This window comes from Pseudomonas sp. FSL R10-1350, from assembly GCF_009600525.1.
GTDB classification, from domain to species: domain Bacteria; phylum Pseudomonadota; class Gammaproteobacteria; order Pseudomonadales; family Pseudomonadaceae; genus Aquipseudomonas; species Aquipseudomonas helleri.
The window spans coordinates 1-56,677 of the sequence record NZ_WIVR01000022.1 but is presented as its reverse complement, the minus strand read 5'-3'; the positions used below and the strand labels follow the sequence as shown (position 1 = coordinate 56,677).

Sequence of the window (56,677 nt, the reverse complement as noted above, 5' to 3'; positions counted from 1 at the left end):
TTTTTGCATCTGGCTTTAATGGCTTGGGTTATGCAAAGAAGAGGTTAACCGTCTTTTTTCATTGCCTGCTGCAAGCTGAGCGCTATTAAAGGTAAGCCGCCATGATGCGTCTATGCGCTGTCGTGTTTCTCATAATGGCTAGTTGCCCTGTGCTGGTGCACGCCGAGCCACTGAACCAATGGAGCGTGGGCTTTCATCGCCTCAGCTTTCTGGACCCGGTGGACGGCCAGCCGATGAACGCCATCGCCTTCTATCCGTCTACCGATGACGAAGTGCACAGCCGCATCGGCGTCTATGACCTCGATGCCAGCGAAGATGCCAAAATTGCCATCGGCCATTACCCGCTGCTGGTGCTGTCCCATGGCAATGTCGGCACGCCGCTGGCACTGCACGACCTGATCACCGCACTGGCGCGCAAAGGCTTTGTTGTCGTGGCGGTGCTGCATCCGGGTGACAACTTCAAAGACCACAGCCGTACCGGCACCCTGAGCAATCTATACGGGCGGCCGATGCAAATATCGGCGGCGATTAGCGCCGTGCTGGATGAAAACAGCCTGTCTGCTTACGTCGATGCGGATCAGGTCGGGGTGATCGGCTATTCGGCAGGTGGTGAAACGGCGCTGATTCTGGCCGGGGCCGAGCCGGACTTGAACCGTCTGCGGCGTTATTGCCAAGAGCGACCCGATGATAACGATGCCTGCACGACCCAAGGTGAATTGATCGCTGATCGGGATGATTTGTTGCCCGTCGCGGACCCGCGTGTGCGTGCGTTGCTGTTAATGGCGCCGCTGAGCCTGATGTTTGGCCGCGACACCCTGGCCCAAGTGCATGTGCCGGTTTTGTTGTACAGCGGCGAGGGTGATCAAACCGTGTTTCCGGACAAAAATGCCGAAGCTCTGGCGCGTAAATTACCGATCCCCCCTGAGTTCAATCTGATCCCCGGCGCCGGACATTTTGTGTTTCTGGCGCCTTGCTCGGATGAACAGCGCGCAACCATGGCCTGGGCCTGCACCGATGCTGATGGGGTTGATCGTGAGGATATCCATCGCGATTTGATTTACGAATCAGGGCGCTTTTTCAGTAAGGCGCTGAATAACAACGCCCACACACTGTTACGTACCGCAGACCACTAGCTGGCCCGGCGCGAGAGCCCTAGGGTAAGCAGCAGGCCCGCAATGCACATCAGTGCTGCGCTAAAGAAAATCCAGGGATACCCAAGGTTCAAGGCAATGGCGCCCATCAGCGGCCCGGCCATGGCCAGCGCCAGGTCAAAAAACACCGCATAAGCGCCCAGGCCTGCACCCCGACTCGAACTGGGGACTTGCTTGACCGCCTCAACGCCCAGCGCCGGGTACACCAGTGACAGGCCAAACCCTGCCAACCCGGCACCGATCAAGGCATAGCCGGTAGACGGCGCGAGCCACAACAGCACCAGCCCCAGGGTTTCCATGGCCATACAGGTCATTGCGACGCTGTAGCCACCCAAGCGGTTAATGCTGTTGGTGAATATCAGCCGGGCCAGGATAAAACACACGCCAAACACCGTCAGGCAGTAGGCCGCGCCCGTCCAGCCCTGGTCGATATAGAACAGCGTGATAAAGGTCGTCAGGGTGCCATAACCAATAGACGCCAGCATCAGGCTGAGGCCATAGGGCGCGATCAGCCCCAGCACCGACCAAAAGGACAGGCGCACCCCGGCGATCACCGGCATCGAAGTTTTGTTACGGATGGTCAGCAGTGCCAGCAAGGCCAACCCCAGCAGCGCAATGCCCAGGCTGGAAAACCCGAGTGTGTCGATCATCAGAACACCCAGCGGGGCACCCAAAGCAATCGCCCCATAAGAGGCGATACCGTTCCAGCCGATGGTGCGTGCGGTGTGTTCCGAGCCGACTTGCGCGATGCCCCAACTAATCGTGCCGACACCGATAAGCCCTTGGGCAATGCCCAGAAAAATGCGCCCGACGATCAAAATGCCAAGGCTCAGCAGCGGGGAGCTTTGCAGCATGACAGCGACGTACGTGAGTACACCGCTGATGGCGATGCCGATCAGGCCGTACACCACCGCAGGCTTGGTCCCGTGTTTGTCGACGATGCGCCCGGCCGAAGGACGTGTCAGCAGGGTGGCGAGGTATTGCGAGGCGATGGTCAGGCCGGCAATCACGGCGCTGAAGCCCAATTGGTCATGCACATAGCCCGGCAAGACCGCGATGGGCAAGCCAATGCAGATAAAGGCGATAAACGTGTAAAAAACAATCGACAGGATTTGCAGCGTAACCGACAGAGAACTCGGATGAGGAGGATGTTGCGCAGACATGAGCAGCGGTTCCGGCTGGCGTTTGGGCGCCGCTATGATGGCGTGCCGGCCGGGTAAATGAAAGCAGGCTAACGATAGTTCGTTTGGGGCACCCTTTTTACCTCTTGAGCCATAACGTCGATCGGTTCACAACCTGTCTTTTTCCAGTGAGAGACAACCCCAGATCGGCAGCAACTGATGAGTTGCACACGTAAGGGGTTGTGCAGGGTTTCGCTGCGTTGTATCAGGCTCGGGACCTGTTTACTCGGCACTTCTATCGTTATGGCTAGAGACGAATTGGCGAAAACGCTCGGTGGGCAAGCCTTCGAACAGTTCAGTCGGCGTGCCCTGAGCGTCGATCAAGCCGCCGTGCATAAACACCACCCGATTCGACACGTGCCGGGCAAAGCCCATTTCGTGGGTGACCACCAGCATGGTGCGGCCTTCTTCGGCCAGCGAGCGCATCACCCGTAATACCTCGCCAACCAGTTCGGGGTCGAGTGCCGAGGTGGGCTCGTCAAACAGCATTACTTGTGGGTTCATCGCCAGTGCGCGGGCGATTGCGACCCGTTGTTGCTGCCCCCCGGACAGGTGCGCCGGGTAGTAGTCCTTACGCTCGTACAGGCCGACCTTGTGCAACAGGGCCTCGGCCTCTTCGATGCATTCGGCGCGTGGGCGTTTGAGCACGCGCATCGGGCCTTCAATCACGTTCTGCAGCACCGTCATGTGCGACCACAGGTTGAAGCTCTGAAACACCATGCCCAGGCTACTGCGCATGCGCTCGACCTGACGGTTGTTGCTCGGCGTTTGACGGCCGTCGACATGCTGTTTCATCTCGATCACTTCACCGTTGACGCGGATGATGCCTTGATCGGGGGTTTCCAGCAGGTTGATGCAGCGCAGGAACGTGCTTTTACCGGACCCGCTGGCGCCGAGGATCGAGATCACGTCGCCTTTGTGTGCGTCCAGATCAATACCCTTGAGGACATGGGCGCTGCCGAAGGACTTCTGGATATTAGTGACCGACAAGGCTGAAGCGGACTGAATGCTCATGGCAGGCTCCGTATCAAATCAGGAATGGGTAGGCAGTGTGGGGCTGGATTTTTTCACGACGTCTGCTGGGCGTTCGCGCAAGTGTGGCGAGAGGCGATACTCAAGCCAGGCGACCGCACGCACCACCAGGTAGTTGAGCACCAGATAAATCAGGGCCGCGCAAATGAACACCTCCATGGTGCGGTAGGTGCGCTGGATGATCTGCTGGGCGACGCCCGTGACATCCCAGACCGTCACCAGGCTGGCGAGGGCGGTGGACTTGACCAGCAAAATGGCTTCTGTTGAGTAGGCCGGCAGGGCCTGGCGCAGGGTCACCGGGGCGATGATCCGGTACAGCAACTCCCAGGGCGACATGCCAATGGCTTTGCCAGCTTCGATCTGACCTTGGGGTACGCTGAGCAGGCCACCGCGGATGATTTCTGCAGTGTAGCCGGCGGTGCACAAGGCCAGTGACACCACTGCGCAGCCATAGGGTGAACGCAGTACGACCCAGGCAAAACTGTCGCGGATGGCCGGGAACTGGCCCAGCCCGTAGTAAATCAAGAACATTTGAATCAGCAGCGGTGTGCCGCGAAACAGCATGATGTAGAACCGCGCCGGGTAGCTGAAAAACCACCAGCGGCTGACCCGCAGGCTGACGATGCCGACCGACAAGGCAAGGCCGAGCACTAACGAGCAGAAAAAAATCGACAAGGTGGTGGGCAGGGCGGCCAGCAGCTTGAGCATGGTGTCTGCGAGGAACGGAAAATCAATCATAGGTGTCGCTCCCGACGCGAACTAGACTGGGCTGCGCTGCCGCGTACGGCGCACGCGGGCTTCAGCCATGTGGAACAGCCGACCGGAGAGGCCGGTGAGAATGAGGTACAGCGCGCCCCCGATGATGTAGAAGGTGAAATAGTGGCGGGTGGACCCGGCTGCGACCTGACTGGCGCGCATCAATTCCACCAGACCGATGACTGAAATCAGCGCGGAATCTTTCAGACTCATTTGCCAGACATTGCCCAGACCCGGCAGCGCGTAGCGCAAAATCTGCGGCACCAGAATCCGTTTGAAGCGCATGGCACGGCTCATGCCGATGGCCAGCCCGGCTTCCAGTTCGCCACGCGATACGGCGAGAAAGGCCCCCCGGTAGACTTCCGCCTGATAAGAGCCAGAGATCAGCCCCACCGCCAACGCCCCGACCAGAAAAGGCGGCACGTCGATATAACCTTCGCCGCCGAACCAATGGCCAACCGCCGTCACCACACTGGCCCCGCCAAAGTAGAACAGGTAGATCACCAGCAACTCGGGAATCCCCCTGAACAGTATCGAGTACAGATTTCCCAGCCCGCGCAAACTGCGGCGGCGGGAGAGTTTGGCCGCCGCCACCAGGCTGCCAAATACCGCCCCTACCAGCAGTGCTGCGAGGGTCAATATCACGGTCATGCCGGTGGCCTTGAGCAGCGCCATCCCCCAACCTGAGTCACCAAAACTGAGTAGCTGCAAGAGGTTCATAGTGGATCCCACGTCTAAAAAGGGTTAAGCAGCCCGGCACCCTTCACGCTGCCGGGCCATTCAGATCATTGCTTGGGGGTCAGGTCCTGCTTGAACCACTTCTCGCTCAGGGTTTTGATCGTGCCATCAGCCATGGCTTCCTTGAGGGCGGCGTCGAACTTGGATTTGAGCTCCACGTCGTTCTGGCGAAAGCCCAGGGCTTCGCCTTCACCCCAGATCGGGCCTTTGATCACCGGGCCGGTGTACACCAGTGACTTGTTCTCCGGCTTGTCCATGAGCGAGTTGAAGAAGGTCACGTCATCAAAGGCAACATCGATCCGCCCGGATTGCAGGTCGAGAATGGCCTCGGACGAGCTGCCGTATTCACGGATCGTCGCTACATCTTTGAAGTTTTGATCAATGAATGAGGTGTAAATGGTGCCGGAGGCGATGCCGATGGTTTTGCCTTTAAGCGCCTTGCGCAGGTCTTCAACGCCAGCACGGATTTCCTTGGGGTCGGTGCCCAAGGTGATGGCCGCGTCAGTACCGGTTTTGCCTGGCAGCAAGTCGGCTTGCAGGGCGACAAAACTGGCCGGGGTCTGGGCGTAAGGCGTAGAGAAGGCCATGACCTTCTGGCGTTCGTCGTTGATGACAATGGCGTCCATCAGCACGTCGAATTTGCCTGCATTGAGGCTGGCGATCATGCCGTCCCAGTTCTGCACGACGATGTTGCACTTGAGCTTCATGCGCTGACAGATCACGTCCATCAGTTCTGGCTCGAAGCCGCTGACTTTTCCACCTGGCAGTGTCAGGTTCCAGGGTTCATAGGCGCCCTCTGTGGCGATATTGACCGATGTCCACTCTTTGGCCTGGAGTGCCGGAGCACAGGCCAACACCATTGCACTGAGCGCTACAGAACCCAACCAGCTTGATTTGTTCGACATCTTGGTACTTCCTGTCTAATCAATTGAGTGTTGCGAACTGATCCGGCTCAGGCCGAATCGCCAAGGTCGGTACACACCGTTTTTTCTGGGGATTGCAAACGGATGCAAACCGGTACTAAGCCTGTAAGGGCGAATGCATTTTCCACGCCGACGTCCTGGGCCAACTGACGGATGTTGTTGCCGTGGCTGAGCGTTGGAACGTCCATTTTTCTGTCACTCGACTCGATCAAACCAAACCCGCTGGGTAGAGAGGTACGTGCGAACATGTATTTGCTTGTACATACAAGAATATGCAATCAATCGGCCAACTTGATTTCTCATCGATGAATCCGTTTGAAATACAGTGAAAGTTCTTTAGAAACAGTAGGTTATGGGTGTTTATTTGTTGCGGGATTTTTATCCGGCAGTGGCAAGGCGGATGCTTGAGCCTGAAAGTGCACCACGGTGGTACGAACGGTGACAGTGTGGATTAAAGTGGTGCGCGGCGAGGGGTAACGGGTATGACTGTCTGTGTGGGGAGGGCCACGCTTTATCTCGCAGCCCTCTCTTGGAGCGCGGCCTGTTTACTTGAGGTTTTGCTGCACGGTGGCGAGTACTTCGCCGCTGCGCACTTGCTCGGTCACGCTGGCAATGTCGGTATAGAACGCGCGGTCGTGTTCAGCCACCGGTACACGGCTGCGCACCAGGTCATACACTGCTTTGGTCACGCTGGAGGCTTTGCCCACGTCATGAAAATCGAGGGCCTGGCAGCCCACCAGCAGCTCCATGGCCAGCACTGATTCCAGTTTTTCGGACACTTTGTAGGCCTTGATCACAGCGTTATAGGCCAGGCTGACCAGGTCTTCCTGGTTGGCGCAGGTCGAGAAGCTGTCGACCGAGGAGGGGAACGACAGTGACTTCATTTCTGCATACAGGCCTGCCGCAGTGTATTGCAGGATCATGTAGCCGCTGTTCAGGCCCGGATTGCGCACCAAAAAAGCGGGCATTTCACTGAAGTGCGAGTTAACCATGCGATCAATACGACGCTCGGCAATCTTCGCCAGGTTGGCCAGTGCCACGCACAAGGAGTCGGCTGACATGCCGATGTAGGTGCCATCAAAGTTGGCTCCCGAGATGGCAATGCCGTCGCCGTCATCAAGCGGGTAGATCACCGGGTTGTCGCCTGAAGAGTGAATTTCGTTTTCGATGTTTTCCCGCGCGTGCTCGATAAAACGTTTCGACGCGCCGTGTACTTGGGGGATGGAGCGCAGGCTGTAGGCGTCCTGAAGCCGGTAGTCGATGTTTTCAGCGATCAGTTGGCTGTCATGCAGCATCGCCTTTATGTCCTGTGCAGTTTGCGCCTGCTCTTTGTGTGCCTTGATCGAGTGATAGCGTGGGTCGAAGGCCCGAATCGTGCCTTTTAACGCTTCCATGGACAGTGCCGCGGCGACGTCTGCCAACGAAGCGGTCTGCATGGCGTTGTACAGGGCCAGAATGGCGATGGCGGTCACCGAGGTGGTGCCATTGAGCATGGCCAGGCCTTCTTTGCACTGCAGATCGGTCGGTTGCAGGCCAACCTGTTTCAGCGCGGTGGCGCCATCAACCCATTCGCCGCCATTGACCCGCGCTTTGCCTTCACCCAGTAGGACCAGAGCCAGGTGCCCCTCGACCGCCAGGTAACCCACCGATCCTTCGCCGGGTGCAAACGGTACGACGTCGTTATTGAGCAGGGCAGCGATCAGTTCCAGTAACTCAAGGCGCACCCCCGAATACCCTTTGCCAAGGCTGATCAGCACCATCAACTGTATCGCACGCACCTGCTCACGCTTGAGCGGCTCGCCCACGGCCACCGCGTGGGAGCGCACGATATTGACCTGAAGCTCCTTGGCATTGCTCGCAGAAATCACATGGCGAACGTTGTCGCCGAACCCGGTGGTCACGCCATAGACCAAGCGATTCTCATCAAGAAAACGCTCCACCAGACCACGGGATTTTTTCACGCGCTGCTGATAAGCCTCAGAAAACGAGACCTTGGCTGCATAACGGGCGACCGCCACAAACTCTTCGATGGAAGGCTCTCTATCGCCAAGAACAACCTGAGTGATCTGTTGAGGATGAGCTTTCATTGCGAACTCCCGAGAAACCAAATGAATAAGGGGCTGGACCGGCCAAGCCGTCGCTCGATTGAGCGTGGGAGAAGGCTAAAGCGATTTTTGAGTGAAGAAAATATGGCGATTTCTGTCAGTTTTATTAGTATTTCTAAACTTTAAATGCCTGTGAGGCCGCACCTTGCCATGAGTCGCTTACCGCCTTTGCGCGCCCTGCAAATATTCGAAACCGTCGGCCACTGTGGTGGTATTTCCCAGGCGGCAAAACGCTTGAACCTCTCGGTGGGGGCGGTGAGCCAGCAGATGAAACTGCTGGATGAGGCGCTGGGCATGAGCCTGACGGTCAAGGACGGCCAGCGTTTGCGCTTGAACGCCATTGGCCAGCGTTTCCATGCCAGATGTTCGACAGCCTTTGAAGAGTTGAGAGCCGCTGTGGCTGAAGTCGAACGCTCGAAAAACCCCAACAACTTGTATGTCAGTGGCTTGCCTTCACTGATGAACAAGTGGCTGGGGCCGCTGATTTACGAATGGCAGCACGAGCATGACGATCTCGACATCTATCTGGATGGCACGCTTGCGGATACATCGGAGGAGGAAAACGCCGATTTCCGGATTGGCTATGGCGAGCCGATCCAATACGCCGAGCGCAGCGTTGTGCTGTTTCACGATTGTGTGGTGCCAGCGTGTTCACCGGCGCTTTTAGGCCATTCAGGCACGGTGGGGCAGGCCGCTGACTTGCTTCAGTACCCACTGATACGCGTTGACTCACGGCCGAAATTTGATTCGCCGCCGTCGTGGGTTGAATGGTTTGATCTGGAAGGCGGGGTGGTGGAGCAGAAGATTGCCGTGCGTCGAAGCTTTTCTTCAGCCAGCATGGCCATTCAGGCCGCCATTGATCACCAGGGCATCGTACTGGCGCAGTACTCGATGATTGCCCGTGACATTGCTGAGGGGCGCTTGATCATCCCGTGGCCGCACGCCATGGCGCTGCCATCGCCGTATTACCTGAGTTGGCACCCTAACACGCTACACAAAGCACAATGCCGGGCGTTTCAGCGCTGGTTGATAGGTCGGGGAAAAGCGCAGGAAGACATGACTGAGCGCCTGATCACAGCTCTGCCTGCACAAGCAACTGTAGGAGCGAGCTTGCCTCGCGATCTTTAAAAAGGCCAAAAGATCGCGAGACGAGCTCGCTCCTATGAAAAACAAAATAAGTGATTGATTCTAAAGGCCCTGTAGGAGCGAGCTTGCTCGCGATCTTTTGATCTTGATCCAAGAGCCCCCTCACCCTAGCCCTCTCCCGAAGGAGAGGGAACCGATTGGGGGATGCTGAAGATATTCGGTGGCCTGTTTGCTGCGGGACAGCCCGGGTCGTAGCAAGGGCTTTACCGGTGTCTGGAATCAGAACACCACGCCTTGGCTGCGCAGGTAGTCGTCGTAGGTGCCGCTGAAGTCGATCACGCCGCTTGGGCTCAGCTCGATAATACGAGTGGCCAGCGACGATACGAATTCACGGTCATGGCTGACGAAAATCAGCGTGCCAGGGTAGTTTTCCAGCGCCAGGTTCAACGCTTCGATGGATTCCATGTCCAAGTGGTTGGTCGGTTCGTCCATCACCAGTACGTTCGGCTTTTGCAGGATCAGCTTGCCGAACAGCATGCGGCCTTGCTCACCACCGGAGATCACCTTGACCGACTTGAGGATCTCGTCGTTCGAGAACAGCATGCGGCCCAGGGTGCCGCGAATCATTTGCTCGCCTTGAGTCCATTGGCCCATCCAGTCGAACAGGGTCACATCGTCTTCAAAGTCGTGCGCGTGGTCTTGCGCGTAGTAGCCCAGCTCAGCGGACTCAGTCCACTTGATCGAACCGGCATCCGGAGTCAGCTCATTGACCATAGTGCGCAGCAGCGTCGTTTTACCGATACCGTTCGGGCCAATGATTGCCACGCGCTCACCGGCTTCAACGGTAAAGCTGAAGTCTTTGAACAGCGTCTTGCCATCAAAGCCTTTAGCCATGTTTTCAACAATGACGGCCTGGCGGTGCAGCTTTTTGGTCTGCTCGAAACGAATGAACGGGCTGACACGGCTGGAAGGCTTGACCTCGGCCAGGGTGATCTTGTCGATTGCCTTGGCGCGCGAGCTTGCCTGTTTGGATTTCGAGGCGTTGGCCGAGAAGCGGCTGACGAACGCTTGCAGCTCGTTGATCTGAGCTTTCTTCTTGGCGTTCTCAGACAGCAGTTGCTCACGCGATTGGGTCGCGACAGTCATGTACTCGTCATAGTTGCCCGGGAACAGGCGCAGCTCGCCGTAGTCCAGGTCAGCCATGTGGGTGCAGACGCTGTTCAGGAAGTGTCTATCGTGAGAGATGATGATCATCAGGCTGTTGCGCTGAGTCAGAACGTTTTCCAGCCAGCGGATCGTGTTGATATCCAGGTGGTTGGTGGGTTCGTCGAGCAGCAGCACTTCAGGATCAGAGAACAGCGCCTGAGCCAGCAATACACGCAGCTTCCAGCCCGGCGACACTTCGCTCATCGGGCCGTTGTGCTGTTCAATGCCGATACCCAGGCCCAGCAGCAATTCACCGGCGCGGGACTCAGCGGTGTAACCGTCCATTTCTGCGAACTCGGTTTCGAGTTCGGCAACGGCCATGCCGTCTTCTTCGGTCATTTCTGGCAGCGAGTAGATGCGATCGCGCTCAGCCTTGACCTTCCACAGTTCTTCGTGGCCCATGATCACGGTATCGATCACGGTGAATTCTTCGTAAGCGAACTGATCCTGGCGCAGCTTACCCAGACGTACGTTCGGTTCCAGCATGACCTGGCCGCCCGACGGGTCGAGATCGCTGCCGAGGATTTTCATGAAGGTGGATTTGCCGCAACCGTTGGCACCGATCAAACCGTAGCGGTTACCTGCGCCGAATTTTACTGAAACGTTCTCGAATAGCGGCTTTGCGCCGAACTGCATCGTGATGTTAGCTGTGGAGATCAATTACTTTACCTATCAATAACTTAGAGAGCGCGTATTTGAGCTGGTAGCCGTTTGCTACCAACCTGGAGCTTTTCAAGCCCACTCCGATCTGAGCTTGAGTTGACCCAACGCGCATAAGTCGACAGCAACAATTGGACGCTAAGGCCAAGCTGCTGAGGAATAAAAGCGGGGTTCATGCCAGACATGGCGCGCATTGTCGCATAGGTGTGACGACAGTTGTATGGCAGGCGACCATTGAAACCGAATGAGCGCAGAGTGAACGCTGCGCGAGAGCCCTGTTTCGATGGACCATTGATGCGATACAGGTCTTCATGGCTGCGCGGGGGTGGACGGCAGTCGAGACGTGAGAATGAACCCCTTTAATCAAACGCCTTCTAAGATGATTCAGTCTATCGGAGGCACATTGTGGCCAAAATCATCACTGAAGATACCCGCCTTCAACAGGCGTGCACGGCTGACGTCTTGTTATTTGGTACACCGAAAGATCGTCTGGACTTCTATCGCAGAGAAATTCAGTACGAAACCAGCCTGCTCTCAAATAGAACGAACGCCTATTTAACGGCGCAGTCGTTCCTGGTCATTGCGTTTGCATCGTCAATGGCCAATCTCAATCCTGAGTGGGGAGAGCTGTTCACACTGGTGGTGCCAAGCTTGATGGCCGTTCTGGGCATCTTTAGCTCATTGCATGCCTGGCCAGGGTTTCGGGCTTCGTATGTGATTATTGATCACTGGCATTTCAAACAAAGCCATTTGTTGCGAAGTGACCCGGTGATGGGTAAAGCCTACGATGAGTCGCCCTTGTTTAACGAAAAGGAATCCAGTCAGAAGGGCTATCGAAAGTCGCTCATGTTCTCGATGAGAACACCTTGGCTGTTTGTGATTTTCTGGCTGCTTCTCGCCAGTTTTTGCATCTATGTGCAGCTCGCTAACGCCAGCCAGTGAGCTTGATGGGCGCGGTGCAAGCCCCGACAACGCCGGGGCCTGACCGGGCGGATCAGAAGACCATACCGACCTTCACGCCGAACTCGTCACGCTTGAGTTTGGTGTTGTCAGCAACCGGAGAATCCTCGTCAATCTTGTACTCGGTACGGGTGTAGTAGATGCCCGCCTGGATCGGCAGATCGCCTTGCTGATTCATCAGCAGCGACACTTCAGCGTAAGGGTTGGTGCGGTCTTTCATGTCGACGGTGTCGCTGCCGAAGTTTTTAACTTTGACCTTGGCTCGGCCATCGAGGGTCTGGCGGGCACCCACTTCAACGCGCAGGGTCGAGGTGTCGAACTGGTGGTTGTAACCCAGAGCGGCCTTGGCGAACGGCGATTTGTAGGTCAGTTTGGTGTCGATATCGTTGATCTCTGGCTCGAAACGGGTCCAGGTGTAACCGCCACCCACGATCACGTCGACAAAGTTGCGCGCATCCAGCGCGGCACGCCAGCCAAGGTCGAGGTCAGCCTGGGCTTCCTTGAGCTTGTTGCCATCCTTCTTGCTGTATTTGGCTTCGCCACCCAACTGGTAGATGAAACCCGATTCAGCGGTCATTTTGTTGCCATAGTTGGCAAATACGCCGCCTTGGCCCATGTGTTCCTTGTCGGATCTGCTGCCGCCTTCGAATTTGAAGTCTGTGTATGAACCCAGCAAGCCCACGTTGAACAGCGGGTCGGTGCTTGGGGCGGCCATCACTGCCAGCGGAGCGCTGAAAAGCGCCAGGGCGCAGGAGTGACGTAGCAGTTTTTTTGTAAACATTCGCAAGAGTCTCCATGACTTGAAAAATATCGAACGAGCGTTTCGATAAAGCGTCAGAGAGAAAGTTCAAAAATAATGGCGAGGGACTTACGCACTGTTCGTAACAGACCGGCGAAGTACGTTATCAATCAATCGGCGTCATGCAGGCAGGTTATTGAGCGCTAGCGATAAATGCGAATTTTCTGCCAGCTCACCTTGCTGTAAAAAGTCCCGGTGTCGCCCAGCAGGGCATAACGGGTTGCCCGATAGGCCGATGTAAACTTTGAGCAGTGCAAGCCCCGGATCTTTTTATAAGCCCATGACCAGCCGCGTTTGCTTTTATTCTCCATAGCCTTAGCCTCACACAAGGAGCATCTAGTAGTGTTAGATGCTAGCGACAAAAGATGACACTTGCGGGTGCACAGATAAGCCAAATGAGCTTATTTAAAAGTCGTTAGTTGCGTGTTTTGTTATTTATCGTCGGGCTTTGTCGAGAGCTAATCAGGGTTAACGCTTTTGTTTTACTGACACTCGAGTGGGGAGTCAATACGCCAACTCTGGCAACTTAGGCCGTTTAATTGGCGGGCAGAGGGATTTGCGTCTATAGAGGTCTACCCTCCGGCACGATCAGACCGCCAAGGTGTCACTGCTGATCGCGACAGTCTGCGGCTTTGCGGGCGATTCGCTTGGCCGAACCTGGTGTCTATGGTTGCGGCAGGCAAGCGTTAAACGTTAAATTTTGTCGGTCATTAGCGCCCTGTGTCGGAGATCAAACATCGGTAAATATGTTCTCTTTTGGCCAGCGTATTTCCAGGTATTCGCTCAGGTAACTGATAAAAGCTTTAACTTTTGGCGTCATGGCAGCCCGGTCTTGAACGCAGGCATAAATGTCCAGGGGCTTGGTGTATGACTCAGTCGGTGAATGGCTGTGTTGAAGCAGCGGGATAAGCTGACCCGATTCGATATAAGGTGCGGCGATGTACTCTGCCAGTCGCGCAATACCGGCGCCATGGGCAGCCATTTGTGCAAGTGCGTCAATGTCGTCACTGGTGGCCGTAACATTAAGCGCTGCATAACTGTGCTGGCCATTGTTGATAAACCCCCAGCGCAGAAAGCGACCATCCAGAGGGTAGCGAAAACCCAGGCAGGCGTGATGTTGCAGGTCGTCGGGGGAAGCTGGCCAGCCCGCACGTTCGAGGTAAGCCGGTGAGGCGCAGACAATAAAAGGCACCGAGACGATTTTGCGGGCAATGATCCCGTCTTCCAGTTGCGGCTTGATTCTCAGGCTCAGGTCAATGCCGCTGTGGATGTGGCTGATTTTGTTGTCAGTGATGTTCAGTTCCAGAGTCAGACGCGGATAGCGCGTGGCAAAACCCGCGACCAACGGGGCGACGACATGCCGCCCGAAAGCGGAAGTCGACGCGATGCTCAACCGCCCTTGCAGTTCGCTGTCGCTATGGCTGATAGCCCGGTGTGCCAGCTCAACATCCGTGACGATGCGCTGCACTCTGTTGTAGTAAAGGGCTCCGTCCTCGGTCAGCGCCATGCTTCGGGTGGTGCGTTGCAGCAAACGCGTGCCCAAGTGTGCTTCCAGACGGTTGATGGTCTGGCTGACGGCGGCGGCACTGAGGCCGAGATTTTTCGCCGCGCCTGCAATCGATCCGGCTTCAACTACTTTGATAAAACTGTTAATCGCAGCAAACAAATCCATGTTTTGATCCTGAACGGGCCGTATTCGTAAGATCTGCTTTATAAACAAACTAGAAATGGCCGTCTAGTTGCGTGTTTTTGATCTTGTTAAGGTGCGCCATCCACTACTTTCAGGATTAAAGGGCCACACATGAACGCTAAAAGCACTTCAAACACCTTGATTTCAAGCCGCCTAAAGTTCTCGGTGCGTGCAACGCCCTATGTATTCGCGTTGTACATGTCCACGATCATGGCCTTTTTAATGTCGCTGGTGATTACTGCTGCCAATACTGGTATCGATGCGGATTACCTGAACAACACGTTGCAGGCTTATAAGTTGGCCATGCCTGCCGCTTTCCTGTGCATCCTTGTGGTGCGCCCCATCGTGATCAAACTGGTGGCCATGACGGTTCATCCGCATCGCTAACCGCGGGCAGCTTTTACAGCCAGTATTTGGGATAGCTGCCTTTGCTGCGTGCGTTGTTAAGGCATAAGGCAGTGATCACCACCACCAGCGAGCCTGCCAATACGGGCGTTAGCAAAAAACTCCACGGGGCACCGGCGGTGATGACGACCAACGGGTTGGCACCGGCGGGGGCATGCACGGTGCGTGTCTGCTGCATGGCGACCAGCGCCAGCCCGACTGCCAAAGCGCAAGCCCACCATTCATTGCCCAGGGTGTGCAGCACCACGAGCCCGACCAGTGTCGACACCATGTGCCCGCCAATGATGCTGCGCGGCTGGGCCAGGGGGGAGTCGGGCACGCCAAAGGCCAGCACACAACTGGCACCAAACGAGGCCATCAGCCAGGGCGTTCCGCTGATCAGGCTAAGCCAGCCGGTGGCGCCGATAGCGATGACCACGCCGATAAACGACATCAAGCTGAAACGCAGATCGGGGGCGGGTGGAGCGCTTGATTTAGGCAGGCGAATAATAGGCATGGCGATAACTCGGTGAGGGGATAGTGACAAAAGGATACCGATCGGTTTACCTGTAAGTCAACCGATCGGTATACACTGGCCGCATTCACTCCAAAGGAATTCGTGATGAGTACTGCAGATGTGATCACCCGGGCGGCCCTTGATCTGTTCTATCGCCAGGGCTTTCATGCCTCGGGGGTCGAGCAACTCAGCCAGATGGCTGGTGTGACCAAGAAAACCCTGTACCGGCATTTTCCGAGCAAGGAACACGTGGTCGAGGCTGCGCTGCAACTGCGGCACGCCGAGTTCATGGATCAAATGGCCACGGCGGTAGAGGGCGCTGACCAAGCGAACAGGCCCCAGGCCTATATCGACTTCATTATCTGTTGGGTGCAGTCGGCTGATTTCCATGGCTGCGCGTTCATCAATGCTTCGGCTGAATACAGCGCTCAGAGCGCTCCGCCTCATGTCCTGGCCAGTCAACACAAGCAGCAGGTCCTGAATTACCTGCAAGGTATTTGCACGCAGGCAGGCCTGACGCAGTCGTCGGCGGTTGCGATGCAACTCTTTGTGATTGGCGAAGGTCTTATTGTCACTTCCCAGGTCAGTGGACTCGTGCCGGCGATGCTCCCGCCAATACGCGAAATGGTAGCTGTGCTCTGCGCCTCGTCACCCCGTGAATAACCACGATAAGGGATCTCAACACGGCATGACGCCATCTCAAGGAATGATTATGTTGACCAAGACAAAGCAACACAGCGCCCTTATTAGCCTCGCTTTGGCCGGGACGGTATTGGCAGGCTGCGCCAGCAGCCCTCAGTTCTCGGGGCAATCGGTCACTGATCCGCTGCTGCGCAAGGATGTATATGCAACAGTCGAGCGTCTGTTTTCAGCGGTAACCCAGTGCCGTTCAATCAGCGCCGTTGATAGCCGTATTACCAACATAGATCAGTCACCGAGCGGCGCAGTCCAGAAAGCCGAGGAGACCTGGCGGGTTTCCGGTTGCGGGACGACCGAGGCTTATAAGGTGGTGATGCGGGCAGATGACAAAGGCGAGACTGACTTCTCGGTTTCGCAGCAACGTTAAGTAGCCCCGTCGAGCTCAGGCAAGTCTGCAAGAAGAGAGCGTGAAAAACGTTCTGCTTTTATCGCTTGCGCCCTCTTCAAGGGCTCCCAAGTGAAAGGGCAACAATCTCTAGTGTTGACTGTTAGGCACCATTCTCATGCCATACGCTTTCAGGTCATTGATCAGGTTATCCAGTTGGTTGTAGCGCTTTTGGTGAATGTGCTCCCAATTGGGACGTTCGATGTAGAGCTTGCCTTCTGCATCGGTTTGCAAGGGCGTACGCAGTATTTCCCGGCTGCTTGAACGATGAATCAATTCGGGCCAGTGCTGGTGATCTTTATCGAACAGGAACTGGCCGGTTTCGGGAAGTGTTTGCTCAAGTTGAGATTCGGTTAAGGGAGGCGTTTTAGGGCGTTTGCCGGGTATTTCTACTTCAAGCAAAAAGTCGTTTTTCAGAAAAGCGACGTTCGAGCCTATGAAGTCGGGTTTTCCAACATCCCCGCGGTCTACTGTTATGCCACGTTGTGATCCTGGCTTAACGTCTGCCACACGCAGTGAAATTGCGCCCTCCAGCTCTGCAAGTCCGGGCACGCCTTGATGGGCGTTGGCGTGGCTGTTACCGACCAGGGCGATCCACTTATGGCTACCTGTTTGTGCCTGGTGGTTGCGGATGATTTGGCTGGCACCGTAGCTAAATAATGTCGTGCGCGCGTTATCAGCCGAACCTTCGATACCTTTGGTGTAGTAGCTTGCAACACAGTCGATGGCGATTATCCTCAGACCATGCTTTTGAGCGTTGTAGACCAGGTTGCTGAATGAGTAAGGGCTGCTCGCGTCAATGCTATAGCCGTTGTCCAGATCGCGAAGGAAGGTGTTAAGCCTGGGTGACACCTGGCCTGTTTTCGAGAAAGCATCCAAATGCAGTTGGTGGAGATCCGCCTGTAAATGCTCCAGATACAACGTTTTTACGTCGTTTTTTTTAAACAGATCAAAATTATCAATGATCACCTGTTTACTTGAAACGGCCGAGTGTGTTTCTCCGATAATGAGCCCGGTGTATTTCTTATGAAGGGTTGTGAGTATTTCGGGCACACCGGTATCCGGCGCGAAGCCGGGTGAGGGTATACGTTGTTTTGCAGGCAAGTCTTTGAAGAATGCTTTCGCATCCTTGTACATTTTTAATTGCAACTGATGCGCATGAGATCGTGCACTCTCCAGAGAGTCGACACTGTAGCAGTAGTTAGTAAAGTCAATATCGTTATGGGTTGTCAGCCTGTCCAATGTATCAGTGAATTCGGGGCTTGCAGCGTATTCGCTGTACCGAACCGCGGGTGTATCCGGCAAAACCTCAGGCGTGTGCAGTTTTAAAGGTTGCCACAGCTTGGTTTTATCTGCTTGACGGGTTTTTACTTCCCAAACATCGCTGCTTGTATGGCGTCGTACTTTGTACGTGGAGCGGTGATCACCTGAGTTCAAATACAAATACAAATACCAATGCCTTCCCAACCACCCTTTTTTAACTTCAAAGACACGGCCGTCCTGGAGAATAAAATGGTGGGTTGTGTGCGGATAAACACCTTTGCTGTCGGGTGTGCCTACGGCTCTAGTGACGGTGTAGATACCTTCGCGAGTAGGGCGGGTCCCATAAACATCAAGCGCTATGACCTCATACTTGTTTAATAATTGATGGACTGCCAGCGGTTGCTTGGCTGAGCCGGTTGTGGGAGCAGAGTCCCAGCGGCCATAAGCAATCTCAAGTGCGCGAGTGCGGTACAGCGCATCAGGCTGGCGTTTATCCAGCGCGTACCAGCTTTGGTTAAGGTTGTCGTATTGGCCATGATGCAGCTTGCCTGCGCTGTCCTTTAAGTAGTGACTGACTTGTTTGTTCGAGGGGTCGATGTGCTCATAGACACCTGAGCCAAAGTGCCCGCCTGTGCGTAATGTCATGTCATTGGGGGTCAGTGAGCTGGCCGCTTCAGGGTTAAGACCTGAGCTGCGGGGTGTGGCCCGGTTGCGCAGGGATCGGCCAAAAACCATCGAGCCGGCAAAGTCTGAAGCGCCATCGGTGAGGTGAGCCAGCGAGTCTAAAAAATGCAGCATTGCTTCAAGCTTTTCATCACGTTCTAGCGCATCCATCCCGTCTGCCACACTGTAGATAAACCTCATTAACACCAGCGGTAGCATGATTTTGGTCGGCAGGACAAAGCTGATGATGTCAATCACAGTGAGTGCAACGTCTTTGGCGGTTTGCACATTGATTTCATAGGTAGAGGTTGACTGCTCATCGGCATTGCGGATTGCAAATTGCGCTTCTATGGCGTAAGCCGTTTTTTGAAAATGTTTACTGATGGACTGAAGGTTAATCTTCGCCGCCAGCAAATTATCTATCAGCAACGGTTTGATATAGGGCTGCTTGGCGGGTGTCACGCGGTTTAATACATAACTGCGCAGCGCATCAGAAGACAGCACGCGGCCCAGCTCGTTAAAGGAGTCGACTCTGCGAAACCAGACTTTATCCGGGGCGTTGGGCGTGTAACACAGCAGGCGCCTGGAAGGGGTTGCCGTTATGACCCAGACGCCCGGCAACGGGTAGCCTTTGAGCATGAGCTCATTCACCTTGATGCGATGGCCAGCCACCAGGGGTCGGTCTTTTTCAATGGGGTAGTTGCGCAGCGCTTCAACCCACGACACTTCCTCTGGCGACAGCGTGTTTTCGGTGTTGTCGGTGAGTTGAGCTTCAAGGAGGTCCAGGTTCAATTGCGCGTCGTTGAGCGCGACATAACGTTCCTGACGCCATTGGGCCTGGGCTGACTTGAAGTTAAGCGCGGGCTCGTAAAGCAGTGCATCCTCGATGGTTTTTTTATAGGTGGCACCAATATCCAGCGTTCTTACCAGAGCTTTGAGGTAGGCACTGGTCAGAAAGGGGTGACGCTTACGTTTGTCATCTTCAATTTGAGCCGTCAGGGCAAAAGTGATGTCGAGTTTCCCGACATTGTCCAGGGCCAGGTCGCTCAGGGTGCGTCGTGTTGTTTTGTAGGTGAACGTTGGGCCGGTGCGTCTAACAGAGTTCCCGGCTACATAGCCCGAGGTGCTAAAAGGATAAAACCCAGGGCTTGTGTTAAAGGCTTCGGTGGTCGCGATGATCACGTTGTCGGGGTCAATGTCTGCGTTGTGATCCTTTTGTATCTGTTGCCTGAGACGTGCTCTGGCGTAAGCCAGCAGGCTGTTTTTGCTGCCGCTGGCAAAAAATCCCTGGGTGTCGCGAGTTTGAGCGGCGAGTTGCGCTTGATAAAGCTGTTGGACGGCCATGCGCCACGCCTGTTTACGCGCCTCGGGCGCCTGTTTGAGCCACTCGGGTAACTGGTTTTCAAACAATCGGGTGTAGCGCGCTTTGAGAATGCCGGCCGGATCAAGGTAGAAACTGGCAGCGAGGGCTTTTTCAAGGTGTTCGCTCAGCGCATCGAGGTCGTACTCAACCTGCTCGGCACGAATGGTTTTCCACACCTCACGGAGGTTGAGCGCTTGTTGCTGGATTAACCCATCGACAAAATGGCTAAACACGTCGCCCTTGATTTCATGGTAACTGAGCTCTGTCAGGTCCAATGCGGCTGCGCGGTCTTTGACAGCGACATAACTTAGCAGCGCAGTACGTTGGTAAGGATCACCGAGCCTGGCCAGCAGTTCTTGACTCAAGGTGTGCAGAGACTCGAATTCCTCGAGGCCGCTGCCGGGGACGTAGAGCACGACCTTGGGCGACGTATCCCCCGATTCGGCTGCACTGTTGTCGACGATGGCCAGCAAGCCTTGGAAATAGATATTCGGAAAGGGTGGCCTTTTAAAAGCGATCTCATACACCACTCGCGGCGAAGGCTCTTGGCTGTCCAGGCGCTGCCTGGCGGTCGGAAACGCTTGCAGTTGAGCGATTGCGGCATGGCCCTGTGCACTCAAAGTGTTATCAGCCAACCGAAGTTTGCTTTCTGTGACGAGCACGTTACGCAAGAACGTGTAGAACCAGTCCTTGGGACTTTGGTCTTGCAAATAACTCAATGGCGACTGCCAAAAATGCTCAAGTGCGGTCTCTACGTGCTGTTGAAGACGGAAGCAAATGTCATGAACAAATTCTTCGACTTGAACGATATCGATAACCGGGGCCACGTCTTCATCGGCCAGGGTATAGGGATGGTTGTAAACCCGGGTTGACCCCTGTACATACGTGGGGAATTGCCGGCTGGAAAAACTGAACTCAATGAGCTTGGTGATCGAATGGCTGAGGAGTGCAGGCGTTTGTCCAAGTGTGGCTGGAGCTTCAAGGTTTACATAGAGGTCATCGGTGCAACTGCCTTCAGGCAGACGCGAATGCTTGCTCATCAGGCGGTGATTCAACACCTCACGAAAACCCGGTTGTGCGTCAATCAGTTCGCTTAGTTGCTGTGCAGCCTGTTTAAGTTTGGCTATATGGTCCGTCATGTTGAATCTTCCTGTTGATCCGCAAATGGGCAGTGTTGCGCGCGGATGCATCAGGTAATCGCAAGTTCAAAGCGTAGTGGGCCTATATAAATATTTTTGTTGTAAATACATACAGGCAACATGCCCCGGTAGCTTTGTGCCATCGAGTCCATACCATTTTGTGCTGGTCTTTGAATAACGCTCTGCTCCTCGTCGGGAACAGGGCGTTTTTTACTGGAGACGAAGGCATATCTGCCAAAGACTGCTTAACTGCATCGAGTAATTTTCGGTCTGCTGATCACGGAGTACCGATTGGCAGGGCTGCTGATTCTTGAACTGCTAAAGGAAGGCTGTCATGAAAGCGCTCACCTACCAGGGCCCCGGTAAAAAACAATGGTCTGAAATCCCCACGCCAGTCGTCGATAAACCCACCGACGCCATCATCCGGATTTTGCACACCACCATTTGTGGCACCGACTTGCATATCCTCAAGGGCGATGTGCCTGAAGTGACGGCAGGTCGGGTGTTGGGGCATGAAGGCGTCGGCGTGGTTGAAGAGGTCGGCTCGGCGGTTCGCAACTTCAAAAAGGGTGATCACGTGCTGATCTCCTGTATTACTTCATGTGGCAGCTGTACCAATTGCCGTCGCCAAATGTATTCGCATTGTGCCGATGGCGGCTGGATTCTGGGCCATTTGATTGACGGCACCCAGGCGCAATATGTGCGCATTCCCCATGCCGACAACAGTTTGTATCCGGTCCCGGCAGGGGCCGATGAAGAAGCCTTGGTGATGCTCAGCGATATTTTGCCCACCGGGTTCGAGATCGGCGTTCTGGCAGGCAAGGTCAAGCCAGGCGATAGCGTCGTGATTGTCGGCGCCGGGCCGGTAGGCATGGCTGCGCTGCTGACGGCGCAGTTTTACTCACCGGCGACACTGATTGTGGTGGATGGTGATAGCAATCGCCTGGACGTTGCCAAGCGTTTTGGGGCAACCCATGTGATCGACATCAAGACCGAAAACGCCGTTGAGCGCATTCTTCAATTGACGGAGGGGGTAGGGGTGGATGTCGCCATTGAGGCAGTGGGTATTCCCGCTTCATTCGACACGTGCCAGTCGGTGATCGCACCGGGTGGCACCATTGCTAACGTCGGGGTACATGGCAAAAGTGTTGAGTTGCACCTGGAAAAACTGTGGATCCAGAACGTTAATATCTCAACCGGTCTAGTGAATACCAACACCACCCCGATGCTGTTGAAAACACTGCAGTCGGGCAAGATCGATGCCGGGCAACTGATCACCCACCGCTTTGCGTTGAACGACATTCTCAAAGCCTATGAAGTGTTCGGTAATGCTGCCCAGGAAAAAGCCATGAAGGTCATCTTGACTCAATAATCAAGGCGGTGCGCCGTCAATATAAGCGGCTTTTATAGTGGCGGCGTTGACTTGAGTCAGTTGCTTCTAGCCCTCGGGTGATAACCTGTAAATTTATATAACTGACGTTCAGTTGATGTTTGATATCTGTCTGTTATTTATAATTTTTTTATCACTTGTCTGCCGTGCGAAGTTGTCTTTTTAGCGATCACAAAAAGCCGGGGGTGTGGTTTGACAGAAGCCATATCCACAACTATGGTCTTTGGCGGCAGAACCAACGTAACTGTCTCATTGATAATAGGGAAATATTCATATGAAGAAGCACATTCTGATGATTGGCGCAGCAAGCCTGCTGGCGATGTCGACACTGGCTCAGGCAGACGCCAAGAAGCCATTGGCGCAGTGGACTTGCGAAGATTTTCTGGCCGTCAATGAAAGCTTCCAGCCTGTCGCTGTCGGCCTGGGTGAAGCCGTTAACAAAAGTGGCAAGGTAGAAGACGCTGTGCTCGATGTTGATGGTGTGGCAAAAGTGACTCCTGAAGTCATCACTGCTTGCCAGCAAGACAAAAAAGCCACCTTCGTGCACAAAATCAAAGATGCCTGGAGCAAGGTCAAAAAAGACGTTTAACGTCTTTTCAGCCTGTACTTTCCCCAAGTACAGGCTGCACCCGCCTGTTAGCTTGAGCCCTTCACCTGCAAAAAACTCCCACATCCCACCTGAATTTCCTGAGCGACACGCCCTCTATATAAAGACCTGCTGCCTGGTGCGCAGGGGTGACGTAGTAGACTGCCTGCGTGTTATCTCTTTTTGTTGGGGAATCTTATGTTAATCAGGTCATTAGCCGAGCTTGACCGCATTCGTGACGAGTGCAAGTCCATGGTTACCAAGCGCTCCGCTGTGTCTGCGGGGGCTGCCGCCATTCCCGTTCCGGGGCTGGACCTTGGCACCGACGTGGCGCTGCTGGTCGAGATGCTGCCGGCGATCAACAGTAAATTCGGGCTGACCCCGCAGCAAATCGAGCAAATGGACTCGCGCTCCAAGCGCCTGGTGATCGTGGCGGTCAGCAGCATTGGCAGCGAAGCCATCGGCAAATTCATCAGCCGTACCCTGGTCATGTCGATGCTCAAGAAGATGGGCACCAAGGTGGCGACCAAGTCTGTGGTGCGCTTCGTCCCGTTTGTCGGGCAGGCGGTGGCGGCGGGCATCAGTTTTGGGGTCATGAAGATGGTCGGTAACGGGCATATCGACGATTGCTATGAAGTCTGTCGTCAAGCGTTGCTGGAGGAAGCCCGGCAATCGACGGTCATTGTTATCGGCCCCGAAACGGACGAGCAATGAGGCGGACTCAGCGCGCTGGCAACAAGATGTGACATTTGAGCGGGCGCGCATGAAGCGTTCGCTGGATTAATCGCGAACCGGATCGGCAAACTGCACTCCAACGCTCAGGCTTCCCTGAATTGGAGCAAACCATGATCAGTGCGCGACACAGTGCTTTTGGGCTCTTGCTGCTGGCCGCAATGGCCGCCCACGCGTCAGCCCAGGCTCAACCCGACATAGCCAACGGTGGTCATGCCCAACGACCGGCCACCGTGTTGCTGGCGCAGAACACGCTTACCCCCGGCGTGGCACCTTCCAACAACAACGCCATCCGGCGCATCAACCCAAACAGTCGACAAGGCACAGGCCCCGCTCCCGGTCTGATTCGCCCCGGTCAACCTGTGCCTCAAGGGCAAAGGCCGTCGCTTGAAAATGGCCAGATCGGCAACGGTTACCCGCGAAACCCACCCGTACCTCAAACCTTGCAGCCAACGGCACCCTCGGTACAGCCCAGGGATGCGCGTTAATCGAAAAAGGACTATCGGATGTTGAAAAAAACCGCATTGGCGACCTTTGTCGTCACCTCGATGTTTGCGCTGACGGCGAATGCCCAGACCGGGCAGGCGCAGACGTTCAAGTCTGAGTTGGGCCCCGTCACCGCCACACCTGTGGTGCAGGGGCTAGACCATCCCTGGGCGCTGGCGTTTTTGCCCGATAAAAAAGGCATGCTGGTCACTGAGCGCCCCGGCCACCTGCGTTGGGTGAGCCCTGAGGGCAAGCTGTCGGCACCGTTGGCGGGCGTGCCCAAGGTCTGGGCCAAAGGGCAGGGCGGTTTGCTGGATGTGGTCTTGTCCCCGGACTTTGCCAACGATCGACTGGTTTACCTGTCATTCGCTGAAGAGGGCCAGGACGGCAACGCAGGCACGGCGGTCGGGCGCGGGCGTTTGTCCGATGACATGAGTTCGCTGAGCGACTTCAAGGTGATTTTCCGCCAGGAGCCCAAGCTCTCAACCGGCAATCATTTTGGCTCACGGCTGGTCTTTGATCGCGACGGTTACCTGTTTATCGCGCTGGGCGAAAACAACCAGCGTTCCACTTCACAAGACCTCGACAAGTTGCAGGGCAAAGTGGTGCGCATCTACCCGAACGGGCGCATTCCCGAGGACAACCCGTTTGTCGGGCAAAAAGGCGCCAGGCCCGAGATTTGGTCTTATGGCCACCGTAACCAGCAAGGCGCAGCCCTGAACCCCTGGACGGGCACACTCTGGACCCATGAGCACGGGCCAAAGGGCGGCGATGAAATCAACCTGATCGAACGCGGTCAAAACTATGGCTGGCCACTGGCGACTCACGGCATTGATTACTCATCGAAGCCGATTCCTGAGGCCAAGGGCAAAGTGGTCGAAGGCACGGTTGCGCCTTATCACGTGTGGGAGAAGTCGCCCGGGATCAGCGGGATGACATTTTATGACGGTGAGCGTTTCAAGCCTTGGCAGCACAACCTGTTTATCGGTGCCCTGGCGGACAAAGATGTGATCCGTCTACAGCTGGACGGGGACAAAGTAGTACACGAGGAACGTTTGCTGGGTGGCTTGAAGGCGAGAATTCGTGATGTTCGCCAAGGGCCTGACGGTTACGTGTACGTACTGACCGATGAGGACAAAGGCGCGGTGTATCGCGTCGGCCTGGAGTAACCGAAGGGTCGGGCGAGCAGACGCATGCCTGCTCGCCTGATGGCTTGCGTAGGGATTATTCAGCGGTCGCTTGCTTGATCTGTTTGGACGCGGACCAGATCCGGTAGCGCACTTCAACGCCCTTAGGGACGTAGAGCACAATCGGCAATTTGCTGTTGTAACGCAGCATGAAGCCATCGCCCACCACCGGCACAAAGTCGGGGTGCGGCTTGCCGTCGGGGCAGGCCATCATGGTGCTCAACGGGCCGCTGACCTTATCGAGGCGGTACATCGGATAGCCCCAGCCCTTGAGGGTTTTTTCTTGCAACTTGCCGGTCAGGCGCTGCTGGTTGCAGTCAACCTGAAGCGTCTTACCGGCAATGATCTGGACCTTGTAATCTTCTTCGTTCTTTTGCGACGGCAGGCGAATGACCTGACGAGTGAAGCCCGCATCGGCTTTAGGGTAGGGTGCTATATCTTCCAGTTTGGCGGCGTTGGCCACGCTGCACAGCGTACTCAACGAGAGGGTCAGGGCCGCGCTGATAACGAGTGGTTTCATGCTGCTTCCTTTTTCGAACTTAAACATACGCATCCGTAAACACATTGCAGACGCACCGGGATGAGGCAATTTTTGCCATGAGCGGGAACAGGATGCAAATTGTGCCGTCATATAAAGCAGAATTTGCTGACAAGACATAATTGATACGTTGTGTCAGGACAATTGCTTCGCGCCAATGTCGAAGTGCCAGTAAACTGCGGTTTTTCCTCCGAATCATTTCTTTTTGAGGTTTTGCATGACACTCAGTCCTCTTGCGGGCAAACCGGCTCCAGCTCAATTGCTGGTCGATATTCCGCGACTGGTGACCGCTTACTACACCGGTCAACCCGATGCAGCGATTGCCACCCAGCGAGTCGCTTTTGGAACATCCGGGCACCGCGGCAGCTCGTTTGAGCTGAGCTTCAATGAGTGGCATGTTCTGGCAATCAGTCAGGCCATTTGCCTGTACCGCCAGTTCAAAGGGATTAATGGTCCGCTGTTTGTCGGTATCGACACCCACGCCTTGTCCACCCCTGCGGGTGCCAGTGCGCTGGAAGTCTTCGCCGCCAATGGTGTCGACACCATGATCGCCGCGAACGATGAATACACCCCGACCCCTGCTATTTCCCACGCCATTATTTGCTACAACCGTGGCCGCACTTCCGGGCTGGCTGATGGCGTGGTGATTACGCCTTCGCACAACCCGCCGGAAAGCGGCGGCTTCAAGTACAACCCGCCTAACGGCGGTCCGGCCGACACCGATGTCACCAAGTGGATCGAAGCCAAGGCCAACGAACTGCTGGCCGCCAAGCTCGCCGGTGTCAAACGCATCAGCTATGAGCAGGCGCTCAAAGCCAGCAACACGCACCGCCACGACTACCTGAACAGCTATGTCGCAGACCTTAAAAACGTCATCGACATGGACACCCTGCGCGGTGCCAACTTGCGTTTGGGCGTAGACCCGTTGGGCGGTGCCGGTGTGCGTTACTGGTCGGCAATCGGCGAGCACTACGGGTTGAACCTTGAAGTGGTCAACACCTCGGTCGATCCAACGTTCCGCTTTATGTGCGTGGATTGGGATGGCCGCATCCGCATGGACCCGTCCTCCAGCCACGCAATGCAGGGGCTGATCGGCCTTAAAGAACGTTTTGACGTGGCTTTCGCCTGTGACCCGGACCACGATCGCCACGGCATCGTGACCCCGTCTGGCGGTCTGTTGGCGCCTAACAACTACCTGGCAGTGGCCATTGACTACCTGTTCCAGAACCGTCCGCACTGGCGCGCCGATGCGGCGGTGGGTAAAACCGTGGTCAGCAGCGGTTTGATTGACCGTGTGGCTGCGCGTCTGGGTCGTCGCCTGTACGAAGTGCCGGTCGGCTTTAAATGGTTTGCCGATGGCCTGTTTGACGGCTCGCTGGGCTTTGGTGGTGAAGAAAGCGCCGGGGCTTCGTTCTTGCGTCTGGATGGCACGGTGTGGTCGACGGACAAGGACGGCTTGATCCCTGCGCTGCTGGCCGGCGAGATGACCGCTCGTACAGGCCGCGATCCTTCGCAGCTGTATCAGAAAATGACTGAAGACCTCGGTTTGCCGTTCTCGACCCGTGTCGACGCCAAAGCCACCCCGCAACAGAAAGCCCTGCTGGGCAAGCTGTCGCCGGAGCAAGTCAAGTCGACGACTTTGGCGGGCGAAGCGATTACCCAGATCCTCAGCCATGCACCGGGCAATAATCAGCCAATCGGTGGGCTCAAGGTAATGACCGAGAACGGCTGGTTTGCTGCACGCCCGTCGGGCACCGAAGACATCTACAAGATCTACGCTGAAAGCTTTGTCAGCGACGAGCACCTCGGCCGTCTGGTCGCAGAAGCTCAAGTGCTGGTTGATAACGCCATCGCGTAAGCATCAGTACCTGTAAAAAAGGCTGGCCCCGCAAGGGTCCAGCCTTTTTTACGGCCTGGAGCAGGCTCGTGCTACACCGCGCACGGTGCCTCAAGTTCCTGACACACGTCCACCCACTGGGCGTTCACCAGTTGTGCCATACGGGTCGGGCTGATGCGCACGGCCGAGTTCGTGGTGCCTGCGGCGGGCATGACTTCGCTGAACGCCTGCAGAGAAATATCGCAATACACCGGCAGATCAGTGGCCAGGCCGAATGGGCAGACGCCGCCCACCGGGTGGCTGGTCAGCGCAACCACCGTCTCGGCATCAAGCATCTTGGCCTTGCTGCCCAGTGCGTTCTTGATCTTCTTGTTATCAATACGCGCATCGCCACGGGCCACCAACAATACATTCTGCTCACCCACGCGAAAGGCCAGGGTCTTGGCAATTTGCCCCGGTTCAACGCCATGGGCTTCAGCCGCCAAGGCAACGGTAGCGGTGCTGGTGGCCAATTCGATGATGTGCAAGTCAGGGGCGTTGGCAGTGAAGAAAGCGCGTACGGATTCAAGGCTCATAAGGTTCTGCTCGCTGGGCAAAACCTCGAATCTAGTAAAGCCGGAGGCGCACTGTCAATGCGCCATCCGGTAGAGGCGGGTCAGATGTCCAGGACAATCTTGCCGAAATGCTGATTGGTTTCCTGGTATTTGAACGCGTCAACAATCTCGCTCAGCGGGAAGTGGCGATCAATAATCGGGCGCATGCCAGCGCCATTGATTGCACGGACCATGTCTTGTTGCTGAGTGCGGCTGCCAACCAGTACGCCTTGCAGGCGCACTTGCTTGACCAGCGCAGGCACGAAGTTCATGGCGCCCGAGACGCCGCTCAAGATACCGATCACCGAGATATGACCGGCCACGCGCACGGCAATCATCGACTGCTCAAGCGTTGATGGGCCGCCAACTTCAATCACGTGGTCGACACCACGGCCGCCGGTCAATGCGCGTGCTGTTTCGCCCCAATTAGTGTCTTTGCGGTAGTTGATCACGTGGTCCGCGCCCAGCGCTTTAAGGCGCTCAAGCTTTGCGTCGCTGGAGGAGGTCGCGATCACGGTGGCACCGGCCATTTTGGCGAACTGCAGGGCGAAAATAGACACGCCACCCGTGCCTTGTACCAATACCGTATCGCCCGGTTTGAGCGAGTCATCGGCCATCAGTGCGCGCCAGGCGGTCAGCCCGGCCGTGGTCAGTGTTGCAGCCTCTGCGTGGCTGTAGCCGACAGGGGCGAGGGTGAAAGCGGTGGCCTTGGCGGTTACTTTCTCACGGGCATAACCGTCAATACCGTCACCGGGCACAGTGACGAAACCTTCAACCAGCGGGGTGCCGTCAATCCATTCAGGGAAGAAGGTGCTGACCACGGAGTCGCCGACCTTGAACTCGCTGACACCAGCGCCAACAGCGACCACTTCGCCCGCGCCGTCGGCCATCGGAATGCGTTGCTCAGTAGGGCCCCACATGCCGCTCACGACCGCGAAGTCATGGTAGTTCAGTGAGTTGGCGTGCAGGCGCACGGTGATTTCGTCATTCGCCGGCGCGCGCACGTCGCTGCTGCCGACCACTACATTTTGATAGCCGCCGCCAGGTTGGACGAAAATGGTTTTGTTGCTCATGGGGCTTCCTCATGTTTTTACATTCCGCGAAATAACGAAATGATTGGTTAAAAATTACAACTCGATTTTCAGCCTAGCTGCAAAGTCAGCAATCGCCTGTTCATTGCGCCGATAGTAGGTCCACTTGCCGATGCGCGTGGTCAGCACAAAGCCTGCACGTTGCAAAATCGCCAAATGGGCAGACGCGGTAGAAGGGGACAACCTGGCCTTGTGCTGCAAATGTGTCACGCAGACACCAATCGCAGGATCACCATGGTCCTGGGGCGGGAAATGCGTGAGAGGGGCTTTGAGCCACTGCATCATTTGCATGCGGGTGTCATTGCCCAAGGCTTTAAGCTGTTCGAGAATCATGGGCAGCGATATTACGCTTTTTAACGAAATGATCAACCGGTCATGGCCCGCGACAACGGGACGCAGGCAGGCCGCAAGTTTTGCAATTGCAGGTTCATTCCTGTATTTGTTTCGCCATCGAGCCTGGGTCAAGGCTCTACTGTTTTGCCGTTCGTTTTATGAACCTGCCCTTCAGGAACCATGATGCCTAACCAGTTCCCCTCTGTTCGTCCCCGTCGTCTGCGCCGTAACCAAACCTTGCGCGATATGTTCCAGGAAACCGAATTCAGCTTGAACGACCTGGTGCTGCCGATTTTCGTCGAAGAAGAAATCGACGACTTTGTGCCCATCACCAGCATGCCGGGCGTGATGCGTATTCCTGAGTCGAAATTGGCAGGCGAGATTGAGCGGTATGCTCGCGCGGGTATCAAGTCGGTGATGGCGTTCGGTGTGTCGCACCACCTGGACGCGACGGGCAGCGATTCCTGGCGTGAGGATGGCCTGGTTTCGCGTATGGCGCGGATCTGCAAGGACGCCGCCCCGGAAATGATCGTGATGAGCGATACCTGCTTTTGCGAGTACACCTCTCACGGCCACTGCGGCGTGATGCACGACCACGGCGTAGACAACGATGCGACCCTGATCAACCTGGGCAAGCAAGCCGTTGCTGCCGCTGCTGCTGGCGCCGACTTCATTTCGCCTTCGGCCGCCATGGACGGTCAGGTGCAAGCGATTCGCTCTGCGCTGGACGCGGCCGGCTTTATCGACACCTCGATCATGGCCTACTCCACCAAGTTTGCGTCGGCACTCTACGGCCCGTTCCGTGAAGCGGGCGGCAGTGCCTTGAAAGGTGATCGCAAGTCTTATCAGATGAACCCGATGAACCGTCGCGAGGCCATCCGCGAGTCGTTGCTCGACGAACAGGAAGGCGCTGATGTGCTGATGGTGAAACCGGCTGGCGCGTACCTGGACATCATTCGTGATGTTCGCGAAGCCTCGCGTCTGCCGTTGGCGGCTTATCAGGTCAGCGGTGAGTACGCGATGATCAAGTTCGGCGCCCAGGCCGGTGCCATTGATGAAGCCCGCGTGGTACGTGAAACCCTCGGCTCGATCAAACGTGCCGGCGCCGACATGATCCTCACCTACTTTGCGATGGACCTTGCCCTGCAAGGCATTTGATTTAGCTGAGAGATGACGGCCTGCGATCTTTTGATCATCAAAAGATCGCAGGCCTTTATTACCTCAACGTAACCGGAACACACGCCTCGGGTGTCTCGGGGCTCTTGCCTATCAAGCTGATCAAGCCGCACGCCAGTGAACCCCGCCATTGCAGGTAATCGTGGCCGCTGGCGTATTCAACGTGTTCAACCGGGTAGCCCTTGGCCTGCAAGACATTGCGCAGTTGGCGGTTGCTGTCGAGTATCCCGGCACCCGGCGAACCTGATTTGTCTTCAAACAAACCCGCCTGCAAATAAAAGCGCAACGGTAGCCGCGGGCTGGCCGCGTATTGGCGGGCGAGCCATTGGTCTTCAGTGTTTGGCGGGCTCCACCAGTACGAGCCGGACAAACTCAGCACATTGCCAAACAGTTCCGGGTGTTGCAGCCCAAGCCAGGCCGAGGCCAGCCCACCATAGCTGGAGCCCGCGACCACTGTGTGTCTGGCGTCAGTGGCCAGGCCTTGTTGCTTGGCCCACGGCATCAGCTCTTGTGCCATAAACCGGGCGAAATCCGCGTTGGGCGGCAGCTCCACAGGGCGGGTTTCATCGCTCGGGTTGGCAATGATCAACGCTGCGGTGGGCGGGATCAGGCCGTCGACAATCAAGTTGTCGAGAATCGTCGGCGTGGGCACTTGGCGCGTGTACGCGTGAGCATCGAACAGCACCAGCAAGCCCGGTTGCTGGTCGATGTTTTTCCAACCCGCCGGGCGATAGACGTAAACATCGCGGGTGTTGCCCAAAATCTCGCTTTTCAGGGATTCGCGCTCAACGGTGCCGGGGGCCACGTGCGCGCGTTTGTTCAGCCAGGGTTGAGGCGGGGCATCAGGCAGTTCCATGACCGAGCGGGTCAGGCTCGGCTCATATTTCTGGTTGCCGAAGCTGTGCGGGTTAAGCGGGTCGCGCTGAGCCGTGGCCAAGAGGGTCCGTCGATCGCCGGCCTCTGGTACGTCAGGGGCCAATTGATAGCTCAAGCGGGCGCTGGACGGCACCCGGTACGTGGCGTACCAGACGTCGCTGTCGCCCAGGCGCTGTAAGGCATCGTGGCCGCCGGAAGGCGAGCCGAACAGCCGCACATTTTGCCGGGCCCCGCGCCACAAAAACGTGACCAGACGCTCGTTGGGGCTGTCAGCCAGCGCTTCAACCAGTGGCGTGCCTTGTTGCTCGCGGTCTTTCCAGAACGCTTGCGTGGTGGCGCCCTGTTTCAGTTGCTCTGCCAATTGGCCCAAGGCCGGGCTGAGCAGGGCGGCCGGGGCGCGCTGTTGTTCGCTCAGCGCCAGTACCTGGCTCAAGGTGAGGGTGAACTCGGCCTGTGGGCGCGTCGCCAATTGTTCAGCGCGCAGCAGGTACTGGCCATCTTCGCGGGCAACGAACATAAAGTCCCGCGACAGGTCCGCGCCATCCACCAGCAGGCGCAGCGGATTACCCCGCGCGTCAAGCAGGCGCAGGCTGACATCGCCTGCCACCTTGCCCTGGACCAGATCACCGGCCTTGAGATCCAGGCTCCAGCTGGGCTGCAGGGTTTTGGCAACACTTGCGCGCACGCTTTGGCCCTGGCTGAGCGGTTCGACCGCCAGGGCTGACGCGCAGGCCATGGCGCTAAACAGGCAACCAAGGCTCCAGCGATTGAATGGACTCATGCTCACCTCAGAAGTCGATGCTGGTAGAGAGCTTCAGCGTGCGCGGTTCACTGACCGTAGCGAAGCCATCGTTGAACACGCCTGCCCAGTAGGAACGGTTTTCGACGTTCTCCAGGCTGGCGCGGAACACTACGTCTTTGCTCAGGATGCGCGTGCTGTAACGCGCACCCAGGTCATAACGGGTCCATTGCGGGATTTTCAGGGTGTTGGCGTCATTCAGGTATTGCGAGCTGCTGTGAATGACCAGTGTGTTCAGGGTCAAGCCTTCGACCCACGGTGTGTCCCACTCGGCACCCAGGTTGGCCGACCACTTCGGCACGCCACGTGCGGTGTTGCCGTCCAGCGCGCCGTTAGCCGTGCGGGTCAGCTCGGCGTGGGTGTAAGTGACGCCGCCCAGCAGTCGCACCGAAGGAATGATCGAACCGAACATGTTCCATTCCACACCACGGTTACGTTGCTTGCCGTCGTCGCTGTAGAGGTTGCTGGCCTTGTTGAGGATCAGGCTGGGTTTCTCGATCTGGAACGCACTCAACGTATGGGTGAACGTGCCCAGGTCCCATTTCACACCGGCTTCCACTTGCTTGGCTTTATACGGTTCGAACTGATCGCCGTAGTTGGCCGCTGTCACGTCGCCGACGGTGTTGCCCTGGGTCAGGCCTTCGATGTAGTTGGCGTACAACGACACGGGCACATCCCAGGGTTTGATCACCAGGCCCACCGCCGGGGTGATGGCTTGCTCATCGTAGGTTTTTGGCTTGCTCATCTGCTGGCGCACCCGTTGTGAACGAGCTCCCAACGTTAGCAGCACTTTGTCATCAGCGAAGGCCAGGGTATCGGCAACGGCAAAGCTGGAGAGAGTGTTGTCACCGGTTTTCGAGTTGGAGCCCGTGTGCCCGGCAATAATCGGCTTGCCAGGGTGGTAGATGTTGCTCGGGTAGCGCGCGCCGGTCACGGTGGGCGCCCGGCCAATGTTCTGGTGCAACAGGCTGGCGGTGAACACCAGCTTGTGGTCGATGGGGCCGGTGGTCACATGCCCGCGAATACCGGCCTCGTAAGCGGTACTGGCGGTATAACCGGCCTGGTTGTAGGTTTCGCCGGTAGCGTCGCCCTTGTCATTGTTGACCCGCAGGCGGGTGCCGTTGAGAAAACCCTGATAGCGGCTTTTCGAGCTGCCGGCGCTGGCGAAGGTTGTCCAGTCGTCGTTGAGTTCATATTCGCCGCGCACAATCACGGCCTTGCTGATCTGCTTGGCGCTGATGCCTTTGAGGATGTTGGTGTCAGCTTTCGGCGCCTTGAGCACATGGCCAATGTCGCTGAAGCCGACCATCATCGGGCTGCCGTTGATGGCGCGCTCGTGGGTTTCATAAGCGTCCAGTGCGAGCTTCCAGCCGTCGCCACGATAATCCATGGCCAGCGAGGTGAGCGTGCGTTCCTTGGACTGTTTGTCGACGCCGGTGTCGCCGTCGCCGTACACGCCGTTAAAACGAATGCCAAAGCGCTGTTCGTCACCCAGGCGACGGCTGAAATCCAGGTGCTCGGCAAAATAGCCGTCAGACACATAGCTTGTGGTCAGGCGGGTCAGCGGTTTTTCCCCGGCGCGTTTGGGCACCAGGTTAATCACGCCGCCCACGCCACCGCTGGGTGCCATGCCGGACAGCAGGGCGCCCGGGCCTTTGAGCACTTCGACGCGGTCCAGAAATTCGGTCGGCACGTGGCCGTCCGGGGCCATGCCGTACAAGCCATTGAGTGCCAGCTCTGCCGAGTCGAGGGAAAAACCACGGATCATGAAGTTCTCATACGCGTGACCTTCGCCGGTGCTGAAGCGGATCGACGGGTCGTTGCGCAGGACGGCTCCCACGGTGCCGCTTTGCTGGTTTTCGATGGTTTGCGCGGTGTATGAGGTGATGTTGAACGGCGTGTCCATGATCTGGGTATCGCCCAGCAGCCCCAGCCGGGCACCGGTGGCCACCTGGCCGCCGCTGTAGGCTTCAGGCAAGTCACTGGCGCCCAGGCCGGCACCGTTGACCCGGGTTTCACCCAGGTTCAGGGCGCCGTCAATCTGTGCCTGGCGCAACACGATTACACCGTTTTCTTCGCTGGCAACCAGCCCGGTATTGTCCAACAAGTGCTGTAAGGCTTCGTGCAGGGTGTACTGACCATTCAGTGGCTGTGCACTGCGCCCGGCGAGCAATTGGCTGTCGGCGGCGATGGCGACGCCCGCTTCACGGGCCAGGGTATGAACCGCAGCCTCCAGCGGCTGTGCGGGCAGGTTCAAGTTGAGCGGCGTGTTGCTGCCCGCCAGAGCGGTCCCGGCGCCGAACAGCAGAGAGCACGCCAGTGCCAGGCGGCTCAGTGGGGCGCGGTAAGGGGAGGCGTAATGCGACATGGTCAGTCCTGACTCGAGTGTAGTTATGGGTGAAGACGGACCTCGGCGCGTTTACCCCTCAAAAATAATTCAACGCAATTGCACATAGAGCTCACCGGCCTTGTTGACCACTTGCACGGGCAGGATTCGCGGCAGCGTTTGCAGCAGCATCTGCGGTTTATCGCTGGGGAAACTGCCGGTCAGGCGCAAATGCGCGGCGTCGGCGCTGACCCGCACAGGGCGGGCTGCGTAAGCGTTGTACTCAGCGAGCACTTCGGACAGCGGCGCATCGGTGTATGACCACCAGCCTTTGCGCCAGTTTTCAACATCAGGCCCGGCCTGGCGGTGCGGATTGAGCGCGATCACCTCGCCTTGGGCATTGAGGCTGACGTGCTGCCCGGCGGTGAGGATTTTCGCTTCCCCCTTGAGTCCTTGCACATGCACCCGGCCGCGGGCCACCGCCACCTGAATACAGCCGCCACGGTCGCTGACACTGAACGCCGTACCCAGCACCTTGATCTTGCCCAGTCGGGTATTGATGACAAAACTGCGCAAGGTTTCGTGGGCCACGTCGAAATACACGTTGCCGTGCAGCAGCATTATCTGGCGTTGAGCGTGGCTGAACTCAACGCGCACGTTGGATTCAGCGGCCAGCAGCAGCTCGCTGCCATCGGGCAAGGTGACCGGACGCGACGGCTCGGCGTGTTCAGTCAGCAGCGACTGGGTGAAAGGTCTGGTTTCGCGCCACAACCAGCTCAACCAGCCCGATGCGCCGATTACCGCCAGCAGCCCGGTGCCCTGGCGCAGCAGGCGGCGACGGCTCAGGTTGACCGGCTGCGACTGCACCGTGCCGCGCAACTGTGGCGTCAACCGATGGATCATTTGCCAGCGCCGCTCGGCCTCAAGCCAGGCATGCTCGTGTTCACTGCTTTGGCTGCGCCAGCGCGCCAGTTGCTTGTGGGCCTGCTCCACCCGCAAAGGGTCATCGCTATTGAGCTTGGCCAGGTACGTCAGTGCCTGTTGCACCTTGCGCGCAGAGAGTGGCTCAGACATGGCGGCAAGCCAGGCTCAGTTCAGACAGATCAAACACGGCCCGGGCGATGTGCAATTCAACTGACTTGGCCGACAGCCCAAGCTCCTCGCACACCTGGCGATGGCTACAGCCCTCCAGCCGCACCCGCACAAACACCTCACGGCGCAGACGCGGCATGCGCTCGATGCGTTCGATCAAATGCTGCAATTGCTCGCGGGCAATGACGATTTCTTCAACGGTGGGGCTCAGCACATCGAGCCGGCTCATCCAGTCATCCAGCGCTGCAATCTCGCTGCTGTGGCGGCGATATTGATCGATGCACAGATTGCGCGCCGCCTTGAACAACAGCGCCCGAGGATTGGCCACCGGGCTGTTCAACGCATGGGCATAGGCCTGGGCGAAACTGGACTGGGCAATATCCGCCGCATCGTCAGGGTTGCGCAAACGCCCGCACAAATAGCGGCGCAGCTCGGTGTAGCTGGCCAACAGATCGTCGACCACTGCGTTCAAAGAGGATGTGCAAGACGGGGTAAGGAATGACATGCAGAGCCGCTGGAGAGAGATGCTAATAGGAATTCGTATCATTCTCACATATGTGTAACTCTTTGTGCCAGCGTGTAATCGTGCCCCCAAGCCCGGTGGGAGCGGGCTTGCTCGCGATACGTACAACCCGGTGCGCCTGTTGACGCCGTGTCGAACCCATCGCGGGCAAGCCCGGCTCCCACAAAAGCTCTATTTCGAGAACACCACCGGCACTGTAAACCGCAGCTTGCTGCCTTCTGGCGGTCGCGGTACCGGTGAGGCGCGGTTGATCATGTCGAGGGTGGCGTTGTCCAGCTCGCTGAAGCCTGCTGAACGCACCACCGTGGCGCTTAGAACCTTGCCATTGCTGTCGATCTCAAACCGCAAGTAGGCCACGCCCCGGTCACCCCGATCGCGGGCGTTTTGCGGGTAACGTTTGAAGCGCTCCAGGTGCGCCAGCAACTGCGCTTCCCATTGCACTTTCAAGGCCGGATCAGCAGCGCCGCGCGAGGACTCTGCTGCCGCAGTAGTTGCCGCCTTTTGCGCGTCGAGTTTAGGCGGGGCGGTGGTGGTCGACGACGCCGGTTGTTCTTCCTGTTTTTTCGGCGGTGCCTGAATCTCCGCTCCCTGTTGCGGTGCGCTTTGATACGTCCCGTGGGCGGTGTCCTTGAAGGGCGATTTGGCCTGTTTGGCCGGTGACGGTTGCGGGGTGGGCGTGACTTTTTTTACCACCTCTTTGGGCGGTTTGGCCGATGGCGTGCTGATCTGTTTTTGCACCTGCTTGTCAGGCGCCACTTGCAGGTCTTGTTCGACCACTTGTGCCACGGGCACGGCGGCCAGCTCGATCATCATCGCCGCCGGTGCTGCCTCGGCCGAGGGGATCGGTGAAGTGTGCAACAGCCAGACGGTGATGCCCGTGTACACGCTCAGGGTGATCAGCGTGGCCACGCTCCAGAGCGCCTTGCGGGATTGGTTCAGGTAGGTCATGAGCTCATCAATAGTAATCAACGTAAAACGGGACGCCCGTGGGCATCCCGTGTTTTAACCGCAATCAGGTCAGAACTTGACCGTCAGACCTGTGCGCAGCGTGCGCCCCGGTGCAGGCATAAAGCTTTGTGCCAGCGGGTCGAGGTAGTACACGTTGGTCAGGTTTTGCACGCCGAAGTCGATCTGCGTGCCCTTGTAGATTTCGTAGCTGGCAAACAGGTCGAAAATCGCCGATTTGCGGTAGTAGATCTGGTTGGTGGTAATGCCATCGTTCCACGGTTTGTTCAGCTTGGCGGTTGGTGCGCTGTTGTAGACCATGCGCCCACCGAGGACCAGATGGTTGTCAAACCAGCGTGTTCCGACCGTGGTGTTGACCGAGTACTTGGGCGGGTTTTGGGTGTTGGTGTAAGAACCCGGGAAACCGCCGTCCACGCAGTTAGGCGTCGGGGTGCCGTCGTCGCGCAGTTTTTGCGCCAGGTCCGGCGCACAGGTTTTGGCGTTCAGGTAGTAGGTGGCGGACACGTCAGTGAACACGCGCCCCATGTCGTAGCTGGTCTGCAGCTCGACGCCCTTGACCCTGAAGCTGTCAACGTTTTGCAGGTTGCCGGCGAAGATGTCCTGATAGTCGCGGGTGATGTAGTTTTCGATCTTGTTGTCGAAGTACGCCAGCTTGGCAGCGGCGCTGTCGCCGTCCAGGAACACGTCGTTCTTCAGGGTACTGACGCCCACCTCCCAGTTTTTGCTGTGCTCAGGCTTCAGTTTTGCTCCGGGTACGGCCGCTGTGAACAAGCCCAAAGTGGACTCGAACAGGCTCGGCATGCGCACGCCTTCGCTGTAGTTGAGGTACACGAAGCTGCTGTCGTTGATGTCGTACTTCACGCCGAATGAAGGCGTGAAGGCATGGTCGCGACGTTCGATCGGCTTGGCATAGCTGTAGCTGGTGGCGAACTTCTTCATCTCGGTGTCATTGGCTTCGAAGTTATCGTAGCCGGTGTCACCCACCGTGCCTTTTTCGTACGGCGTGGCGTTGAGCGAGTCCTTGGTGAAGTTGCCTTGCTGGTCCGGACGCCAGTACACATAACCGAAGCGGTCATTGCCTTTGTACAGCCATGTCCAGCGAACCGGGCGATTGGCAAAGGTTGCGGGGCTGGCCAACTGGTTGTGGTCTTTGCTGTGGAACTCGCTGTAGCGTCCGCCCACGGTAAAGGTCAACGGCTTGATCGGCGCCCATTGCAGCGAGCTCATCAGGCTGCCTTCCTGGCGGTCGCCGCTGCGGATAAAGCGGTTTTGCTCGAGGTCAGATTGCAGCACGGGCGAGTTGTCGTCAGGGCGCAGTTTTTCATTCTGGTATGAGGCGCCGTAGTTCCAGGCGAATTTGCCGACCTGGGTGTCGAAGCGTGAGGTGTTGCTCACGTCCGTGCCCCAGCGCAAATCCTTGCTGCGGTTAAGCAGGGCGTCCTGATAGCCGTCTTCGCTCAGTTGATCCGGCTCGCCTTCATAGCCAAACAGCGGGGTCACGGTACTCAAGCCGTTGTAGGCCTTGCTCTGAGCTTTGGTCACCCAGGCGTTGGCGCTCAAGTCGATCAGCGGGTTGTCTTCAGGCTTGAAGGTGTAGCGTGCGGTGTAGGCGTTGATCCGCATGGTGCCGGGCTGCCACTGCGGCACGGTGCCGGTGGTGTTGCGGATGATGCGCGAGGGCATCACTTCGCCGTATTCGCCATCGGTCCAACGATAGGCCAGCTCAAGGGCCTGATCCGGTGACGGCTTGATGATGGTCTTGAGCAATACCGCTTTGGAGTCGGTGGAGGTGTTGAGCACTTCGTTGCCGGCCTTGAACACTTTGGCCGGGCCGTTGGCCTCTTCGGTTCTATAGACGTACTGCTTGGTCGCCGGGTCCCAGCGACGCACTTGTTTGAACACCTGGTAATCCTTGAAGCCCTTTTTACCGGCGTAGTAGTTGCCGCTTTCACGCTGGGTATAGGCCGCGACAAAATCGATGGTGTCACTGGTGCTGGCAAACGCCGCGCTGCCCGAATGCGCCTGCGGGTCGAAAATGCTGTTGCTGCCTTTGCGCGGGGTGGCGTTGTACTCGTGGGGGCGGTCGACGCTGTTGCTGGAGATATCGCCCTTGAGACGGAAACCGGTGGTTTCGCCGTCCTTGAGAATGTCTTTAGGTTGCAGGGTTTTCATCTTCACCATCCCACCGATGGCGCCCGCTGCGTCCGCGCCCAGGCTAGGGCCTTTGTCGACGGTGATATCGCTGATCAGGTCGGGGTCGATGTAGCTGCGTTGCTGCATGCCGCCGTAACCGCGATAGGCGTCAATCGCTTGCTGGCTGCCGTCGATGGTCACCGGTACGCGGCTCTGGCCCTGAATGCCACGGATGTTCACGTCCAGCGCGCCGCCGTTGCGGGTGTCACCGGTTTGCACGCCAGGCACGCCCTTGAGAATGTCGGCCGGGGAGGAGCCGCGAAAGCGGTTGATGGTCTCGCCGGAGATGTACACGCTTGAGCCTGCCTGGGTGTAAACCTGTGCGGCCGGGCCGGTCAAGCGGCTGCTTTGGCCACCTTTGATGGTCACGGCGCCGAGCAGTTCAGATTCGTCCAGATCACCGTCCAGGCCGGTGCTGGCCTCGCTACGCGGGCTGAGGATCAGGCTGCGCTGGCCGTCGATTTTCCAGCTGACCGGCGCATCGCCGAGCAACTGGCGCAAGGCCTGTTCGTTGCTGAAATTGCCGCGCACAGCAGGGGCTTGCAGACCATCTACGAGCCCGGCCGCCAGACCCAGTTGCAGATTGGCCTGACGCGCAAAAGCGCTGAGGGCGTTGGTCAGCGGCTGAGCCGGGATATCGAAGAAACGGGTAGCCTGATCACTCGGCTGCGCGCTGGGTTCTGCCGCTACCGCCGACTGCGGCTGGAAAATCGCGCTGTTGATTGCCACACACAGTACGGCCAGCGCCACCGGTACTTTGGAGTGCGCAACGTGTGATCGGTTACCCATGCTTCATCGCCTTTCGTTTTGGTATTACGAGTCATTCGCAATACAAGGAGCTACAAAGACGAACACCTTCAGGATTTTTTTCAGTGATAACGAAAATATTTTTCATTTAGCTTTTTTGGCAGTGCCAATGACCGTCAGCAGAGGCGAGTACTGACGCACTTCACCGCCAATCGGCGCGACCAGGGCTTGCAGTGCGCGCCGGGTATCGCGCATGTCGTAAAGGCCGGTCACGCGTTTGTTGGCCAGGGCCGGATCATTAATCACGATCCAGCCGCGCTGGTAGCGGTCGAGTTGTTCCACCACCTGAGCAACGCGGGCGTTTTCAAAAAACTGCGCACCTTTGATCCAGCCCGCGACTTCATCGGGCATGACCAGAGATTGCGTGGCGTTGCCGGTGTTGCGGTCGATCCACAAACGCTGGCCAGCGCCCAGCCGGTACTGTTTGTTGACGCCGACAGTGCCGTCGCGCACCTCGACACTCAGGCCAGCTTGGCGCTGTGCCACGTCGAAGGCGGTGCCCAAGACCCTGATCACGGCTTCTTCGCTGCGCACTTCAAACGGTTTGCTGGCGTCATGCACCACGTCGAAAAACACTTCGCCCTGCACCAGCGTGACCTGGCGCTGGTGATCGTCGAAGCTCACGTTGATTGCGCTTTGCGGCGCCAGGGTCAGGCGGCTGCCGTCACTCAGGGTGACCTCACGGGTCTGCGCGGTCCCGGTGCTGTAATCCGCCCGCCAGTTCGGGCTCAGCACCAGCGCTGCGCACACCGCCAAGGCACTGATGCAGGCGGCGGCCAACAGCGGCAGGCGTGGGCGCGGTTTAAGCGTTGTGACGTTCGAAGGCGCCTGTGGCCATTGTTGCCCGGTGCTTGGGGAGTGCGAGCCGAGGGCTTCCCACGCACGATTGACCTGCGACCAGGCTTCAAAGTGCTCCTCGTGGCTGTGCAACCAGTGATCGAACTCTTCGAAACGCTCGGGTTGCTGTTGCAGGTCCAGCAGCCACTGGCCGGCGTCTTCCAGGCTTTGCGCCGAGACAGTCCGGGGCAGGGGGGCGTTATGCATACGGGCGTTCCTTACTGTGCGCGCTGTGGCCAGAGTCGTGGGTGGCGACGCTTGAGGCCAGGTGAACGATGGCATCCTTGACCAGGCGATGAGCGCTGGAAAGCGAGATTTTGAGATGATCGGCGGTTTGCTGCAATGTGAAACCACCCAGGCGATGCATCTCCACAGCGATGCGCATTTGCTCGGGCAGGCTGGCCAGCGTAGCAGCAATACGGCTGGCGTCATCACTGTGCACCACCCGTTGCTCGGGCGACAACTCGTGACCGGGGCGCATCCATTGTGGCGGCGACTGCTGCTGACGTTTCTCTGCGGCCTGGCGGCGAACGGCGTCCAGGGCCAGATTACGGACGATGCGATACAGATACGCCACGGGTTGCTCGACGACCTCTTCAGTACTGGCGCAAAAGCGCAAAAAGGCATCCTGCACCACATCTTCAGCGCGCGCGTGATCACCCACTACCACCTTGGCGTAGTTGATCAAAGCGACGCGATGCTCGAGATAGAGTTGCAGCCTGGCGTTGGAGTCGTTCACGGGTGAACTCAAAAGTGATGAGCCTGAAAGCGCGGCGACGTTAATTTAATTGAGAGTAATTATCAATACCGTTGTTTGTGTGGGAATACCCGGCCTGTCACATTCCGACCGCTCCGACTTCGAGTCCGCGCTATCGCGCAGCAAACAGGCCACCAAATATCTTCAGCATCCCCAACCGGTTCCCTCTCCTTCGGGAGTGGCTAGGGTGAGGGGGGCTCTTGATGTGAGTGCATATCCATTGCTGCGACGACGGACTTTTAGATCAAAAGATCGCGAGACAAGCTCGCTCCTACCGGTTTGTGGAGTATTTCAACGTCTTGAGCAAACCTGACCCGGTCACTGTAGGAGCGAGCTTGTCTCGCGATCTTGTGATCTGGCTTGTGATCTGGCTTTTGATCTTGATCTACCCGCCCCTTCGGGAGGCCGTACGCCGGGGCAAGGCCTTTTTGGGTACTTTTGTGGCTGTTTGACAAAAGTGCCTCGCTGTAAGAGCGAAACCCGTAAAAAGCCGTTATGCATCGAATGGATATGTACACAAGAAAGCATTACGGCTTCGCCGCAGTGGCTCACCCTCTTGATCGCAGCCTTCGGCAGCGACTACAGGCTAAGAAGATCAAAAGATCGCGAGCAAGCTCGCTCCTACAATGACCGGGTCAGGTTGGTTGTAAGCGCCAGCCCAAGACGTTGAGCAGGTCGCAGCCGTCGCGCAGCAAGATCATGGCGGTGGTGGCGAGTTGTTTGAGGTCGAGGGCGTCGGCGTCCTGGACGTCGCGGCTGGAGAAGGTTTCCATCAATTGGGTTACCGCCAGTACGCGGGCGGCGGCGTTAGCGTGCAAGACGTCGAGCGGGGCGTTGCGGTCGATGAGCAAGGCGGGGATGGTGCAGTCGATGGCAGTAAGCGGGATGTACGCTAAATTAGTCATGGATGAATCTCTTAAATTTCACGGATTAAGCCATCTGTTTTCGTCGCCAAACGAAAACAGGTGGCCGCTGTACGCGGGTTGGCGAACCGGTAAATTTAAGCAAAACCCGGCAGACCCGAAGATCTCCCACGCACAGCTGCCATAAAGCACAGCGAGCAAAATACACGCTTAGCCAAATACAACAACCGTACTGCAAAAATTATTACGCCAAGTCGCCAAACCCGGTCGCCCATTTGGGCGAGCGCTGACTATAGGCGCCGTACTGCAGCCTCAGCAATTGGCAAAGCTGTGCGAAACATCCCGCAATTTTGTGGGCGTACACGACCTCCGTAGACGGGGCGGCCTCTACTGCACTATGAATGAAATACGGGTCTGCACTGGCATTCAGGCAAGCCCGCCAGTTAAGGTGCTGCAATCCTTTCGCCTTCTACCAAGGATCTGTTGTGATGAATAAACCGCGTACTGTTGTCGGCCCGATCAAGGCCGTGATTTTTGATATGGACGGGTTGTTGCTGGATACCGAAGGCATTTACTCCGAAGTCACGCAGATCGTCGTCGAACGTTATGGTCGCACGTATGACTGGAGCATCAAGCAGCACATCATCGGGCGCGGTGCCCAGGATCTGGCTGAGTACATTGTCAAAGCGCTGGATCTGCCGATTACCTGGCAAGAGTTCCTGAAGGCGCGCGAGCCGCTGATGGCCGGGTATTTTTCCAAGGCCCTCGCCATGCCGGGAGCTGAAGCGCTGGTGCGGCACTTGAAGGCGCACAACATTCCGATTGCCGTGGGCACCAGTTCAACCAGCAGCGGCTTTGGCCACAAAACCACGTTGCATCGCGACTGGTTTGCGCTGTTCGACACTATCGTGACGGCCGATGATCCTGAGGTGGGCGCAGCCAAACCCGCGCCCGACATCTTCTTGACCGCTGCCCGCCGCCTCGGCGTTGCGCCACAGGATTGCCTGGTGTTTGAAGACTCGCCGTTTGGCGTAACCGCCGCCAAGGCCGCCAGCATGACTGCCATTGCTGTACCCGATGCCGCCATGCCCGACAGCAAGTACCACCACGCGGACCTGATTATTCGCCAGTTGCCAGAGTTTAATCTGGCCGCCTACGGTCTGCCGCCGCTGCGCTGATAGGCGAGCTGAATCGACACGGCGGTTACATCAACGCCAGGATACGTTGGCCCAGCGCTTGAGCGCTGGCCAGCGAGTCGATATTGGCGAAACCCAGCAGCAACCCTGAAGGCTTGTCCGAGCCTTGATGCCATTCGCTCAAGGCTTCGGCAAACAGCCCGGCTTCGCGCATGCGCTGCACCATCAGGCTGTCCGCGCAGGACGCGTTGAGCCGCAAAATGAGGTGCATCCCGCCGGGGTTGGCATCAATTTCGATCCGCTCGCCGAGCACGCTTTTAAGTCCGTTCACCGCCATCGCCCGACGCTCGCTGTAGAGCTTGCGCATGCGCTGGATATGGCGCCCGAAATGCCCTTCAGCCATGAACGTCGCGACGATGGCCTGGTTCAATTCCGGGCAACCGCCCTGGAAGGTCTTGCAGCTTTCCTCAAAACGCTCAACCAGCGCAGCAGGCACGACCACGTAGGCCAGGCGCATGCCCGGGAACAACACCTTGCTGAAGGTGCCGCTGTAGAGCACGCGACCTTCACGGTCCAGGCTCTTGAGGGCGGGGAGCGGGCGGCTGACGTAGCGGTATTCGCCGTCGTAATCGTCTTCGACGATCCAGGCGTTTTGCTGGCTCGCCCACTCCAGCAACGCCAACCGTCGTGGCAATGAAAGCGACACGCACAAAGGGCTTTGATGCGCAGGGGTAACCACGGCGGCGCGGGCGTTATGGCCGATTTCAAGGGCCGTTGAAACTTGCAGGCCGTCTTGATCAACGGGCACCGCAACCGGCGTGATATGCAGGCTTTGCAGCAGGCGCCGGGTCGGCGGATAACCAGGGTCTTCGACCAACACGCGGTCGGCGGGTTTGAGCAGGGTGTGGGTGATCAGCGACAGCGTCTCCCGATAACCTGCGGTGACAAAAACTTGAGCCGGTGAGCAGGCGATGCCGCGCGCCACCTGCAAGTACGTGGCAATTGCTGAGCGCAGCGCCTGCAAGCCATAGACCGAGGGGTTGGCCATGTCTTGGGGCTGTGTGCCGCGCACGCAACGGGCGCCGATTTGCGCCCATATTTTTCTGGGGAAGGCATCCAGTGCCGGCACGCCCATTTGAAACGGCAGCACAGCCGACTGTTGGCGGATTGTCTGATGGGGCGCTGCCTGTGTGATGGCGGAGGCGGGTGGTGAAGAGCTTGTGCCGCTAATGCCGTCAGCCACTCGCGTACCGGCCTGACCACAGGCCACCAGGTAGCCTTCAGAGGTGAGCAGGGAATAGGCGTTGTCGATGGTGCCACGGGCCAGCCCCAATTCTTTGGCCAATGCGCGGGCTGCGGGCACGCGGTCACCCGGCTTGAGCAGGCCGGTGTTGATGGCTTCGCGAAAGCGCCAATAGAGCTGACGGTAAATCGGCTCGCTGGAAGCGGGATCAAGCGCCGATAAACTGGGAACAGAGGTTTGCATGGGGAGGCCTGCACAAGTGAGCACGATCATGGTCCAGCCATGGAGCTGAATCATGGCCCTTTGTGGCAGGGCCAAGAAACCGCACTATGGCGCCACTCCACTTATCAATGCAAGGGCAGACCATGAGCACGCGTATCGACTACTCCAAAGCATCCCCTGAAGCCTTCAAAGCCTTCGGCGGTGTGCACGTTGCACTGCAAAATGGCGATCTCTCCAAAATGCTTATCGACCTGGTGTTCCTCCGGGTGTCGCAAATCAATGGCTGCGCTTACTGCATCGACTTGCACTCGCGTGACTTGCTCAAACTGGGCATGACTGTCGACAAGCTGTTGTTGGTGCCGGTGTGGCACGAAGCCCAATCGCTGTTTACCGCCCGCGAGCAAGCAGCACTGGCATGGGCCGAAAGCGTCACCCGGGTTGAGCAGACTGGTGTGCCTCAGGCTGACTATGACGCGGTAACCGCCGAGTTCAACGACAAAGAGCTGGCTGAACTGACCTATGCCATCAGCCTGATGAATGCTTACAACCGACTGGGCGTGGCGTTCCGTATGGTGCCGACGGCAGCCAAAGCTTGAGATGAAATTGGCGAGTACGCCCTTGGCGTACTCGCTATTGCTGCAGTTTGCGTTTACGAAATTCAGCCACTTTATGGCGGTTGCCACACAGCGCCATGCTGCACCAACGGCGTTTGTGAGCCTTGGTGCGGTCATAAAACCACAGCACGCAGTCCGGGTGTTCGCAGGTGCGAATCAACTCGGCATCGGCATTCACCAGCAAGTCAGCGGCGGCTTCAGCGATCGGCGCTAGAAACTGTTCCGCCGTTTGCTGTTTGTGCAGGCGTTGCAGGCTGAGTTCGCCCGCTTCGTTCCAGGCCAGTTGCGGGTAACTCACCGCCTTGCGCAAAAAGGTGTTCAGCGCAGCGGGATCCCCTTGCTGCCCCGTCTTACGTTGCTCCAGCAGATCACGGATCACTTCTCGCAGATGCCGTGCGGCTGTCAGCAGGGCGCCTTCCTCAAACTCGGGTATTTCCCCCGGCGCAAACCATTCAAGACGCACGAGCCAGCGTTTGACGTCGGCATCGCTTTGCCAAAAGTCGACCGGTACAGCCTCGACATTGGCTCGGGTGTTGAGCATGTCCAGCACGGGATGGTCAGCCAGTACATACGGCTCTAGCGGTGGAGTGGCGGGGGTGGCGCTCATGGTCGGTCCTCGAAAAAGCTGGGCTATCGTAACCGTTAATGAGTGATCTGGGTAGTTACCTAATTAGATGGTGTAACCATAATAATTAATTTGACAGGTTACTGATTTGGGCGCAGCTTTTTAAAAGCTAACTCGAATATTTGATTTTAATGGTTACTTTAGGAGCGTCTGTATGCCCAATTCAAACCCCGTGGTGCGTTATAAACACATTGAGGCCGATGGTGTTCGTGTGTTCTATCGCGAGGCCGGTGATCCGTCGGCACCGGTGATGTTGTTGCTGCATGGTTTTCCCAGCTCATCACATATGTTCCGCGACCTGATCCCGTTGCTGGCGGCTCACTACCGGGTTATTGCGCCGGATTTGCCGGGCTTCGGTTTTACTGAAGTGCCTGAGGCGCGGGGCTACAGCTACAGCTTCGATAACCTGGCAATTACCATGGGGCATTTCGTCGATGCGTTGAAACTCACGCGGTATGCACTGTATGTATTTGATTACGGCGCGCCGGTGGGGTTTCGTCTGGCCGTGGCACAGCCGCAGCGGGTCAGTGCGCTGGTCTCGCAAAACGGCAATGCGTACCTCGAAGGACTGGGCGATGCCTGGGCGCCGATTCGTGCGTATTGGGCCGAGCCGACTGCGGCTAATCGTGAGGTTATCCGCAACGCGGTACTGAGCCTGGAAGGCACGCGTTATCAGTATCTACATGGCGTTGAAAAGCCAGAACGGGTGGCCCCGGAGTCATGGATGCTGGACCTGCTGCTGATGCTGCGGCCGGGCAATGACGACATCCAGCTGGACCTGTTTCTCGACTACCGCAACAACTTGACCCTGTACCCGCAGTTTCAGGCGTTTTTCAAGGCTGCCCAGGTGCCGACGCTGGTGATTTGGGGCAAGCACGATCCGTTTTTCATCCCGCCGGGGGCTCACGCCTATAAAACCGATAATCCCAACGCGGTGGTGGAATTGCTGGACACCGGCCACTTTGCTCTGGAAACCCACGCCGAGCACATCGCCCAGCGGATTTTGGCGTTGCTGCCACGGGGTTGAACCTTGAAGCCCGGCAGGCTTGCCAGCAAGGGCCAGCCTGCCGGGTGGTTTTAGAACTTCCAGCTCACGGACGCCGTGACATTACGCGGGTCGCCAAAATTGCTTTGGGCGTAACGCACGCTGTCCAGGTACTTCTGGTTGGTCAGGTTGTCGAGGTTCAGTTGGGTGCTCCAGTGCGGGTCGATCTGGTAGCTGGCCATCAGGCCCACCAGCGCGTAGGCATCCTGGCTGGCGGCCGGGGTGGTGTCGTTCTCGACCTTGCTTTGCCATTTCAGGCTGCCACCGACCTTGACCTTGGGCGCCATCGGCAACTGGTAGGTCATGGAGGAGGTCAGCGCATTGCGCGGGATAAATTTGTTGCCGCGCTGATCATCAGCGTTGGTGATGTACACATAGGTGTAGCCGCCGCTGACTTGCAGGCCGGGGGCCAGTTCGCCCGACGCCTCCAGTTCAATCCCGCTGCTCTTGTACGACTCGCCATCGTACACATAACCGCCCAGTGCGGGGTTGTAACCGGCATACGTCGCCACGTTGTCTTGTTGGGTGTGGAACACCGCCGCCGTGACATTCAGTTTATTGTCGAGCAAAAGACCTTTGATCCCTGCCTCATAACTCTTGCCTTCCAGCGGGTCGATAACCTTGCCCTGGGTGTTCAGGTTGTATTGCGGGTTAAAGATTTTGGTATAGCTGGCGTACACCGAGTATTGCTCACTCAGGTCGTAGATCACCCCGGCGTAAGGCGTTACCTTGCCATGAATGCTCACATCGCGGGCGGTGTCGTAGTTTTCGCCATCGCTGTCAGCGCTGAGCATGCGTGCGCCGGTGATCAGGTGCAGGTCATCGGTGAGGTTAAACCGCGCCCCGGCATAGAGGCTCTTTTGCCGATCGGTGTAGTTGGAGGTCGCGGCGTCTGTGGCAATGTTGTACGTCGGCTTGGGGATATCGCCGTTCAGGGCGTCTTGCAGCGACACCGAGGTGTAGTACGACGAGGTGCCGTACAACGAGGTTTCCTGGGTGTGCGAGCGCGCGATGTTGGCGCCGAAGGTCAACTGATGCTCACGCCCGCCAAGGCTGAAAGGGCCGCTGAAAGACAGATCGCCATCCAGCTCGCGGGTATCGTCCTTGTACTTGGAAGCCAAGCCGGTATAGCCGGTGGCAGACGCGCTGTTGCTGTAGACGTAGAACATGTTGGTGTCTTCACGGTGTTCCATCGCCGTCAAAGTCAGCGTCGACTTCCAGTCATTCTCGAAGCGGTGTTCCCACTCGGCAAACGCGCGGGTGGTGTGCACGTCCCAATACACCCACGGTTGGGAAATATTCGAACGGGTGCTGTGATAGTGGATCGGGTTGCCGTTGGCATCGGCCAGCGGCAGTGCACCCCAACTGGCGCCATTGGAGTTGGACTTCTGGTCTTCGATGCCGACAGTCAGGGTGTCGCTGTCGGTCAGGTCAAAAGCCAGCAGGCCACTGAGAATGTTCTTTTCCCGGGAGTAGCGGTCGAGGTAGGAGTTGCCCGTGTCATTGGCGTAAATAAAACGGCCGCGCACATTGCCTGAGTCAGTCAATGGCCCGGAAACGTCCAGGTCAACCCGGCGCTTGTCCCACGAGCCGGCACTGACGCTGACGGTGGCCTGGGTGTCAGCCGTCGGCCGTTTGCGCACAAAGTTGACCGTGGCCGACGGGTTGCCGGTGCCGCTCATCAACCCGTTGGCGCCGTGCAGAATGTCCACTTGCTCGTAGGGTGCCATGTCGATGTCGCCCACCAGCAGCCCGTTGTTCAACGGCATGCCCATGCCGTCGTACTGGAAGTTGGTGATGTCAAAACCGCGCGCGGTGAAGTAGGTACGGTCGGTTTCGACCTTTTGCACATTCACCCCCGGCGTGCTGTCCAGCACATCGCGAATGCTGTTGAGCTTGAAGTCATCCAGTTGCTCACGCTTGATGCTGGTAACGCCTTGCGGGGTTTCTTGCGCGGTCAGGTTCAGGCGGGTCGTGGTGGCGCTGGGTTTGCCCTGATAGCCCTGTGGCGAGTCCTCTTCGGTGTCAGCAGCATTGACCGTGGTGGCGGGCAGGTCGACAGCGCCTTGAGCGGCGAAAGCGTGATTGAACATACCTAAAGCAACCAACGTCAGTGCTGACGTTGGCAGGGTGAACAGTTTGTGCATGATCTGCGAATACTCCGGATGTGGAACTGCGTAGCCGAAATCGGTTACAAAGTTTTACATCTATACGGATGCAAATCATTTCTATTTACAAATCTTTACCATTTGTATTTAGCTGGCGCGGACTTTGGACGGCATGGCCGGCAATACCGCCTCTTGCAGGGTGCGTGCCGCCGGGTGTTCGAAGCGCATGCCGGGGATGACCTCGCGGTCTTCGACCAGCTTGCCATCAGCCAGCACCACCACCCGCTGGCAAAACCGCCGGACCAGGCTCAGATCATGGGTAATCAGTAAAAAACCGGTGCCGGATTCGCGCCGCACGTCAGCCAGCAGGTCGAGTATTTGCACCTGCAATACCCGGTCAAGGTTGGACAGGGCTTCGTCGAGGATGATCATCTGCGGGTCTATCGCCAGCGCCCGGGCGATACCGGCGCGTTGCAACTGGCCGCCGCTGAGTTGCGCTGGCAACTTGTCGTTGTCACTGGCCGACAGTTTGACCTGCAGCAACAGGCGCTCCACGCGGGCCTGGATGGCTTCGGCGTTCATGTCCGAAAGATGGCGCAGCGGCTCGGCAATGCTCCAGCCAATGCTGCGCTGGGGGTTGAAGGCGCTGATGGCGTCTTGAAAGACCATTTGCACCCGCCGCAGAAAGTGCTGCGGGTCCAGCCCCTGTATCGTCTGGCCCTCGAACAGGACAGTGCCTTGAACGGGTGTTTCCAGGCCCATCAGCAAGCGGGCGAGGGTACTTTTACCGCTGCCGCTTGCGCCCAGCAGGCCAAGGCTCTGGCCCGCGTGCAGGTCGAGGTTCAGGCCTTTGAGCACCTGCACGCGGTGGCGTTTGCTGAACATTCCGCCAGCGGTGTAACCGTGGTTCAGATCGCATACCTGAATAAGCGTCATGGCGTGCAGGTCTCCAGAGTCAATGCATGGTGCGCGGCCAGCAGCGTGCGCGCTTCTTCGCTTTGCGGGGTGTTGAACAGGGTGTGGACATCGGCCTGTTCGACGATGCGCCCATGGGCCATGACCGACACCTGATCGGCACAACGCGCAACCACGCCCATGTCGTGGGTAATCAGCAGCACTCCGAGGTTTCGCTCTGCGACCAAGCGCTCCAGCAAGTCGAGAAAGCGTGCCTGGGCGATAACATCCAGATCACTGGTGGGTTCGTCGGCCAACAAAAAGTGGCTGTCTGCGAGCAGCGCCAGGGCAATCATGAAGCGTTGCAACATGCCGCCGCTGAGCTGAAAAGCAAAAGAATCGAGCACCCTCGGCCCATCGTTGAGGCCGACTTCGTTAAGGGTGTCGATAATTAATTGATCGGCGTGCACCCCGCGCAATCCTCGGCTGCGCAGGGTCTCCTGGGCATGCTGACGCAATGAGCGCACCGGGTTGAAAGCGCTGCGCGGGTTTTGTAGCACCAGCGCGGCCTCGCGCCCGCGCAACTGCGCCGGTTGCACCACGTGGCCGTCCAGACGCAACGTACCGCCCTGGCTGTGCACGCCGGGAGGCAACAGGTCGAGAATGCCCAGGCAGCTCAGGGACTTGCCCGAGCCGCTGGCGCCCACCAGTGCGTGTACCTCGCCAGCCTTGAGCGTGAGGTCGAGTTGGTCCACCAATGTGCGTTGCTGATGTTTGAGGCACAGGCCTTGAATGCTCAGGGTCCGGGTCATTCCTTGATCTCCGCCAGTACGCTGGGGTCGAGCCGGTCGCGCAAGGCGTCACCGAGCAGGTTGAAGGCCATCACCGAGATAAAAATCATCAGCCCCGGCCACAGCAGCAGTTGCGGGTGGGTCCAGATAAACTCCTTGGAGTCGTTGATCATCACACCCCACTCGGGCGTCGGCGGGCTGACCCCGAGGCCGAGGAAGGACAGCCCTGAAACGTGCAGCATCATGTGGCCGATGTCCATCGACGCCAGCACCAGCAACTGCCCGACCACGTTGGGCATCACATGCTGGCGCAGGCGGGTCAGGCGTGAAGCCCCGGACAGCCGGGAAGCCAGCACGTAGTCGCGGTTGCGCTGGGCCAGCACCATGCCGCGCACCATGCGCGCATACCAGGCCCAGTGCGACAGGGCGATGGCGATAATCACGTTGGTCAGCCCGGTACCCAGCAGGGCAATCAGAAAGAACGCCAGCACCAGGGTCGGAAAGGTCAGGAACATGTCGCACAGGCGCATCAAAAACATATCGACCTTGCCGCCAACAATCCCGGCGATGCCGCCAATGGTTACGCCCAAGATCAGCACCAGCCCCAACACCAGCACCACGCTGCCCAGCGACCATTGCGTGCCGACGATCAACCGCGAGAGTACATCACGGCCCAAATGGTCGGTGCCCAGCCAATGGCTGGTACTGGCGGGTAGCAAACGGTCGTCGAGGTTGACCAGGGTGGCGTCATAGGGCGCGATCCATGCCCCGAATAAAGCGAATATCAGCAGCAGCGCAACCAGTACATAACCGACACGCAGGCCGCCTTTTTTACCTGCCAACACAGCGTTCACGCTACTCATGCCATCACCCCCGACAGACGCGTGCGCGGGTCGAGCCAGGCGTAGCAGATATCGACCACCAGATTGCACAGCACCAGCAGCGTGGTGAGCAGCAAGGTGAAGCATTGCATCACCGGGAAGTCGCGATTAAGCACCGCGCTCACCGCAAAACGGCCGATACCGGGCCAGGCGAATATGGTTTCGATCACCAATGCGCCGCCCAACAACTCGCCAACGTGCATGCCGGTGGCGGTGACCAATGGCATCCAGGCGTTGCGCAGAATATGGTCGCGCCAAACCCGACGCTCGTTCAGGCCGCGAGCTCGGGCATAAAACACATGCCGTTGCTGGCGCACATCGAGCAGGCTGGCGCGTAGCAGGCGGGCATTGATCGACATCGACATCAGGGCAATCGCCAGCACCGGCATAACCAAGTGTTGCGGGCCGCCACGGCCCATGGGCGGCAGCCAGCCGAGCCACAGCGAGAGCAGGGCGATGAGCAAAAAAGCCAGCCAGAAGTTCGGCATCGACACCCCGATAAAGGTGATAAAACGCACCACTTGATCCGGCCAGCGGCCTTTCCAGCGGGCCGCTGCCAGGCCCAGCGGAATACTCATCAGCAAGGTCACGAGCAACGCCAGGCCACCCAGTTGCAAGGTAGCGGGCAGGTAATACAGCACGTCATCCAGCACCGGGCGCCCGGTGATATACGACGTGCCGAAATCCAGGTGCACAGCGTTCCATAGCCAGCTGACGTACTGCTCAACCAAAGGCCGGTCGAGGCCCAAAGCATGTCGCGCCTCGGCCAGCGCGGCGTCGGTGGGCGGGATCTGTGACAGGCGCAGGTAATCCAGCGCCGGGTCGCCATTGCCCAGGTGCAGCAGGACAAAGACGATCAACGACACCCCCAGCAACACCGGAACCAGCAGCAAGAGCCGCAAAACGATATAACGCAGCATGGCTCAGGGTTTCCCGGTGGCAGGGCGCATGGCTTCAAACGGCACGTCAAACAGCGTGCTGCCGAATTGCACGTTATCGACCCCTTTGGCGCTAACACTGATGGCCGTGAGGTACGACACCGGCAGGTACACCGCCTGGTCATGCAGTGTGGTGAGGATCTCGCGGTAACCTTCGGCACGTTTGCCTTCGTCGGTTTGCCCCAGAACCTCGGCTATTTCGTGGTCAATCGCATCTTTCATCGGCAGCCCGCGCTGGGCCATGTAATCGGCATGCCCTGGGTAGCGCATGGAGCTTACAAACGAGTGCGGATCGTACGGCGCGCCCCAGGTATCAGCGAAGATCATGCCGAAGCGGCCCTCGCGTTGGCGCTGCACCAATGAGCCTTCTTCTTCGGCGCGTAACTTGACCTCGATGCCGACCTTGGCCAACTCACCCTGAATAATTTCAGCCAGGCTTTTTTGCAGCGCGCTGGTGCCCAGAAACACCAGTTCGGTGCTCAACGGCTGGCCGTCTTTTTCGCGGACGGTTTTACCGGCAGGTATTTTCCAGCCCGCAGCGTCCAGGACTTGCCGGGCGTGATCGGGGTCATAAGACAAGGCTTTAAGGCCGATGTTGGCGTAGGGCATGTTGCTGGAAAATAGCGCGTCGGCACGCGGCTCAAGGCCGTGCAGCACCTTGGCGATGATGGTGTCTTTGTCTACCGCCTGATTGATGGCCTGACGCACCACCAGCTCGTTGGTCGGCGCCTGCCCGGTGTTCATCGCCACCGTGCGGGTGGCCAGCGGCGCGGATATGGCGGTTTTGAAACCGGCGTCACGCAGCCGTACAAAGGTCCCGGGGGAGATCTCGCCTTCGGCACCCTGGATCAGGTCCAGTTCGCCGGTTTGCAAGGCAATGGCGCGACTGTCCGGGTCAGAAATCACTTTGACCAGTACCGCGCCATAAGCCGGTTTGGCCCCCCAGTAATGCTCGTTGCGCTCGAAACGGTCGTACTCGCCGCGCCGGGTTTGCGCCAATACCCACGGCCCGGTGCCGACCGGTGTGCCGGGTTTGGCGTCGGGCGCGGCAAAACGCAGCGGTCGTACTTGCGCCAGTTCCATCAGGGTCGGGTAATACGGGTGCTTGAGGTGCAACACCAGGGTGTGTTCGTCGGGGGCTTCAACACGGTCCAGGGTCGAGACCAGTTCCATCCACTGATGGCGTTTGGCATTGGCCAAAACCGCATCCAGGTTGGCCTTGGCTGCGGCCGCATTAAACGGGCTGCCATCGCTGAACTGCACATGGTCACGCAGGGTGAAGGTGTAGGTTTTGCCGTCAGGCGAGACGCTCCAGTGTGTGGCGAGCCAAGGTTCGAGCGTGCCCTCGGCGGTGTAGCGCACCAAGGGCTCATACACCATGGCCTGGGCGTACATCTGGTTTGGCGAGTAGCCCCTGGGGTCCAGCGGCCCGGCATTGGTGGGCCATGAATAGGTCAGGGTCGGGGCGGCAGTGGCGCTGTAGGCCGGTATTGTGCCGATGCTCAGGCAGGCGCCCATGATCCAGAGGGCAAGCTGTTTTTTCACACTTGACTGCTTCACACTGCGTCTCCCAATGATTAATGGCCAGTAGCCTATTCACGCGTTGGGTGTGAAGTTTATGTAAAAAGCTCATAACTGCGAGGCAAATTTTAATGCAAAGGGTCACAATTTCGCTGGACGATGCCTTGCTGACCGTCATTGACGAGCGGGTTGCGGCGCACGGCTATCAAGGTCGCTCCGAAGCCATCCGGGATTTGTTGCGTGCAGGCTTGCTGGAACAGGCGGCAGACGACCCCGAGGCACCCTGTGTGGCGACCTTGAGTTATGTCTACGACCACGCCACGCGGGAGCTGTCCAAGCGCCTGAACAACGCGTTTCATGAACACCACGACCTGACCCTGTCGACCCTGCATGTGCACCTCGACGAGGGCAAATGTATGGAGGTCTCGGTGCTCAAGGGCACGGTGGGGGAGGTTTCAGCACTGGCGCGTCAGGTCATGGCCGAGCGTGGCGTGCGCCATGGCAGCGCGCAGATCATTCCGCTGGAGGCGCTTGTCGCTGAACAGTGACCCGTGATCAGGCATTGGCGCACGTGGCGGTCCGTGTGCGCCACAACAGACGGCCGGCAGTGATTGACCAGTTGCACAGCGCGATCAGCAGAATGATCGACAGCAGGGTCGGGATGCCGTAACTGACGATGATGTGCCCGGCCAGCCATGGAAAACCAAACACCCCGATAAAATACGCCAGGCTGAATAGCACCAGTGATTGCGAAGTGTGCCCGGCGGGTGCTTCGTTGGCGGCCAGCCCGTTGATCACTGAATAGGTCAGCCCGTAACCCACCCCAAGCGTCACCGCGGCCAGCACATAGGTCGCGCTGGAAGTGACGCTGAACATAAACATCAGCACCGAGAGCACGATCATGGCGGTCAATGCACAGGCCATCCAGTACGGGTCACGTTTGACGATAAAGCCCGCGATGAACAGCCGACAGGAAATCGCGGCGCTCATGAAGCCCAGAAAGAACAGCGAATAATCCAGCTGATTGAGCGTCGCGTAAGAGGTTTGAAAACTCGACAGCCCGCCAAAAATCGCACCGCCTAAACCGACCATGACAATCGCGAACAGCGCTTTTGAACGCAGCACCGTTACGGCGGCACGTGGTGTGATTTTGCACACGCTGACCGGGCCGACAATTGCGCTTTGCTCCTTGATTTTCGGGCCGATCAGGACAAACGCCAGGCCGCCCAGCAAGCTGGCGACGGTGGCCGCGATAAACGCGGTTTCGACCGGGTAGCCCAGCGCTTCACTGGCCCGGCCGAGCAAAGGGCCGGTGCCGATGCCAGTCATCATGCTGCCCGACAGCAGGGCAAAATATTTAACCCGGCGCGCGGGTTCGATCATCATCGCCACGATGATCGGGCCCAAGGTGTAAAACACCCCCCAACCCAAGCCCAACAGCAACCCGAACAGCAGAGCCGCGACGCCGAACGTCTGCACATTGGCGAAGCCTAGGCACGCGGCGGCCAGCAGCACGGCGCCTGCTGCAATGGATTTGGGCGCGCCAAACAGATCGGTCAGGTGCCCGGAGAAAATCACCGCAGCAAACGTGCTGACCATGGCCGCCGAAATAATCGTGCCTGCATCGGACTCACTGCCACCGTGTGCGCTGAGCATCATGGCCAACAAAAACGTCGTGCCGTACGACACGGACAACAAGTAACTGCCCAGACAAAACAGGCCGAACACGCCGTTGGACGTGCGGGCGGCAGGTGCAGAAGATGACATGGGGGAGGGAGTCCTTGGGCGGCAATTGTTGTTGTGAAGTGCTTAATACCAGACTTGCCCGGCCACACAGGATCCAAACCTTCGGATCCTGAGGTCGGGATGTTCTAAACAATGGGCACAATTGACGCCTGTAATTACATGGACTCGCCCAAGCCGAGGCGTCTGTGCGCCACGGTGGCATTCTATTAGAAGCCAACGACAGCG

General features: G+C 57.8%; 51 protein-coding genes and 1 pseudogene. 17 read left to right on the top strand and 35 right to left on the bottom strand.

Annotated elements, in window-relative coordinates:
- The first annotated feature begins 101 nt into the window (after positions 1-101).
- Positions 102-1,133, top strand: coding sequence for a dienelactone hydrolase (locus GHO25_RS12405; protein WP_153390892.1), 1,032 nt, complete (start codon positions 102-104; stop codon positions 1,131-1,133).
- On the opposite strand, the gene GHO25_RS12400 is transcribed toward GHO25_RS12405, so the two are convergent.
- The 7 genes from GHO25_RS12400 to hutH form a co-directional block, all read right to left on the bottom strand.
- Complete coding sequence (locus GHO25_RS12400) at positions 1,130-2,314, bottom strand: MFS transporter (RefSeq protein ID WP_153390891.1); 1,185 nt, start codon at positions 2,312-2,314, stop codon at positions 1,130-1,132. The genes GHO25_RS12405 and GHO25_RS12400 overlap by 4 nt on opposite strands.
- Before the next feature lie 240 nt (positions 2,315-2,554).
- Entirely contained in the window at positions 2,555-3,346 is a 792-nt protein-coding gene (locus GHO25_RS12395; protein ID WP_123748913.1) for an ABC transporter ATP-binding protein, read from the bottom strand.
- Positions 3,347-3,364: 18 nt separating this feature from the next.
- Positions 3,365-4,102 carry an ABC transporter permease gene (locus GHO25_RS12390; RefSeq protein WP_153333062.1) on the bottom strand — a complete coding sequence of 246 codons (738 nt, stop codon included), beginning with the start codon at positions 4,100-4,102 and terminating at the stop codon, positions 3,365-3,367.
- Positions 4,103-4,123: 21 nt separating this feature from the next.
- Positions 4,124-4,795 (bottom strand): ABC transporter permease, encoded by a 672-nt coding sequence (locus tag GHO25_RS12385; protein WP_256677216.1) that lies wholly within the window; start codon positions 4,793-4,795, stop codon positions 4,124-4,126.
- A 110-nt stretch (positions 4,796-4,905) separates the two neighbouring features.
- Positions 4,906-5,763: a transporter substrate-binding domain-containing protein gene (locus GHO25_RS12380; protein WP_153390889.1), complete on the bottom strand. Its 858-nt coding sequence runs from the start codon at positions 5,761-5,763 to the stop codon at positions 4,906-4,908.
- A gap of 47 nt (positions 5,764-5,810) precedes the next feature.
- A complete protein-coding gene (locus tag GHO25_RS12375; protein WP_153390888.1) occupies positions 5,811-6,029 on the bottom strand; it encodes a hypothetical protein in 219 nt (72 codons plus the stop codon).
- A gap of 297 nt (positions 6,030-6,326) precedes the next feature.
- Positions 6,327-7,868, bottom strand: coding sequence for a histidine ammonia-lyase (hutH, locus tag GHO25_RS12370; protein WP_153390887.1), 1,542 nt, complete (start codon positions 7,866-7,868; stop codon positions 6,327-6,329).
- A gap of 168 nt (positions 7,869-8,036) precedes the next feature.
- Between hutH and GHO25_RS12365 the strand changes: the two genes are divergently transcribed.
- Positions 8,037-9,014 (top strand): LysR substrate-binding domain-containing protein, encoded by a 978-nt coding sequence (locus GHO25_RS12365; RefSeq protein WP_153390886.1) that lies wholly within the window; start codon positions 8,037-8,039, stop codon positions 9,012-9,014.
- Positions 9,015-9,251: 237 nt separating this feature from the next.
- Here the strand turns inward: GHO25_RS12365 and GHO25_RS12360 are convergent, their stop codons facing one another.
- Positions 9,252-10,838, bottom strand: coding sequence for an ABC-F family ATPase (locus GHO25_RS12360; protein ID WP_082148731.1), 1,587 nt, complete (start codon positions 10,836-10,838; stop codon positions 9,252-9,254).
- Between the two features lie 20 nt (positions 10,839-10,858).
- A pseudogene (locus GHO25_RS26525) lies at positions 10,859-11,068 on the bottom strand (site-specific integrase); the annotation flags it as partial.
- Between the two features lie 175 nt (positions 11,069-11,243).
- Between GHO25_RS26525 and GHO25_RS12355 the strand changes: the two are divergent.
- Positions 11,244-11,780 (top strand): hypothetical protein, encoded by a 537-nt coding sequence (locus tag GHO25_RS12355; RefSeq protein WP_178110071.1) that lies wholly within the window; start codon positions 11,244-11,246, stop codon positions 11,778-11,780.
- Positions 11,781-11,832: 52 nt separating this feature from the next.
- On the opposite strand, the gene GHO25_RS12350 is transcribed toward GHO25_RS12355, so the two are convergent.
- Positions 11,833-12,579 (bottom strand): outer membrane beta-barrel protein, encoded by a 747-nt coding sequence (locus GHO25_RS12350; protein ID WP_153390885.1) that lies wholly within the window; start codon positions 12,577-12,579, stop codon positions 11,833-11,835.
- 748 nt (positions 12,580-13,327) lie between these two features.
- Positions 13,328-14,269, bottom strand: a complete 942-nt coding sequence (locus GHO25_RS12345; RefSeq protein WP_153390884.1) for a LysR family transcriptional regulator — start codon at positions 14,267-14,269, stop codon at positions 13,328-13,330.
- 129 nt (positions 14,270-14,398) lie between these two features.
- On the opposite strand from GHO25_RS12345, the gene GHO25_RS12340 reads away from it, so the two are divergent.
- Entirely contained in the window at positions 14,399-14,674 is a 276-nt protein-coding gene (locus GHO25_RS12340; RefSeq protein WP_153372658.1) for a DUF2798 domain-containing protein, read from the top strand.
- A gap of 13 nt (positions 14,675-14,687) precedes the next feature.
- On the opposite strand, the gene GHO25_RS12335 is transcribed toward GHO25_RS12340, so the two are convergent.
- A complete protein-coding gene (locus GHO25_RS12335) occupies positions 14,688-15,188 on the bottom strand; it encodes an HPP family protein (protein WP_153390883.1) in 501 nt (166 codons plus the stop codon).
- A 105-nt stretch (positions 15,189-15,293) separates the two neighbouring features.
- On the opposite strand from GHO25_RS12335, the gene GHO25_RS12330 reads away from it, so the two are divergent.
- Both GHO25_RS12330 and GHO25_RS12325 read left to right on the top strand, forming a co-directional pair.
- Positions 15,294-15,851: a TetR/AcrR family transcriptional regulator gene (locus tag GHO25_RS12330; protein WP_153329887.1), complete on the top strand. Its 558-nt coding sequence runs from the start codon at positions 15,294-15,296 to the stop codon at positions 15,849-15,851.
- Between the two features lie 49 nt (positions 15,852-15,900).
- Positions 15,901-16,254 (top strand): hypothetical protein, encoded by a 354-nt coding sequence (locus GHO25_RS12325; RefSeq protein WP_153329885.1) that lies wholly within the window; start codon positions 15,901-15,903, stop codon positions 16,252-16,254.
- 108 nt (positions 16,255-16,362) lie between these two features.
- On the opposite strand, the gene GHO25_RS12320 is transcribed toward GHO25_RS12325, so the two are convergent.
- Positions 16,363-20,700 (bottom strand): membrane-targeted effector domain-containing toxin, encoded by a 4,338-nt coding sequence (locus tag GHO25_RS12320; RefSeq protein ID WP_153390882.1) that lies wholly within the window; start codon positions 20,698-20,700, stop codon positions 16,363-16,365.
- Positions 20,701-21,034: 334 nt separating this feature from the next.
- Here GHO25_RS12320 and GHO25_RS12315 point away from each other — a divergent pair, with 334 nt between their 5' ends.
- The 5 genes from GHO25_RS12315 to GHO25_RS12295 all read left to right on the top strand — a co-directional run bounded on the left by GHO25_RS12315 (position 21,035) and on the right by GHO25_RS12295 (position 25,063).
- A complete protein-coding gene (locus GHO25_RS12315) occupies positions 21,035-22,072 on the top strand; it encodes a zinc-dependent alcohol dehydrogenase family protein (RefSeq protein ID WP_153330555.1) in 1,038 nt (345 codons plus the stop codon).
- Between the two features lie 292 nt (positions 22,073-22,364).
- Positions 22,365-22,679: an acid-activated periplasmic chaperone HdeA gene (gene hdeA / locus GHO25_RS12310; RefSeq protein ID WP_048370138.1), complete on the top strand. Its 315-nt coding sequence runs from the start codon at positions 22,365-22,367 to the stop codon at positions 22,677-22,679.
- Between the two features lie 249 nt (positions 22,680-22,928).
- A complete protein-coding gene (locus GHO25_RS12305; protein WP_228392774.1) occupies positions 22,929-23,390 on the top strand; it encodes a hypothetical protein in 462 nt (153 codons plus the stop codon).
- A 131-nt stretch (positions 23,391-23,521) separates the two neighbouring features.
- A complete protein-coding gene (locus GHO25_RS12300) occupies positions 23,522-23,896 on the top strand; it encodes a hypothetical protein (protein WP_048370142.1) in 375 nt (124 codons plus the stop codon).
- Positions 23,897-23,914: 18 nt separating this feature from the next.
- On the top strand, positions 23,915-25,063 hold the full coding sequence (locus GHO25_RS12295; RefSeq protein WP_153390881.1) for a PQQ-dependent sugar dehydrogenase: 1,149 nt from the start codon (positions 23,915-23,917) through the stop codon (positions 25,061-25,063).
- 55 nt (positions 25,064-25,118) lie between these two features.
- Here GHO25_RS12295 and eco read toward each other — a convergent pair whose 3' ends face one another.
- A complete protein-coding gene (gene eco, locus GHO25_RS12290; RefSeq protein WP_153390880.1) occupies positions 25,119-25,601 on the bottom strand; it encodes a serine protease inhibitor ecotin in 483 nt (160 codons plus the stop codon).
- Between the two features lie 235 nt (positions 25,602-25,836).
- Here eco and pgm point away from each other — a divergent pair, with 235 nt between their 5' ends.
- On the top strand, positions 25,837-27,477 hold the full coding sequence (gene pgm / locus GHO25_RS12285) for a phosphoglucomutase (alpha-D-glucose-1,6-bisphosphate-dependent) (RefSeq protein WP_048370148.1): 1,641 nt from the start codon (positions 25,837-25,839) through the stop codon (positions 27,475-27,477).
- 71 nt (positions 27,478-27,548) lie between these two features.
- Here the strand turns inward: pgm and GHO25_RS12280 are convergent, their stop codons facing one another.
- The 3 genes from GHO25_RS12280 to GHO25_RS12270 form a co-directional block, all read right to left on the bottom strand.
- Entirely contained in the window at positions 27,549-28,031 is a 483-nt protein-coding gene (locus GHO25_RS12280) for a YbaK/EbsC family protein (RefSeq protein ID WP_048370150.1), read from the bottom strand.
- 80 nt (positions 28,032-28,111) lie between these two features.
- Complete coding sequence (locus GHO25_RS12275) at positions 28,112-29,122, bottom strand: NAD(P)-dependent alcohol dehydrogenase (RefSeq protein ID WP_153390879.1); 1,011 nt, start codon at positions 29,120-29,122, stop codon at positions 28,112-28,114.
- A gap of 54 nt (positions 29,123-29,176) precedes the next feature.
- Entirely contained in the window at positions 29,177-29,473 is a 297-nt protein-coding gene (locus GHO25_RS12270; protein WP_048387864.1) for a helix-turn-helix transcriptional regulator, read from the bottom strand.
- Between the two features lie 183 nt (positions 29,474-29,656).
- On the opposite strand from GHO25_RS12270, the gene hemB reads away from it, so the two are divergent.
- On the top strand, positions 29,657-30,631 hold the full coding sequence (gene hemB / locus GHO25_RS12265; RefSeq protein ID WP_048370157.1) for a porphobilinogen synthase: 975 nt from the start codon (positions 29,657-29,659) through the stop codon (positions 30,629-30,631).
- Positions 30,632-30,689: 58 nt separating this feature from the next.
- Here the strand turns inward: hemB and GHO25_RS12260 are convergent, their stop codons facing one another.
- The 9 genes from GHO25_RS12260 to GHO25_RS12220 all read right to left on the bottom strand — a co-directional run bounded on the left by GHO25_RS12260 (position 30,690) and on the right by GHO25_RS12220 (position 42,730).
- On the bottom strand, positions 30,690-32,306 hold the full coding sequence (locus GHO25_RS12260; RefSeq protein ID WP_256677215.1) for an esterase family protein: 1,617 nt from the start codon (positions 32,304-32,306) through the stop codon (positions 30,690-30,692).
- 7 nt (positions 32,307-32,313) lie between these two features.
- A complete protein-coding gene (locus tag GHO25_RS12255) occupies positions 32,314-34,692 on the bottom strand; it encodes a TonB-dependent receptor (RefSeq protein ID WP_153390878.1) in 2,379 nt (792 codons plus the stop codon).
- A gap of 69 nt (positions 34,693-34,761) precedes the next feature.
- Positions 34,762-35,724: a FecR domain-containing protein gene (locus GHO25_RS12250; protein WP_153390877.1), complete on the bottom strand. Its 963-nt coding sequence runs from the start codon at positions 35,722-35,724 to the stop codon at positions 34,762-34,764.
- On the bottom strand, positions 35,717-36,247 hold the full coding sequence (locus GHO25_RS12245; protein WP_048387871.1) for an RNA polymerase sigma factor: 531 nt from the start codon (positions 36,245-36,247) through the stop codon (positions 35,717-35,719). Before GHO25_RS12245 ends, GHO25_RS12250 begins: the two co-directional genes overlap by 8 nt.
- Before the next feature lie 189 nt (positions 36,248-36,436).
- Positions 36,437-37,213: an energy transducer TonB gene (locus GHO25_RS12240; protein ID WP_153330549.1), complete on the bottom strand. Its 777-nt coding sequence runs from the start codon at positions 37,211-37,213 to the stop codon at positions 36,437-36,439.
- 69 nt (positions 37,214-37,282) lie between these two features.
- Positions 37,283-40,213 carry a TonB-dependent receptor gene (locus tag GHO25_RS12235; protein WP_153390876.1) on the bottom strand — a complete coding sequence of 977 codons (2,931 nt, stop codon included), beginning with the start codon at positions 40,211-40,213 and terminating at the stop codon, positions 37,283-37,285.
- A 102-nt stretch (positions 40,214-40,315) separates the two neighbouring features.
- A complete protein-coding gene (locus tag GHO25_RS12230) occupies positions 40,316-41,275 on the bottom strand; it encodes a FecR family protein (RefSeq protein ID WP_153390875.1) in 960 nt (319 codons plus the stop codon).
- The gene (locus GHO25_RS12225; protein WP_178110070.1) at positions 41,268-41,807 is read right to left on the bottom strand and encodes a sigma-70 family RNA polymerase sigma factor; all 540 of its coding nucleotides are present in this window, start codon (positions 41,805-41,807) and stop codon (positions 41,268-41,270) included. Before GHO25_RS12225 ends, GHO25_RS12230 begins: the two co-directional genes overlap by 8 nt.
- A gap of 653 nt (positions 41,808-42,460) precedes the next feature.
- On the bottom strand, positions 42,461-42,730 hold the full coding sequence (locus tag GHO25_RS12220; protein ID WP_153390873.1) for a short-chain dehydrogenase: 270 nt from the start codon (positions 42,728-42,730) through the stop codon (positions 42,461-42,463).
- Positions 42,731-43,176: 446 nt separating this feature from the next.
- On the opposite strand from GHO25_RS12220, the gene GHO25_RS12215 reads away from it, so the two are divergent.
- Positions 43,177-43,866, top strand: a complete 690-nt coding sequence (locus GHO25_RS12215; protein WP_153390872.1) for an HAD-IA family hydrolase — start codon at positions 43,177-43,179, stop codon at positions 43,864-43,866.
- A 25-nt stretch (positions 43,867-43,891) separates the two neighbouring features.
- On the opposite strand, the gene GHO25_RS12210 is transcribed toward GHO25_RS12215, so the two are convergent.
- Positions 43,892-45,310, bottom strand: coding sequence for a PLP-dependent aminotransferase family protein (locus GHO25_RS12210; RefSeq protein WP_153390871.1), 1,419 nt, complete (start codon positions 45,308-45,310; stop codon positions 43,892-43,894).
- A 122-nt stretch (positions 45,311-45,432) separates the two neighbouring features.
- On the opposite strand from GHO25_RS12210, the gene GHO25_RS12205 reads away from it, so the two are divergent.
- Positions 45,433-45,885, top strand: a complete 453-nt coding sequence (locus tag GHO25_RS12205) for a carboxymuconolactone decarboxylase family protein (protein ID WP_048370398.1) — start codon at positions 45,433-45,435, stop codon at positions 45,883-45,885.
- A gap of 34 nt (positions 45,886-45,919) precedes the next feature.
- Here GHO25_RS12205 and GHO25_RS12200 read toward each other — a convergent pair whose 3' ends face one another.
- A complete protein-coding gene (locus tag GHO25_RS12200) occupies positions 45,920-46,510 on the bottom strand; it encodes an ABATE domain-containing protein (RefSeq protein WP_048370188.1) in 591 nt (196 codons plus the stop codon).
- Positions 46,511-46,682: 172 nt separating this feature from the next.
- Here GHO25_RS12200 and GHO25_RS12195 point away from each other — a divergent pair, with 172 nt between their 5' ends.
- A complete protein-coding gene (locus GHO25_RS12195) occupies positions 46,683-47,555 on the top strand; it encodes an alpha/beta fold hydrolase (protein ID WP_153328019.1) in 873 nt (290 codons plus the stop codon).
- Positions 47,556-47,605: 50 nt separating this feature from the next.
- Here GHO25_RS12195 and GHO25_RS12190 read toward each other — a convergent pair whose 3' ends face one another.
- From GHO25_RS12190 to nikA, 6 genes are all read right to left on the bottom strand, one after another.
- On the bottom strand, positions 47,606-49,720 hold the full coding sequence (locus GHO25_RS12190) for a TonB-dependent siderophore receptor (protein ID WP_153390870.1): 2,115 nt from the start codon (positions 49,718-49,720) through the stop codon (positions 47,606-47,608).
- A 108-nt stretch (positions 49,721-49,828) separates the two neighbouring features.
- Positions 49,829-50,617, bottom strand: a complete 789-nt coding sequence (nikE, locus tag GHO25_RS12185) for a nickel import ATP-binding protein NikE (RefSeq protein ID WP_153390869.1) — start codon at positions 50,615-50,617, stop codon at positions 49,829-49,831.
- Positions 50,614-51,387, bottom strand: a complete 774-nt coding sequence (locus GHO25_RS12180; protein WP_153390868.1) for an ATP-binding cassette domain-containing protein — start codon at positions 51,385-51,387, stop codon at positions 50,614-50,616. The genes nikE and GHO25_RS12180 overlap by 4 nt, the downstream gene beginning before the upstream one ends.
- Positions 51,384-52,229, bottom strand: coding sequence for a nickel ABC transporter permease subunit NikC (gene nikC, locus GHO25_RS12175; protein ID WP_048387899.1), 846 nt, complete (start codon positions 52,227-52,229; stop codon positions 51,384-51,386). The genes GHO25_RS12180 and nikC overlap by 4 nt, the downstream gene beginning before the upstream one ends.
- The gene (gene nikB / locus GHO25_RS12170; RefSeq protein WP_153390867.1) at positions 52,226-53,167 is read right to left on the bottom strand and encodes a nickel ABC transporter permease subunit NikB; all 942 of its coding nucleotides are present in this window, start codon (positions 53,165-53,167) and stop codon (positions 52,226-52,228) included. Before nikB ends, nikC begins: the two co-directional genes overlap by 4 nt.
- A gap of 3 nt (positions 53,168-53,170) precedes the next feature.
- Positions 53,171-54,745: a nickel ABC transporter substrate-binding protein gene (gene nikA, locus GHO25_RS12165; RefSeq protein ID WP_178110069.1), complete on the bottom strand. Its 1,575-nt coding sequence runs from the start codon at positions 54,743-54,745 to the stop codon at positions 53,171-53,173.
- Positions 54,746-54,837: 92 nt separating this feature from the next.
- On the opposite strand from nikA, the gene nikR reads away from it, so the two are divergent.
- Complete coding sequence (nikR, locus tag GHO25_RS12160; protein WP_153390866.1) at positions 54,838-55,254, top strand: nickel-responsive transcriptional regulator NikR; 417 nt, start codon at positions 54,838-54,840, stop codon at positions 55,252-55,254.
- A gap of 7 nt (positions 55,255-55,261) precedes the next feature.
- Here nikR and GHO25_RS12155 read toward each other — a convergent pair whose 3' ends face one another.
- On the bottom strand, positions 55,262-56,473 hold the full coding sequence (locus tag GHO25_RS12155) for an MFS transporter (protein ID WP_153390865.1): 1,212 nt from the start codon (positions 56,471-56,473) through the stop codon (positions 55,262-55,264).
- Between the last annotated feature and the right edge of the window lie 204 nt (positions 56,474-56,677).

What these genes read in the sequence shown, in the direction of transcription:
- GHO25_RS12405 (WP_153390892.1), top strand. Translation starts at nt 102, where the DNA reads ATGATGCGTCTATGCGCTGTCGTGTTTCTCATAATGGCTAGTTGCCCT.
- GHO25_RS12400 (WP_153390891.1), bottom strand. Translation starts at nt 2,314, where the DNA reads ATGTCTGCGCAACATCCTCCTCATCCGAGTTCTCTGTCGGTTACGCTG.
- GHO25_RS12395 (WP_123748913.1), bottom strand. Translation starts at nt 3,346, where the DNA reads ATGAGCATTCAGTCCGCTTCAGCCTTGTCGGTCACTAATATCCAGAAG.
- GHO25_RS12390 (WP_153333062.1), bottom strand. Translation starts at nt 4,102, where the DNA reads ATGATTGATTTTCCGTTCCTCGCAGACACCATGCTCAAGCTGCTGGCC.
- GHO25_RS12385 (WP_256677216.1), bottom strand. Translation starts at nt 4,795, where the DNA reads ATGGCGCTGCTCAAGGCCACCGGCATGACCGTGATATTGACCCTCGCA.
- GHO25_RS12380 (WP_153390889.1), bottom strand. Translation starts at nt 5,763, where the DNA reads ATGTCGAACAAATCAAGCTGGTTGGGTTCTGTAGCGCTCAGTGCAATG.
- GHO25_RS12375 (WP_153390888.1), bottom strand. Translation starts at nt 6,029, where the DNA reads ATGTTCGCACGTACCTCTCTACCCAGCGGGTTTGGTTTGATCGAGTCG.
- hutH (WP_153390887.1), bottom strand. Translation starts at nt 7,868, where the DNA reads ATGAAAGCTCATCCTCAACAGATCACTCAGGTTGTTCTTGGCGATAGA.
- GHO25_RS12365 (WP_153390886.1), top strand. Translation starts at nt 8,037, where the DNA reads ATGAGTCGCTTACCGCCTTTGCGCGCCCTGCAAATATTCGAAACCGTC.
- GHO25_RS12350 (WP_153390885.1), bottom strand. Translation starts at nt 12,579, where the DNA reads ATGTTTACAAAAAAACTGCTACGTCACTCCTGCGCCCTGGCGCTTTTC.
- GHO25_RS12345 (WP_153390884.1), bottom strand. Translation starts at nt 14,269, where the DNA reads ATGGATTTGTTTGCTGCGATTAACAGTTTTATCAAAGTAGTTGAAGCC.
- GHO25_RS12340 (WP_153372658.1), top strand. Translation starts at nt 14,399, where the DNA reads ATGAACGCTAAAAGCACTTCAAACACCTTGATTTCAAGCCGCCTAAAG.
- GHO25_RS12335 (WP_153390883.1), bottom strand. Translation starts at nt 15,188, where the DNA reads ATGCCTATTATTCGCCTGCCTAAATCAAGCGCTCCACCCGCCCCCGAT.
- GHO25_RS12330 (WP_153329887.1), top strand. Translation starts at nt 15,294, where the DNA reads ATGAGTACTGCAGATGTGATCACCCGGGCGGCCCTTGATCTGTTCTAT.
- GHO25_RS12325 (WP_153329885.1), top strand. Translation starts at nt 15,901, where the DNA reads ATGTTGACCAAGACAAAGCAACACAGCGCCCTTATTAGCCTCGCTTTG.
- GHO25_RS12320 (WP_153390882.1), bottom strand. Translation starts at nt 20,700, where the DNA reads ATGACGGACCATATAGCCAAACTTAAACAGGCTGCACAGCAACTAAGC.
- GHO25_RS12315 (WP_153330555.1), top strand. Translation starts at nt 21,035, where the DNA reads ATGAAAGCGCTCACCTACCAGGGCCCCGGTAAAAAACAATGGTCTGAA.
- hdeA (WP_048370138.1), top strand. Translation starts at nt 22,365, where the DNA reads ATGAAGAAGCACATTCTGATGATTGGCGCAGCAAGCCTGCTGGCGATG.
- GHO25_RS12305 (WP_228392774.1), top strand. Translation starts at nt 22,929, where the DNA reads ATGGTTACCAAGCGCTCCGCTGTGTCTGCGGGGGCTGCCGCCATTCCC.
- GHO25_RS12300 (WP_048370142.1), top strand. Translation starts at nt 23,522, where the DNA reads ATGATCAGTGCGCGACACAGTGCTTTTGGGCTCTTGCTGCTGGCCGCA.
- GHO25_RS12295 (WP_153390881.1), top strand. Translation starts at nt 23,915, where the DNA reads ATGTTGAAAAAAACCGCATTGGCGACCTTTGTCGTCACCTCGATGTTT.
- eco (WP_153390880.1), bottom strand. Translation starts at nt 25,601, where the DNA reads ATGAAACCACTCGTTATCAGCGCGGCCCTGACCCTCTCGTTGAGTACG.
- pgm (WP_048370148.1), top strand. Translation starts at nt 25,837, where the DNA reads ATGACACTCAGTCCTCTTGCGGGCAAACCGGCTCCAGCTCAATTGCTG.
- GHO25_RS12280 (WP_048370150.1), bottom strand. Translation starts at nt 28,031, where the DNA reads ATGAGCCTTGAATCCGTACGCGCTTTCTTCACTGCCAACGCCCCTGAC.
- GHO25_RS12275 (WP_153390879.1), bottom strand. Translation starts at nt 29,122, where the DNA reads ATGAGCAACAAAACCATTTTCGTCCAACCTGGCGGCGGCTATCAAAAT.
- GHO25_RS12270 (WP_048387864.1), bottom strand. Translation starts at nt 29,473, where the DNA reads ATGATTCTCGAACAGCTTAAAGCCTTGGGCAATGACACCCGCATGCAA.
- hemB (WP_048370157.1), top strand. Translation starts at nt 29,657, where the DNA reads ATGCCTAACCAGTTCCCCTCTGTTCGTCCCCGTCGTCTGCGCCGTAAC.
- GHO25_RS12260 (WP_256677215.1), bottom strand. Translation starts at nt 32,306, where the DNA reads ATGAGTCCATTCAATCGCTGGAGCCTTGGTTGCCTGTTTAGCGCCATG.
- GHO25_RS12255 (WP_153390878.1), bottom strand. Translation starts at nt 34,692, where the DNA reads ATGTCGCATTACGCCTCCCCTTACCGCGCCCCACTGAGCCGCCTGGCA.
- GHO25_RS12250 (WP_153390877.1), bottom strand. Translation starts at nt 35,724, where the DNA reads ATGTCTGAGCCACTCTCTGCGCGCAAGGTGCAACAGGCACTGACGTAC.
- GHO25_RS12245 (WP_048387871.1), bottom strand. Translation starts at nt 36,247, where the DNA reads ATGTCATTCCTTACCCCGTCTTGCACATCCTCTTTGAACGCAGTGGTC.
- GHO25_RS12240 (WP_153330549.1), bottom strand. Translation starts at nt 37,213, where the DNA reads ATGACCTACCTGAACCAATCCCGCAAGGCGCTCTGGAGCGTGGCCACG.
- GHO25_RS12235 (WP_153390876.1), bottom strand. Translation starts at nt 40,213, where the DNA reads ATGGGTAACCGATCACACGTTGCGCACTCCAAAGTACCGGTGGCGCTG.
- GHO25_RS12230 (WP_153390875.1), bottom strand. Translation starts at nt 41,275, where the DNA reads ATGCATAACGCCCCCCTGCCCCGGACTGTCTCGGCGCAAAGCCTGGAA.
- GHO25_RS12220 (WP_153390873.1), bottom strand. Translation starts at nt 42,730, where the DNA reads ATGACTAATTTAGCGTACATCCCGCTTACTGCCATCGACTGCACCATC.
- GHO25_RS12215 (WP_153390872.1), top strand. Translation starts at nt 43,177, where the DNA reads ATGAATAAACCGCGTACTGTTGTCGGCCCGATCAAGGCCGTGATTTTT.
- GHO25_RS12210 (WP_153390871.1), bottom strand. Translation starts at nt 45,310, where the DNA reads ATGCAAACCTCTGTTCCCAGTTTATCGGCGCTTGATCCCGCTTCCAGC.
- GHO25_RS12205 (WP_048370398.1), top strand. Translation starts at nt 45,433, where the DNA reads ATGAGCACGCGTATCGACTACTCCAAAGCATCCCCTGAAGCCTTCAAA.
- GHO25_RS12200 (WP_048370188.1), bottom strand. Translation starts at nt 46,510, where the DNA reads ATGAGCGCCACCCCCGCCACTCCACCGCTAGAGCCGTATGTACTGGCT.
- GHO25_RS12195 (WP_153328019.1), top strand. Translation starts at nt 46,683, where the DNA reads ATGCCCAATTCAAACCCCGTGGTGCGTTATAAACACATTGAGGCCGAT.
- GHO25_RS12190 (WP_153390870.1), bottom strand. Translation starts at nt 49,720, where the DNA reads ATGCACAAACTGTTCACCCTGCCAACGTCAGCACTGACGTTGGTTGCT.
- nikE (WP_153390869.1), bottom strand. Translation starts at nt 50,617, where the DNA reads ATGACGCTTATTCAGGTATGCGATCTGAACCACGGTTACACCGCTGGC.
- GHO25_RS12180 (WP_153390868.1), bottom strand. Translation starts at nt 51,387, where the DNA reads ATGACCCGGACCCTGAGCATTCAAGGCCTGTGCCTCAAACATCAGCAA.
- nikC (WP_048387899.1), bottom strand. Translation starts at nt 52,229, where the DNA reads ATGAGTAGCGTGAACGCTGTGTTGGCAGGTAAAAAAGGCGGCCTGCGT.
- nikB (WP_153390867.1), bottom strand. Translation starts at nt 53,167, where the DNA reads ATGCTGCGTTATATCGTTTTGCGGCTCTTGCTGCTGGTTCCGGTGTTG.
- nikR (WP_153390866.1), top strand. Translation starts at nt 54,838, where the DNA reads ATGCAAAGGGTCACAATTTCGCTGGACGATGCCTTGCTGACCGTCATT.
- GHO25_RS12155 (WP_153390865.1), bottom strand. Translation starts at nt 56,473, where the DNA reads ATGTCATCTTCTGCACCTGCCGCCCGCACGTCCAACGGCGTGTTCGGC.